This window comes from Paenibacillus sp. PL2-23 (assembly GCF_040834005.1).
GTDB lineage: Bacteria > Bacillota > Bacilli > Paenibacillales > Paenibacillaceae > Pristimantibacillus.
The window spans coordinates 2962004-3019674 of the sequence record NZ_CP162129.1; the positions used below are offsets into that span (position 1 = coordinate 2962004).

At 53.0% G+C, this 57671-nt stretch carries 50 protein-coding genes (2 of these 50 running past the window's edge); 37 read left to right on the forward strand and 13 right to left on the reverse strand.

The window, feature by feature from the left end; genetic code table 11:
* Positions 1-2260 carry the 3' portion of a polyprenyl synthetase family protein gene (locus AB1S56_RS12875; RefSeq protein WP_340871877.1) on the forward strand. The gene continues 131 nt to the left of window position 1, outside the view, so 2260 of the gene's 2391 nt are visible here — the last part of the coding sequence; its start codon lies beyond the left edge, outside the window; it ends in the stop codon at positions 2258-2260.
* 25 nt (positions 2261-2285) lie between these two features.
* The gene (locus AB1S56_RS12880) at positions 2286-2867 is read left to right on the forward strand and encodes a hypothetical protein (protein ID WP_340871876.1); all 582 of its coding nucleotides are present in this window, start codon (positions 2286-2288) and stop codon (positions 2865-2867) included.
* Positions 2868-2928: 61 nt separating this feature from the next.
* Here AB1S56_RS12880 and AB1S56_RS12885 read toward each other — a convergent pair whose 3' ends face one another.
* The gene (locus tag AB1S56_RS12885; RefSeq protein WP_340871875.1) at positions 2929-3111 is read right to left on the reverse strand and encodes a hypothetical protein; all 183 of its coding nucleotides are present in this window, start codon (positions 3109-3111) and stop codon (positions 2929-2931) included.
* 358 nt (positions 3112-3469) lie between these two features.
* On the opposite strand from AB1S56_RS12885, the gene abc-f reads away from it, so the two are divergent.
* The 4 genes from abc-f to AB1S56_RS12905 all read left to right on the forward strand — a co-directional run bounded on the left by abc-f (position 3470) and on the right by AB1S56_RS12905 (position 10862).
* Positions 3470-4948, forward strand: coding sequence for a ribosomal protection-like ABC-F family protein (abc-f, locus tag AB1S56_RS12890; RefSeq protein ID WP_340871874.1), 1479 nt, complete (start codon positions 3470-3472; stop codon positions 4946-4948).
* Positions 4949-4998: 50 nt separating this feature from the next.
* Positions 4999-5481 carry a GAF domain-containing protein gene (locus AB1S56_RS12895; RefSeq protein WP_340871872.1) on the forward strand — a complete coding sequence of 161 codons (483 nt, stop codon included), beginning with the start codon at positions 4999-5001 and terminating at the stop codon, positions 5479-5481.
* Positions 5482-5503: 22 nt separating this feature from the next.
* On the forward strand, positions 5504-6994 hold the full coding sequence (locus tag AB1S56_RS12900) for an aminoacyl-histidine dipeptidase (protein ID WP_340871870.1): 1491 nt from the start codon (positions 5504-5506) through the stop codon (positions 6992-6994).
* A gap of 214 nt (positions 6995-7208) precedes the next feature.
* Entirely contained in the window at positions 7209-10862 is a 3654-nt protein-coding gene (locus AB1S56_RS12905; RefSeq protein ID WP_340871869.1) for a polysaccharide lyase family 8 super-sandwich domain-containing protein, read from the forward strand.
* Positions 10863-10933: 71 nt separating this feature from the next.
* Here AB1S56_RS12905 and AB1S56_RS12910 read toward each other — a convergent pair whose 3' ends face one another.
* Genes AB1S56_RS12910 through AB1S56_RS12920 form a run of 3 tightly spaced genes read right to left on the reverse strand, consistent with a single transcriptional unit; the run spans position 10934 to position 12564 of the window.
* Positions 10934-11164: a hypothetical protein gene (locus AB1S56_RS12910; protein WP_340871867.1), complete on the reverse strand. Its 231-nt coding sequence runs from the start codon at positions 11162-11164 to the stop codon at positions 10934-10936.
* A 47-nt stretch (positions 11165-11211) separates the two neighbouring features.
* Complete coding sequence (locus AB1S56_RS12915; RefSeq protein ID WP_340871866.1) at positions 11212-12009, reverse strand: hypothetical protein; 798 nt, start codon at positions 12007-12009, stop codon at positions 11212-11214.
* 24 nt (positions 12010-12033) lie between these two features.
* A complete protein-coding gene (locus AB1S56_RS12920; protein ID WP_340871865.1) occupies positions 12034-12564 on the reverse strand; it encodes a hypothetical protein in 531 nt (176 codons plus the stop codon).
* Between the two features lie 209 nt (positions 12565-12773).
* On the opposite strand from AB1S56_RS12920, the gene AB1S56_RS12925 reads away from it, so the two are divergent.
* From AB1S56_RS12925 to AB1S56_RS12940, 4 genes are read left to right on the forward strand one after another with little or no spacing between them, the layout of a single operon-like run.
* Complete coding sequence (locus AB1S56_RS12925; protein ID WP_340871864.1) at positions 12774-14117, forward strand: AMP-binding protein; 1344 nt, start codon at positions 12774-12776, stop codon at positions 14115-14117.
* 41 nt (positions 14118-14158) lie between these two features.
* Positions 14159-15400 carry an AMP-binding protein gene (locus tag AB1S56_RS12930; protein ID WP_340871863.1) on the forward strand — a complete coding sequence of 414 codons (1242 nt, stop codon included), beginning with the start codon at positions 14159-14161 and terminating at the stop codon, positions 15398-15400.
* Positions 15397-16236, forward strand: coding sequence for a bifunctional 3-deoxy-7-phosphoheptulonate synthase/chorismate mutase (locus AB1S56_RS12935; RefSeq protein WP_340871861.1), 840 nt, complete (start codon positions 15397-15399; stop codon positions 16234-16236). Before AB1S56_RS12930 ends, AB1S56_RS12935 begins: the two co-directional genes overlap by 4 nt.
* A 10-nt stretch (positions 16237-16246) precedes the next feature.
* Positions 16247-16798: a 4-hydroxybenzoate synthetase gene (locus tag AB1S56_RS12940; RefSeq protein WP_340871860.1), complete on the forward strand. Its 552-nt coding sequence runs from the start codon at positions 16247-16249 to the stop codon at positions 16796-16798.
* A 75-nt stretch (positions 16799-16873) separates the two neighbouring features.
* Here AB1S56_RS12940 and AB1S56_RS12945 read toward each other — a convergent pair whose 3' ends face one another.
* Both AB1S56_RS12945 and AB1S56_RS12950 read right to left on the reverse strand, forming a co-directional pair.
* On the reverse strand, positions 16874-17137 hold the full coding sequence (locus AB1S56_RS12945; RefSeq protein ID WP_340871859.1) for a hypothetical protein: 264 nt from the start codon (positions 17135-17137) through the stop codon (positions 16874-16876).
* A gap of 46 nt (positions 17138-17183) precedes the next feature.
* Positions 17184-17453 carry a hypothetical protein gene (locus AB1S56_RS12950; RefSeq protein ID WP_340871858.1) on the reverse strand — a complete coding sequence of 90 codons (270 nt, stop codon included), beginning with the start codon at positions 17451-17453 and terminating at the stop codon, positions 17184-17186.
* Between the two features lie 247 nt (positions 17454-17700).
* Between AB1S56_RS12950 and AB1S56_RS12955 the strand changes: the two genes are divergently transcribed.
* The 7 genes from AB1S56_RS12955 to AB1S56_RS12985 all read left to right on the forward strand — a co-directional run bounded on the left by AB1S56_RS12955 (position 17701) and on the right by AB1S56_RS12985 (position 24773).
* Positions 17701-18108, forward strand: coding sequence for a TerB family tellurite resistance protein (locus AB1S56_RS12955; protein WP_340871856.1), 408 nt, complete (start codon positions 17701-17703; stop codon positions 18106-18108).
* A gap of 94 nt (positions 18109-18202) precedes the next feature.
* On the forward strand, positions 18203-18766 hold the full coding sequence (locus tag AB1S56_RS12960; RefSeq protein WP_340871855.1) for a sigma-70 family RNA polymerase sigma factor: 564 nt from the start codon (positions 18203-18205) through the stop codon (positions 18764-18766).
* Positions 18747-19430, forward strand: a complete 684-nt coding sequence (locus AB1S56_RS12965; protein WP_340871853.1) for a DUF4367 domain-containing protein — start codon at positions 18747-18749, stop codon at positions 19428-19430. Before AB1S56_RS12960 ends, AB1S56_RS12965 begins: the two co-directional genes overlap by 20 nt.
* An 85-nt stretch (positions 19431-19515) precedes the next feature.
* On the forward strand, positions 19516-20637 hold the full coding sequence (locus tag AB1S56_RS12970) for an FAD-binding oxidoreductase (RefSeq protein ID WP_340871921.1): 1122 nt from the start codon (positions 19516-19518) through the stop codon (positions 20635-20637).
* A gap of 145 nt (positions 20638-20782) precedes the next feature.
* Positions 20783-22162, forward strand: coding sequence for a PAS domain S-box protein (locus AB1S56_RS12975; protein WP_340871851.1), 1380 nt, complete (start codon positions 20783-20785; stop codon positions 22160-22162).
* 122 nt (positions 22163-22284) lie between these two features.
* The gene (locus tag AB1S56_RS12980) at positions 22285-24393 is read left to right on the forward strand and encodes a transglycosylase domain-containing protein (protein ID WP_367903359.1); all 2109 of its coding nucleotides are present in this window, start codon (positions 22285-22287) and stop codon (positions 24391-24393) included.
* Between the two features lie 65 nt (positions 24394-24458).
* Positions 24459-24773, forward strand: a complete 315-nt coding sequence (locus AB1S56_RS12985) for a hypothetical protein (RefSeq protein WP_340871848.1) — start codon at positions 24459-24461, stop codon at positions 24771-24773.
* Between the two features lie 80 nt (positions 24774-24853).
* Here AB1S56_RS12985 and AB1S56_RS12990 read toward each other — a convergent pair whose 3' ends face one another.
* On the reverse strand, positions 24854-25189 hold the full coding sequence (locus tag AB1S56_RS12990) for a DUF1904 family protein (protein ID WP_340871847.1): 336 nt from the start codon (positions 25187-25189) through the stop codon (positions 24854-24856).
* A 146-nt stretch (positions 25190-25335) separates the two neighbouring features.
* On the opposite strand from AB1S56_RS12990, the gene AB1S56_RS12995 reads away from it, so the two are divergent.
* From AB1S56_RS12995 to AB1S56_RS13025, 7 genes are all read left to right on the forward strand, one after another.
* On the forward strand, positions 25336-26388 hold the full coding sequence (locus tag AB1S56_RS12995) for an aromatic acid exporter family protein (RefSeq protein ID WP_340871846.1): 1053 nt from the start codon (positions 25336-25338) through the stop codon (positions 26386-26388).
* A 3-nt stretch (positions 26389-26391) separates the two neighbouring features.
* Positions 26392-26685, forward strand: coding sequence for a hypothetical protein (locus tag AB1S56_RS13000; RefSeq protein WP_340871845.1), 294 nt, complete (start codon positions 26392-26394; stop codon positions 26683-26685).
* A 139-nt stretch (positions 26686-26824) separates the two neighbouring features.
* Positions 26825-28228, forward strand: coding sequence for a spore germination protein (locus tag AB1S56_RS13005; protein ID WP_340871843.1), 1404 nt, complete (start codon positions 26825-26827; stop codon positions 28226-28228).
* A gap of 29 nt (positions 28229-28257) precedes the next feature.
* Positions 28258-29361, forward strand: coding sequence for a GerAB/ArcD/ProY family transporter (locus AB1S56_RS13010; RefSeq protein ID WP_340871841.1), 1104 nt, complete (start codon positions 28258-28260; stop codon positions 29359-29361).
* Entirely contained in the window at positions 29358-30476 is a 1119-nt protein-coding gene (locus AB1S56_RS13015; protein WP_340871840.1) for a Ger(x)C family spore germination C-terminal domain-containing protein, read from the forward strand. Before AB1S56_RS13010 ends, AB1S56_RS13015 begins: the two co-directional genes overlap by 4 nt.
* Positions 30477-30595: 119 nt before the next feature.
* On the forward strand, positions 30596-30994 hold the full coding sequence (locus tag AB1S56_RS13020) for an SRPBCC domain-containing protein (protein WP_340871838.1): 399 nt from the start codon (positions 30596-30598) through the stop codon (positions 30992-30994).
* Positions 30995-31048: 54 nt separating this feature from the next.
* Positions 31049-33304: an excinuclease ABC subunit UvrA gene (locus AB1S56_RS13025; RefSeq protein WP_340871836.1), complete on the forward strand. Its 2256-nt coding sequence runs from the start codon at positions 31049-31051 to the stop codon at positions 33302-33304.
* 80 nt (positions 33305-33384) lie between these two features.
* Here AB1S56_RS13025 and AB1S56_RS13030 read toward each other — a convergent pair whose 3' ends face one another.
* From AB1S56_RS13030 to AB1S56_RS13045, 4 genes are read right to left on the reverse strand one after another with little or no spacing between them, the layout of a single operon-like run.
* Positions 33385-33597, reverse strand: a complete 213-nt coding sequence (locus AB1S56_RS13030) for a Ger(x)C family spore germination C-terminal domain-containing protein (protein WP_340871834.1) — start codon at positions 33595-33597, stop codon at positions 33385-33387.
* Between the two features lie 5 nt (positions 33598-33602).
* Positions 33603-34496: a Ger(x)C family spore germination C-terminal domain-containing protein gene (locus AB1S56_RS13035; RefSeq protein ID WP_340871833.1), complete on the reverse strand. Its 894-nt coding sequence runs from the start codon at positions 34494-34496 to the stop codon at positions 33603-33605.
* Positions 34493-35593 (reverse strand): GerAB/ArcD/ProY family transporter, encoded by a 1101-nt coding sequence (locus tag AB1S56_RS13040; protein ID WP_340871832.1) that lies wholly within the window; start codon positions 35591-35593, stop codon positions 34493-34495. Before AB1S56_RS13040 ends, AB1S56_RS13035 begins: the two co-directional genes overlap by 4 nt.
* Positions 35590-37068: a spore germination protein gene (locus AB1S56_RS13045; protein ID WP_340871830.1), complete on the reverse strand. Its 1479-nt coding sequence runs from the start codon at positions 37066-37068 to the stop codon at positions 35590-35592. Before AB1S56_RS13045 ends, AB1S56_RS13040 begins: the two co-directional genes overlap by 4 nt.
* Before the next feature lie 144 nt (positions 37069-37212).
* On the opposite strand from AB1S56_RS13045, the gene AB1S56_RS13050 reads away from it, so the two are divergent.
* The 6 genes from AB1S56_RS13050 to AB1S56_RS13075 all read left to right on the forward strand — a co-directional run bounded on the left by AB1S56_RS13050 (position 37213) and on the right by AB1S56_RS13075 (position 43409).
* Positions 37213-39051 (forward strand): hypothetical protein, encoded by a 1839-nt coding sequence (locus tag AB1S56_RS13050; protein ID WP_340871829.1) that lies wholly within the window; start codon positions 37213-37215, stop codon positions 39049-39051.
* A 114-nt stretch (positions 39052-39165) separates the two neighbouring features.
* Positions 39166-39651, forward strand: coding sequence for a VTT domain-containing protein (locus tag AB1S56_RS13055; protein ID WP_340871828.1), 486 nt, complete (start codon positions 39166-39168; stop codon positions 39649-39651).
* 108 nt (positions 39652-39759) lie between these two features.
* A complete protein-coding gene (cyoE, locus tag AB1S56_RS13060; RefSeq protein WP_340871827.1) occupies positions 39760-40683 on the forward strand; it encodes a heme o synthase in 924 nt (307 codons plus the stop codon).
* A gap of 138 nt (positions 40684-40821) precedes the next feature.
* Complete coding sequence (locus AB1S56_RS13065; protein WP_340871826.1) at positions 40822-41367, forward strand: RNA polymerase sigma factor; 546 nt, start codon at positions 40822-40824, stop codon at positions 41365-41367.
* Entirely contained in the window at positions 41339-42979 is a 1641-nt protein-coding gene (locus tag AB1S56_RS13070; RefSeq protein ID WP_340871825.1) for a DUF4179 domain-containing protein, read from the forward strand. The genes AB1S56_RS13065 and AB1S56_RS13070 overlap by 29 nt, the downstream gene beginning before the upstream one ends.
* Before the next feature lie 79 nt (positions 42980-43058).
* Complete coding sequence (locus tag AB1S56_RS13075; protein WP_340871824.1) at positions 43059-43409, forward strand: hypothetical protein; 351 nt, start codon at positions 43059-43061, stop codon at positions 43407-43409.
* A gap of 94 nt (positions 43410-43503) precedes the next feature.
* Here the strand turns inward: AB1S56_RS13075 and AB1S56_RS13080 are convergent, their stop codons facing one another.
* A complete protein-coding gene (locus AB1S56_RS13080) occupies positions 43504-44337 on the reverse strand; it encodes a YihY/virulence factor BrkB family protein (protein ID WP_340871823.1) in 834 nt (277 codons plus the stop codon).
* A gap of 122 nt (positions 44338-44459) precedes the next feature.
* Between AB1S56_RS13080 and AB1S56_RS13085 the strand changes: the two genes are divergently transcribed.
* The gene (locus AB1S56_RS13085; RefSeq protein WP_340871822.1) at positions 44460-45893 is read left to right on the forward strand and encodes an FAD-dependent oxidoreductase; all 1434 of its coding nucleotides are present in this window, start codon (positions 44460-44462) and stop codon (positions 45891-45893) included.
* 52 nt (positions 45894-45945) lie between these two features.
* Here AB1S56_RS13085 and tnpB read toward each other — a convergent pair whose 3' ends face one another.
* On the reverse strand, positions 45946-47034 hold the full coding sequence (gene tnpB, locus AB1S56_RS13090; RefSeq protein WP_367903360.1) for an IS200/IS605 family element RNA-guided endonuclease TnpB: 1089 nt from the start codon (positions 47032-47034) through the stop codon (positions 45946-45948).
* Between the two features lie 365 nt (positions 47035-47399).
* On the opposite strand from tnpB, the gene AB1S56_RS13095 reads away from it, so the two are divergent.
* The 6 genes from AB1S56_RS13095 to AB1S56_RS13120 form a co-directional block, all read left to right on the forward strand.
* Positions 47400-49469 (forward strand): Ig-like domain-containing protein, encoded by a 2070-nt coding sequence (locus tag AB1S56_RS13095; RefSeq protein ID WP_340868885.1) that lies wholly within the window; start codon positions 47400-47402, stop codon positions 49467-49469.
* Between the two features lie 310 nt (positions 49470-49779).
* Positions 49780-52119: an AraC family transcriptional regulator gene (locus tag AB1S56_RS13100; RefSeq protein WP_340868883.1), complete on the forward strand. Its 2340-nt coding sequence runs from the start codon at positions 49780-49782 to the stop codon at positions 52117-52119.
* 292 nt (positions 52120-52411) lie between these two features.
* Positions 52412-53263 carry an ABC transporter permease subunit gene (locus AB1S56_RS13105; RefSeq protein WP_340868903.1) on the forward strand — a complete coding sequence of 284 codons (852 nt, stop codon included), beginning with the start codon at positions 52412-52414 and terminating at the stop codon, positions 53261-53263.
* A gap of 20 nt (positions 53264-53283) precedes the next feature.
* The gene (locus AB1S56_RS13110; protein ID WP_340868882.1) at positions 53284-54168 is read left to right on the forward strand and encodes a carbohydrate ABC transporter permease; all 885 of its coding nucleotides are present in this window, start codon (positions 53284-53286) and stop codon (positions 54166-54168) included.
* A 77-nt stretch (positions 54169-54245) separates the two neighbouring features.
* Positions 54246-55814, forward strand: coding sequence for an extracellular solute-binding protein (locus AB1S56_RS13115; RefSeq protein ID WP_340868881.1), 1569 nt, complete (start codon positions 54246-54248; stop codon positions 55812-55814).
* Between the two features lie 102 nt (positions 55815-55916).
* Positions 55917-57671, forward strand: partial view of a hypothetical protein gene (locus AB1S56_RS13120; protein ID WP_340868879.1) — the 5' portion only. It continues 867 nt past the right edge of the window; the window shows 1755 of its 2622 coding nt (coding positions 1-1755); its start codon is at positions 55917-55919; the stop codon falls past the right edge of the window.

A 57671-nucleotide genomic window follows, 5' to 3' on the forward strand; every position in this document is an offset into this window, starting at 1 on the left:
TATGCAGTGGAGCAAACAGCATGTCCGCAACCCCAGCTGGACCTCCTTCTATTCACGCGCGAATAAGAAGCCTTCCTCCAAGCACTACCACCGATATTTGAGCTGGATGGAGCGGAGGGGAGAGCTGGATGCTTATTTGGAGCGAAGCGTCTCCTATATGTACATGCGGGATTTGGGCAAGCGGCTAGACGCTCCCGATACGATCCAGCGCATTCAGCGTCTGGTATCATTTGTCAAAAAATATATGATGGAGTCGACAGACTCCGCTGAAGGAGAGCACCCAGCATTTCTTAGCCTCGCGGGCATCTACCGGTGGGCGCAGCAGGAAGGCGTAGAGGAAGCCGCCATATGGGTCATTCATAAGCTGAAGCAGGTTGGCTCTCGTATACCAGAGGAGATGGACGCCGATCACGGTATTCGCAAATTGATGAAAATCATCTTCGGGGTAGTCCTCCATGTAATGGAGGATATGGATGACAGCATCCTGCCGGAAGAGAGGGCAAGTCGACTGGATGCGGCCATTCGAATGGGCTATTGCTACGGGCTTACATATCCCTTTATTGATGATTTGCTGGATTCAAGCGTATTGTCGCCGGAGGAGAAGCTTACCTATTCCACGATGATACGATCAACTCTCCTGCAAGGAGCAGTGCCGGCTTTCCATCCGCAGCAATGGCCAGAGCGCCATGTTGAGCTCATTCGGTTCGTTCATTCCGAGCTTGGCGAAGCTTTCGATTATATGAAGCAACAGCAAAGCCAGGAATCCCGGGCAACGTTTTTTCAGCAGTCCTTTGTTTTTTTTGAATCACAGGACATCGACCGCAAGAAGAAGCTAACCCATTCCGCTTATTCGAACAAAGAACTTTACCTGCCGATTATCATCAAATCCGCGTCCTCGCGAATGATCGTACGGTCGGTGCTTGGCGCGACAACAGATGAAGACTTCGACCGGCACACGTTCTACTACGGTATTTATAATCAGCTCGCGGATGATTGGGCCGATCTGGAGGATGATTTGCGGGACGGCGCAGTTACCCCTTACACCTATTATTGGAGATATCATGGGACAAGAGATGACCTTATTAATCCATTTGAAATGTATTGGACCGTTATCGCTTATCTCATCCACGACGTATACCGCTCAGATGTCCTGGCGCGAGACGTTATCCTGAATCGAGCCATCAACGGACTCAAACGCAGTCAGGAGAGGTTGGGCAAGGGAAAGTATGGGGAGCTGATGGCCATATTCGCCCCCAGCAGTCCCGAGTTCGGCTCCTTGCTTGAGGGGATGGCCAGCAAGGCGGATCGCGTTGAATTTTTTGACAAGCTGCTGCGTGATCAGACCATGGCTATGCTCCGCAATAATCGCGAGGAGAAGGCGCAGTTCAAGCAAACCGTGCGACAAGTGAGGGAGCAGCTGCAGGATGTCATTCCGATATCCGATCCGGCGGAACCGCTTGCCGTTCGAGAATCGCTGATCGAAGCGGCCAATTACAGTCTGGACGGCTCCGGAAAGCGGCTGCGACCCATTATGGCATGGGTCATGGCAACGGAAGCCTACGGGCTTGCCCCCAGCTTGATTGCGCCGCTAGTGAGATCGCTTGAATATATGCATACGGCATCCTTAATATTTGACGATCTGCCATCGCAGGATAACGCCTCTTCACGCAGAGGCAGACCGACCTTGCACGAGCTCCATGATAGCGCAACTGCTGAATTAACCGGACTGTTCATGATGCAGAAGGCGATGCAGGAGCAGGCTTCCTTGACGGCGTTCGACCCGAAGGCAGTCGTTGCGCTTATTCATTATTCATCCTCGCGAGCGGCCGACATGTGCCGAGGGCAAGCGATGGACCTGGGCAGCCGAGGCAAGACGCTGACACTGGAGCAATTAAATACGATATGCTTCTACAAGACAGCAATAGCCTTCGAAGCGTCGCTCGTTATGCCAGCCATACTGGCGCAGGCGGAGGAGGGGGAGATGGAGCTGCTGAAGGCGTATGCGTATCATGCGGGCATCGCGTTTCAGATCAAGGATGATCTGCTGGATCTTGAAGGCGACCATCAGCTGCTTGGCAAGCCGGCGGGGAAGGATATTGCCAATCATAATTCGACCTTTGTGACGCTGCTGGGAAGAAGTGGAGCAAGCAAGGCCATGTGGGAGCATTATTGCTCCGCGACGGATGTGCTGCGCAAGCTGCCAAGACGTTCGGCGTTCCTTCATCATTTGTTAGATTATATAGTGACCCGTGATCATTAATCCTAATAAAGAGGAGTTGATGAGGTTGCAACACGATAAGCTCTTGCGGAAAAAACAGTTAGCCGATGCTCCATTCCAGGAGGAACGCTTCAGCCTGGGACCCAAGCGGAACGGCATGAACCGGACGAAGGAAGCCGATCGCCAGTCTGCAAAGCTCAGATGGCCGCTACTATGGCTGCTGCCCGTTCTAGTGACAGTATTAGGTGTGGCCATCTACCTGTTGTCGAATGGCGAGCCATCCACAAGACAGGACGCCTTATCCCAATGGGCCAGCTATAACCAACAAGGCGAGCTGCTGTATCGCATTAATCCTGATCCCAATGTTCAGGCGGGGAAGAGCTATGGTTATATCTTCTCATTCGAGGCCCCATTCGACACCTTCGAGGGCAAGCAGCTTGCCATTATGGCGAAGCATACGCTGACGGGGCAACAAATTCCGATATCTACCGAGCTTATTCAATCTCCCAGCCCAGGGTATGACAGCCTGAATCGTTATTCGGTGCAATTCACTTTGCCTAGCGGCGGTGTATGGGTCACTACTGTACGAATAGATGGCGAGGTATATGGGGAGTCGCTCATGGTTCTCCAAGAGGAAGCGGCCAATTAGCTATTCCACAATAAAGCCCAAAGGCTGCTTGTGCAGCAGCCATTGGGGGGGATGGGGCTCATTAATCGCGGTGCTCATTGGTGCTAATGAATTCGTTCGGAATATCCTCGCCATCAGGGTTGTTGTTCTTGATCTGGCTCTTGCGTCCATTACGGAACTCGCCGCCGTGCACCTGATTCAGACGTTGATCGTTGTTATCGGTCCCGTCATGCTGGTTATGGTTATAGTTGTCGTTATTGGACATATTGAGTCTCCTTCACATGGATTATTCGCACACTCTAGGATGCGTACGACAGGCTTGGAATATACAGCTTGCGCAGAGATTGGAAGCTGTGATACGATACTGATAATTTATAAGGATCGGGGTTGAAGAGGGAAATGAACTAATTTTCTTGCTGATGAGTGAGAACGGCGCTATGCAAGTTACAGCGACGGTTCTATTCGTAATGGCAAGAAAGTTGCATTTCCCATCTCTCACAATCCGTATACCCTCTTCCCGTTTCCTCGTTAGGAGACGGATTTGACGCATGGATTTGGAGCCGCAGGAAGCAACTTTCTTGCGGCTATTTCATTTTCATTTCCATGCGAGGAGTGTATTCTTAATGTCATTAATTAACGTGCAGCATTTATCCTTTGCTTACGAAGGAAGCTACGATCCCATCTTCGAAGACGTCAGCTTCCAGATGGATACGAATTGGAAGCTTGGCTTCACGGGACGCAACGGCCGTGGAAAAACAACTTTTCTGCGCTTGCTGTTGGGAGAGCTCGATGACGGCGGAGCGATAAGCGCCTCTGTCGATTTTGACTACTTTCCGTTCCCGGTCCAGAATGAACACGGCTTGACTTCTGAGGTTGTAGATGAGATTGTTCCCCATTATGAGCAATGGCAGCTTGTGCGTGAGCTTTCCCTGCTTCAAGTTGCCGAAGAAGTGTTATACCGGCCATTCCATACGTTATCTAACGGAGAACAGACGAAGGTACTGCTAGCGGCTTTGTTTCTGAAAGAGGCTAGATTCTTGTTGATCGACGAGCCCACCAACCATCTCGATATGCAGGCAAGGGAGCAAGTGAGCCAATATCTTCGCTCCAAGCGCGGTTATATTCTGGTTTCTCATGACCGTTCATTCCTCGACAATTGTGTAGATCACATTTTATCCATCAATCGGACTCATATCGACATTCAGAAGGGCAATTTCTCGGATTGGTGGGACAACAAGCAGCGTCAGGACGAATATGAGCTAGACCAGAATGCCAGGCTGAAAAAGGATATTAAACGGCTTGGGGAGGCGGCTAAGAGGACGAGTAACTGGTCTCATGAAGTAGAAAAAACAAAAAACGGCACCCTAAACTCAGGCTCCAAGGTTGATAAGGGCTATATCGGACATATGGCCGCAAAGATGATGAAACGGTCAAAATCCATCCAACAGAGACAGGAGTCCGCCATGGAGGAAAAGTCGCAGCTGCTTCACAACATCGAGAACGCTGAACGATTAAAGATTACGCAGCTAGCCTATCATAAAAACCTGCTTGCAGAGTTCGATAACGTATCGATTAGCTACGGGGATCGTAGGGTCTGCAGCCATGTCCGATTCAAAATTGAGCAAGGCGACCGAATCGCAATCTCCGGACCTAACGGTTCAGGCAAGTCCAGCGTGCTGAAGCTGCTTACAGGAGAGGCGCTCCATTATACCGGCCATTTGAGAGTGGGGAGCCAGCTCCAAATATCTTATGTTTCTCAGGACACCTCGCATCTGCATGGCAAGCTGTCGGAGTACGCAAGAATCAGCGGTATAGACGAAAGCTTGTTCAAATCGATCTTACGCAAGCTGGATTTCACCAGGACCCAATTCGAGAAGGATATCTCTTCCTTCAGCGCGGGACAGAAGAAGAAGGTGCTTATTGCAAAAAGCCTCTGTGAACGGGCACACCTTCATATCTGGGACGAACCGCTTAATTTCATTGACGTCATCTCCCGTATGCAGATCGAGGAGCTATTGCTGCAGTATAAGCCTACCATCGTGTTTGTTGAGCATGACCGCAAGTTCTGCTCCTCGATTGCGACAAAAACCATTGCGTTATAAGAAGCAAGTATAACCAAATCAAATACAACATCAAACGAAGGAGCTGCGCCATGTTTCATCAAGAAGTATATACCGGCACACGCGAACAAAATTATGAGTTGCTGATCCGTCAGCTGCACGCGCTTCTGGCTGGCGAAGCCGACAGCATCGCGAATATGGCGAACGCTTCTGCGTTGCTGAACCAATTTTTGAACGATATTAATTGGGTGGGCTTCTATATGTACCGTGATGGGGAGCTTGTGCTTGGTCCCTTCCAAGGGCTGCCGGCCTGTGTTCGCATTCCATTGTCGCGCGGTGTGTGCGGCAAAGCGGCAAGCGACCAAGCGACGGTCCGCGTAGCGAATGTACATGAGTTCCCTGGTCATATCGCATGCGATGCGGCTTCGCAATCAGAGATTGTTATTCCCCTATTGAAGGATGGCAGACTGCTTGGCGTGCTCGATATTGACAGTCCGAGCTTGAATCGATTCGACGAGACGGATCAAGCGTATCTGGAGCTGTTCGCACAAGCATTAACTGACTATTTGTCATAGTGAAGAAGAGGAGGTTGCGGCAATGAGCGACGCAACAACAAGAGTATATACAGGAGATAGCAAGGTTCTGCGGCTGTTCGAGGACATCTCCAGCATTCCACGCGCATCGGCTAATGAGAAGGCGATCAGCGACTACGTGGCGAGCTTCGCCAGACAGCGGCATTGCGAGGTCATTCAGGACGAACGACACAACCTAATCATTCGTAAGCGCGCTTCGGCTGGCTACGAGTCGGCCCCCGTGGTTATCTTCCAAGGCCACCTCGATATGGTCTGTGAGAAGAACAAGGGCACAGCCCATGATTTCTCCAAGGCCCCCATCCGCTTCAACATCCAAGGCGATATGATCTACGCGGACGGCACAACGCTGGGGGCAGATAATGGAATCGCCGTTGCGACTGCCATGGCGCTCATCGATTCACCTGAGCTGCTACATCCGGAGCTGGAGATTGTGCTGACGACGGAAGAGGAGACAAGTATGGGAGGCGCCTTCGGACTGGACGTGTCGCCGCTCAAGGGGCGGATGATGATCAACTTCGATTCAGACCGCGAAGGCATTCTGTTCGTAAGCAGCGCGGGCGGGATCAATCTGTATCATACCGTTCAGACCAGCTGGCGAGAGAGAAGAAGCGCGGACGGGACGCCTTACACGCTGAGCGTACATGGATTGATGGGCGGCCATTCCGGCGATGATATTATTCATGAGCGGGGCAACGCCAATAAGCTGCTAGGCCGCATATTGGACGATCTGCGACGGCATACGGACCTGGAGCTCTCCGGTGTAAGCGGCGGGATGAAGGCCAATGCGATTCCCCGGGAAGCGGAAGCGGCTATCTATTTGAGCCCAAGGGATAGGAGGACAGCTGACGAACGGCTTGCCGTACTGAACGCGATGTTGCGCGACGAGTTTCAAGCCAGTGACGCTGGAGTTACTGTAACGCTGCAGGAAGGATGGGACGCTGAAGGTCCCGCTGCCGCTTCCGGGGGCATGGTGCTGTCCGGCGAAGCGCAGACTGTCGTCATACGGCTGCTGGCTTTAATCCCGAACGGCGTCCTCTCCATGGATAAGGCCATTCCGAATCTGGTGCGCACTTCGTCTAATCTCGGGGTTGTCACAACCAGCGAACATGAGATTGTGCTGCAAAGCCTGACGAGAAGCTCGCTTCGATCGCAAACCGATGATGTCGTGCGAGCCATGGAGACGCTGGCCGAGGCGCTGGGCTGCGGGTTCCGACAGGATGGCTATTTCCCTGGATGGCCCTATCGTGCCGACTCCAAGCTCCGCCCCCTGTTCGAGTCCACCTATGAACAGAGCTTTGGAAGGCCGCTGGAGATTAAGGCCATTCACGCCGGACTCGAGTGCGGCGTACTGATCGAGAAGCTGCCGGAGCTTGACGCCGTCTCCTGCGGCCCGAACCTATACGAAATTCACACGCCCCAGGAGCATCTGTCCATTTCGTCTGTGGAGCGAACATGGCTGTATTTGCAGGAAGTGCTCCGTCATATAAAAGATTAAGAAGAACGGCAGTGCCGGACGCCCAGTGTCCAGCGCTGCCTTTTTCATTCCCGCGTGCTGCTTCGCAACATGATAGGATACATCATCGTCAGCAAGCAGGGGATGCCCTATGCTAGAGAAAAGAGAGGAGGCTTGATAGAGAGAAGCGGCATTAAGGGGCATTCTATGGTTCATAGGTTTATTGGCTTATTGTGGATCAATTCGAGGAGGGGAAATGATGATGAAAGCTGTATTCAAAAGATCGCTTACATTAGGGCTTGCCACGATACTGGCCAGCGCCTCGATAGTTATGCCGGCCAGCGTCGAAACCGCAAGCGCGTCGGATGCTTATGATGACCTGAGGGAGAAATACGTCGAGATGCTGACAGGAGGCACCTCGTACAACACATCGGACCCGGATATCGCAGCTAAGATATCCGTTATTACAGCAGACGCAGCCAACGCGCAGCAGACGATGATTCGAACGCCAACCCGGAACAGGCTCTGGAACGACGCCGCGTTAGGCTCTGATTCCTCAGGCATCACGTATACGTACCGTCACATTCGGGAGATGGCGCTCGCCTATCGAACCGTAGGCTCTACGCTCTACGGAGATACAAGTCTAAGAGCTGATATTATTGATGCGCTGGACTTCATGGACGACGGCCGGTATTGCGACGGCTGCTCGAAGTATCAGAATTGGTGGCATTGGGAGATCGGCGGACCGATGGCGCTCAATGACACAGTAGCGTTAATGTATGACGAGCTCACAAGCAGTCAGATTGCCAATTATATGGCTGCCATTGCTTATTATCAGCCAAGCGTCCAGATGTCGGGAGCGAACCGGATGTGGGAGGCAACCGTCATCGCGATCGAGGGCATCAACGGCAAAAACGCCGATCGTCTCACAGCCGCAAGGGATGGCATGAGCGAGTTGTTCACTTACGTTACCCAAGGCGACGGCTTCTACGTGGACGGATCATTTGTCCAGCATACTTATCTTGCTTACACAGGCGGCTACGGCGCTTCGCTTCTGACCTCCATCGTGGATATATTGTATTTGCTTGACGGGACGCCTTGGGAGGTCGTCGATCCCAATGCCTCCTTGATTTATGATTGGATCTATGATTCCTATGAGCCTCTTATCTACAACGGGAATATGATGGACATGGTGCGAGGCAGGGAAATATCCCGGCATTACGCGCAGGACAACGATACGGGCGCGCAGATGGCATCGACGATCCTGCGGCTTTCCGAATCGGCCTCGCCATCGGATTCTGCCGCCTACAAGAGCATGGTGAAGGCTTGGCTCCAGGCTGATCCGAATGGCTACTATTTCAGCCTGGCATCAATAGCTATGATTGTGAAAGGCAAGGAGCTCCTGGCAAATACGAGCATCCCGGCGAGACCGGAGCTGCTCAAGTATCAGCAGTTCGCCAGTATGGATAGAGCGGTACAGCTTCGACCCGGCTACGGCTTCGGCATAAGCATGAATTCCGACCGGTCGCAAAACTACGAGTCCATTAATTCAGAGAATCGCTACGCTGATTTCACGGGGGACGGCATGACATATCTGTACAATGCCGATATCCATCAATATAACGACAACTTCTGGCCGACCATTCATTACAACCGGCTCCCCGGCACGACAGCCCTGCAAGGCATCCGGCAAGCGGGCAACCTGCACGGGACCAGGAGCTGGGTTGGGGGAACCGACATGCTGGGGCTCTATGGCGTAACGGGCATGGAGCATAGCACAAAGCAGGACAAGGACGGGAACCCGCGCGACTTGACCGCCAAAAAATCATGGTTCATGTTCGACGACGAGATCGTTGCGCTTGGCTCGGATATTAACAGCACAGAGCTCGCCGCGACCGAAACGATTGTCGAGAACCGCAAGCTGAATGCAGCAGGCGATAACGCGTTTACGGTGAACGGCACACCTCAGTCCACAACGCTAGGCTGGTCGCAGACGCTGAGCGGCACGAATTACGCGCATCTCGCCGGGAACGTGACCGGCTCGGATATCGGCTATTATTTCCCAGGAGGCGCTACGGTGAAGGCACTTCGCGAGTCGAGAACGGATAAGTGGCATTCTCTGAATACCAACTCCAACTCCTCCCAAGTGAATTACACACATCGATACCTCAGCATGTGGTTCGATCACGGCGCTAGCCCGACGGATGCCGCTTACGCCTATGTCCTGCTTCCGAACAAGACGAGCGCTCAGACAGGAGCCTATGCTTCATCCCCGGATATTACGATTATCGAAAATTCCGAGGAGGCTCATGCCGTTAAGGAAAATGGTCTGAACATCACCGGCATCAACTTCTGGAACGATGGGGTAAAAACAGTAGGCCTCGTCACCTCGGACTCCAAGGCGTCCGTGATGATAAGAGAAAGCACGGATGAATTCGAGCTGTCCGTGTCGGATCCGACGCAGGACCATGTAGGGCATATTTATATGGAAATCAATAAAAATGCCACTCATCTGATCGCCAAGGACAATGAAGTGACGGTTCTGCAATATAGTCCGACGATTAAGCTCAAGGTCAACGTCAATCAATCCGCAGGCAAGGCGTTTAAAGTCAAGTTCGGTTTGACTGGCGCGCAGGAGCCGAATCCAGCACCGCTTCCTATTCCGAATCCATACGAAGCGGAGACGCTGCCCGTCCATCACGTGACGAAGAGCGTCGTTGTGTACAACGATAATAACGCGAGTGGACTGAAGAAGCTTGGCGTCAATCATTCCGTTGTAGGCGACAGCGTGACCTTCAGCGTGGATGTGACCCAGCCAGGCACTTATGATATCAAGCCGAGAGTATCCAAAACGACGATCAGCGGCATTCATCAGCTTTCCATTAATGGAACCAACGTCGGCACACCCTTCGACGCCTATTGGGCCTCGTCGGAGGTGTACAAGGATTATTGGCTTGGCTCCTATACCTTCCCTGCCGCGGGAAGCTATAAGTTCACCTTCACGGTGACGGGCAAAAACGCCAGCGCAACAGGGTATAGACTGTGGCTGGATATGCTGACGCTAACTCCGCGGCCTGCGGATGGCGAAATCATTGTGGACAACACAGATTATGGCTTCTACACGGACTCCAATTGGGCGACCAAGACGACGGCGGGCGGGTACTACGGACCGAACTTCCGTGATGACGGCACCTCCAGCGCGGACGCGTCCAAATGGGCGAAATGGGTGCCGAGCATTCCGGCGGCAGGAGAATATGATATCTACATGCGTTGGACCTCCGATACGAACCGACCAGACGCTGCGCCGTTGGAAATCATTTATGACGGGGGAACAGACCTGATCAAAACCGTGGATCAACGGTCGAACGGCGGCAAATGGGTGTACATCGGCACCTATCCGCTGGCCGCAGGCACCTCTAACGAGGTGAAGCTCAAGGCGAGCGACGCCGGCTTCACAATCGCGGACGCTGTCAGGTTGATCCCTTCGCCAGCAGGCGGCATCGATAGGGCTACGGGAGGAATCGTTACGGCTAGCGGCGAATTTGCGCCGAACGAAACGAAGGAGATGGCCTTCGACGATACAAACGCCAAGTGGCTGACCAAATCGTCGACGGGCTGGATTACGTATCAATTCGCGGGAGGCAGCGAATATGCCATTGGGAAATATGCCATTACATCAGGCAACGACTATTCTACCCGCGATCCCAAGGATTGGACCGTATATGGCTCGCATGACGGAGTCACCTGGACGGCACTCGATACGCAGTCGAATCAATCTTGGGCGGGGCGTAGACAGCGCAATGAATATACGCTTGCGAACGTGATCGCATACAACTATTACAAGCTGGACATTACAGCCAATCATGGCCATCCCTACACGCAGCTCACTGAAATCGAGTGGATGGATTGACGATGCATCCCATCATCTAGCCAGACAAGGACGAAGCCCCGAATCCATGGATTCGGGGCTTCTTGACGTCGTTACAGACGCGACAATCTTTCGCGAACCACCTCTTGACCTGTGGCAATCGCGCCGCTCTTCAGAGCGTTCAATACATTGCCGAGGATCATAGTCCCTGGCTGATTAGCATCCGACACTGCATCCATCAATTGGTTGCCGATGTTGTTGGCGCCGCTTCGAAGCACCGTTCTCATGAAGGCTTTGGATTCATTGTTCAGCTTCTTTACCATTTTTTTAGATTTTTTGGACATGCGTATCACCTCCTTTCCAGACGCTGGAAGCTTGTCGCGGGGGAGCGCTACTTTTTCTTTTTCGCTTTTTTATTGGAGCCGGACTTGTTCTTTTTCTGCTCCTTCTTCATGTCCTTTTGCATTTCTTTCTGCGCCCAATTGACCAGCGCTCCGCCAATGGAGCGAGCGGCATCGGCAATCATATCATTCGTAACCTCGCTCATAACCGTCTCGACAGCCGGCTTGTTAGCTACGGATTCCAGCCTCTTCTGAGCCAGCGGCAGCATCTGGGAGCCGCTGGTCTCGTTCTCCAGACGCGCCCACCAGCCCGCGGCATCCGCATTCCGCCCAATGCGGGCACACGCATCGCCCAGCTCATAGACCAGCTTCGCGTAAGCTTCCGTATCCAGCGGCCGTTCACCGCTCCAATGCTGATTCACGATGAAGGTATAATCTTCAATCGCAGTCCCCGACCGCTGGAAATATTGCTCCGGCAGATTATACGCGTTCCGTCCGCGAAGCAGCCGAACCACTCTGTCCTGCGGACTGGCCGCTACCGCTTCATCCAGCAGCTTCATGCCCATTGCTGCCGTTCTGAATTTCTCTGTCATTCCCGATTTATCCCTAGCGCTCAATACCAGCGCGCTGCCATAATAAGCCGCGATCAAGGCATGGCCGGGATGCTGCCGGTACAAGGGCTCCAGCAGCGCAATTGCCCCCACAACGGCGGCGGAATCGCCGCCAACCCCCAGGTTGTGCTGCTCAATGGCCCGCCGGAACACCCCTTCATCTACATGCGCCTGTAAGGCGCTGCTTTGGACTGTGCCAGCCGATTTGTTTTTTGTTTTTATTTTTGTTTTGCCCATGTATGCAATCCTCCTGTCTTGCTATTATCCCTTGCCCTTCAGCCCAGCTAATTGGAGCGCAGTCTGCTTAGCCATGTCCGGCTGGCCTGCACTCTCATACGCCTTGATCAGATGGCCAAGGACATCCTTGACCTCGCTTGCGGAGAGGTAGCCAGCGGAAGCGCGGTTTGTATGCAAGAGGAAGGTAAAGTCCTCAATCGCAATTCGCGCCGTCTGGAAGAACGAATCCGGCAGACGCACGCACACATTTCCTCGCAGCAGCCTTACCTCCTTGGAGCCCGCATCAAGCGCGACAGCTCTGTTCAGCGCGTCTAACCCTTCTCTCGCCAACTCATCCTTCTCCAGCAACTTAATAGTATCGCGAGCCAATAAAGCGAGCGAGCTGCCGTAATAGGCTTCGATGACCGCGTTCCCAGGCTGGGCTTGGCGGAGGGCCGCCAGCTTCTGATGCGCTTGTTGTACGGCCTTTTGATCGCCGTTCACGCCGCTGCTGTGCAGCTTCCGGATGTCCTTCAGCTGCTTTTCATAGGTGCCGTCATTTGCCAATTCGATCAACCTCCATCATCCAGAATCCAGTATCCTAGATACCTTATGAAAGCTTTTCATTCGAGGATTGGATATTCTACCAACTCTAGCGAAATTGTATGATTGTCCGAGTCAAGTCTATGAAATCTTGCATTTGTTAATAGAGATTCCAATATGGAGGCAGCGCTAAGGACAAAGGTGTCATGCCTATTACAGAGGAAGACAGGAGGGAAGGCTCTGTGAAACAGCAATCTCATAAAATGATCGTCACCATGGATGATCACATCTCTCATTTAGAAGCATTCAAATCGTTTTTCAAGCAATTGGACAATGAGGCATCCACCATCGAGAAGCTGCCGCGCGACAAAATAGAAGGCTATCAGCTCCAGGCTATTAATGCCGCGCTGGCTCATGTCTGGGAGCGGAATGCGTATTATCGCGCCAGGCTGGAGGAAGCGGGCTTCTCGAAGCCGGAGATTGCAACCCTGGATGAGCTGGCAAGCGTGCCCATGCTGACGAAGGACGCTATCAGAGGCGACAAGGAAAAAATATTATGTGTTGCGCCCAAGGATATCGGGCAGGTGCACCTGACAAGCGGCACCTCCGGCAAGCCGATCTACACCGCGTATTCGCTCGCCGATCAGTATGTATATGATTTGCTGCCGAAATATGTGGAGCTGTTCCAGGAGACGGAAGCCGACGTTGCGGCCGTCGCTTTGCCCTATGAATTCGCATTGCCTGGCCTAGGCTTCCAGCGGCTGTTCCAATTCGCGTTCGGCACGGCCGTCTTGTCGCTCGGCAAGGGCGGCTATATGGCCCCTGTGGAGAAATCGCTGGAGCTGATGAAGGAATATGGTGCTACCGTTCTCGCGACGACGCCTTCCTACGCGGCATTGCTGGCGGAGGAGAGCGAGAAATACGGCATTCGCATTGGAGAGGATATTCCGCTGAAAAAAATATATCTCACCGGCGAAGGCTGCTCCCATACGTTCCGGCAGCGGCTTGAGAAGTGGTGGGGCTGCGAGGCGTCCTTTTTCTATGGCTCGACGGAATGCGGTGTTGTCGCTGTCGAATGCAGCCAGCATAAGGGCTATCACGTGATGGAAGGACATGTCAAGGTCGAAATCGTGGAGCCGGCCACAGGACAGAAGCTGCCTTACGGCAAAACAGGAGAAATCGTCGTCACCACCTTGCTGCGGGAGGCCATGCCCATGCTTCGTTATCGATCTGGGGATATCGGCTATCTGCAGCCATCCGCCTGCTCCTGCGGGCTCACGATGGATGTGCTTCACCTCAGAGGACGGATGGAGAACATCGTATCGCTGGGCGGAGAGGATTATTCGCCGTTCATGCTGGAGCATTTCCTGATGGAGCTGCCGGAGGTCGGCATGTGGTATCACCTGAAGCCCGAGCAAGGCGGCCTGCGAATCGAAGTCGAACCGTTCCGTACAACGCTTACGGATGAGCAGCTGGCAGAGCGCGTCAGAAAGCATATGCAGGACCGGCTGGGCGTGGCATGCGTGGTAGACATCAGGCATGACATTCCGCGCACCTTCGGCAAGGCAACCCGCATTCTCATCTAGCCATAACCCTACGGATACCCAAGAATGGAGGGACAAGAAGCATGGACGGCTTGGAGTCGAAATTCCAGTCGCTAATGGCGCGACTCGCGCAATCTCCGCTATACAGAGAGAAGCTGACCGCGGAGCAATTTGCTGGCGCTAGTCTGTCGCAGCTGCGGGAGCTGCCGCTTACAACCAAAGACGATCTCCGCAGAGCGGGCACCTTCGGCCATCTCGCCGTCGAGCGGAAACGAATCGCGCAATATCACGAATCGACGGGGACCACTGGCGAGCCTTCCGCTTCGTGGTTCACGGCGGAGGATATGGTGGCGGGAGGGCAGCAGCTGGCGGCATGCGGAGTCAAGCTGAATGCGGACGATCTGGTGCTGATCCGCTTCCCGTATGCGCTTGCGCTGCCCGCTTTCCTCATGCAGCAGGCAGCCTGGCAATGCGGTGCAGGTGTCGTTCCAGCCAGCGGACGTACGGTTGTCACGTCATATCCCCGTGTGCTGGAGCTGCTGGAGCGGCTCCGCGTGACGGTTATAGCGGGACTGCCCAGGGAGATGGAGCTGCTGGCGGAGACGGCTCGGCTGCTTGGCGCGCAGCCTTCCGCTGCCTATCCCTCGCTTCGAGCCATTTGCGTTGCCGGCGAGCTTATGGGCGAGAGTAGACGGCGACATATCGAACGACTATGGGGGGTTCCCGTGTTCAATATGTACGGCTCTACGGAGACGGGCAATATTGCGGTTATGTGCGAATTCGGCAGCATGCATGTATCCCAAGAGGACTTTATCGTGGAGTCGCTTATAGAGGATGGCTCGGCCCCCGCGCCGGCTGGAGAGAGAGGCTTCGCTGCGATTACGACATTATCGCATCAGGGCTCGCCGCTCCTCCGGTATTTCAACGGCGATATTCTCACGCTCGAACCGCCTGGCTGCCCATGTGGGCGTCATACCGCCAAGCTGAAGCATTATGGCAGAGGACGGGACCGCATACGAATCGGCGCGATCGTCCTGGACGGGTATGATCTTCAGGAGGCAGTCTATACAATCGCCCCTGCTCCCGACGCCTGGTTAGCGATAGAGTTGGAGCACGGCTTGCAGATTGTGCTGGATTCTCATGCGTCGGATCAATGGGAAGCCGATGTGCTGGAGCGAACGCTAAGCAGCAAGCTCCGTGTGCCTGTGACCGTCACCATCTCGTCTGATGCCCGTCTCATGGATCGGGACGCTCTCGTGTTGAATGTCCCGTCGACCAAGCCGGTTTATATACAGAAGCGACAAAGAGAGGAGGGCTCATTATGAGCTCAGAAGGGAAGAAGGAGGGAGCGTCAAGCCGGAAGCTCCTCGTCAGCAGACTGCATAAAAGTGAGGATACCGTCATTCGCGTGAAAGGAACGGAGTTTGGCGGTGAATCGCATACGATGATCGCCGGACCGTGCTCTATCGAATCGCACGAACAGCTGCTGACTGTCGCCAAGGCGCTGAAGGAAGCAGGCGTGGAGGTGCTGCGAGGGGGCGCCTTCAAGCCCCGCACATCGCCCTATGATTTCCAGGGACTAGGCGAGCAGGGTCTTGAGCTAATGAAAGAGGTAGCGGATGAGGTTGGCATGGTGACTGTCAGCGAAATCATGATCGCGGAGCAGATCCGCAAGGCTGCGCCATATATTGATATTTTCCAGATTGGCGCGCGCAATATGCAGAATTTCGAGCTGCTGAAGGCTGTAGGCCGCAGCGGTAAGCCGGTCCTGCTGAAGCGCGGCTTATCCGCGACGCTTGAAGAGTTCGTGCTGGCGGCGGAATATATAGCTGCCAGCGGCAATGAGCAGGTGATGCTGATTGAGCGCGGCATACGAACGTTCGAGAAATGGACTCGGAATACGCTGGATATATCCGCGATTCCCATTCTGAAGCAGGAGACACATCTCCCTGTCCTTGTAGATATCACCCATTCGACGGGACGCAAGGATATTCTGCTTCCATGCGCCAAAGCCGCGCTTGCCGCAGGCGCGCACGGCATTATGGTGGAGGTGCATCCCGACCCGCCGTCGGCGTTGTCCGATGCCAAGCAGCAAATCAACGTGGAGGAGTTCCACACATTCTGGCAGGGAGTCCGTCAATCGGGCTTGTACAACGAATAGGAGGCGTCACGTGGAAGAGCTGACCATGCTGTCGTCCCGTCTCATCTTCAATATGCTTCTCGTTACGGACGGCCGAACAACGGATCTGCTGGAATCGCTGCTGGGCGAGAGCATGCATGTAACGGTAATCTCTCAGGAGCAGTGGAAGGGTGAGCAGAGTCTGGGGGAGAAGGGCTCACCTTATTATGTAAGAGAATCGGCATTGTCGGGAATGGACAGCGGCTTTGTGGTATCGCATAATATTGCGCTCGTTCACGCCACGAACGTGCCGCCGGCTTTGTTCGAGCGAATTGCACACAAGCAGGAGGGCATCGGCAAAGCAATCAGCGCTATCGGTGTGGAATCGTTCCGGAAGGTCATAGAGACCGGTTATGTGCCCGCTGCTGACGCCGTCGACCTGTTCGGACATCCCATTAGCCTTCGATTCCCCCCCTCTCAAGAGCTTGTGCCTTACAAGAAATACGTCATCTATTTCGGTTTAGTACCCGGCATCCAGCTGCTGGAGTATTACAACCCCGAGCTGGTTACGTTCCGGCTGACGAAGCCAGACCAAGCGGAATAAAGCAGCAGGAACGAGCGGAATAAAGCAGCAGGAACGAGCGGACCGCCTCCCGTGCCGGGTGGCGGTCCGCTTTCATTAATCCCTCGGTCTATGAATAAACCCCCAGCCCCGCTGCACCAACTGCTCACCAGCGTGACGCAACCCGGACTTCATCGCAGCGAACAGCTTGCCGGACGGAATATCCTCCGCGCGGTTCGCATCCAGCATAGCGTCCAGCATATGCTTGCTTGCTTCCTCCGCACCGCTCTTGACGGCTTCCGAATACTGGCTGGCGAATTCAGCGAATTCGCGCCCAATATCCTTGAACAGCTTCGACGCTTCTTCATGGTCCTTGGACAACCGCTTCACCTCCTTCCATTCCAGGGCGTATCTGTTGCCTCCTGAGCTAGGAATGGCGCTCCCGATCGGCCGCCTCCAGCCGGGCTTGCTCCGGCAAATCAGTAGGGTCAGCGTTGTCCTCGGCATCAGTACGCGCGCCAGCGTCGCCGCGGATTGTAACCGTACCGCCTTTGCCTCGTTTGCGCTTAAGATCCAGATACATATTCAGCAACGCAATAGAGACACCCGCGACAAGCACGAAGGCTACGACACCCGCTAAAGTAAGTCCCAGTATGAAGATTACGCGGTCCGTCAGCTTTAATTTTTTCAAATCCATAGCACAACTCTCACATCCTTCTTGGGCAGAGTGCTGGGACTCGCCCTAATCTAGTTGCATTTCATATAAACCAATATATGTGCGCAGCCGATTCAGCATATGGGTGCTTGGCTAGACTTGCAGTAAATCCGCTATTAGCCAGTCCGTCTCGAAGCTTGAATTTCTGTTCCCAGTCCACTACACTGGACATATCTTCCTGCTTCCCGAAACGGGATGCCGCAGGATGCCAGAAGAGGAGTGAGCCGCATTGTTTTTGCATTTTATAACGGAAGCCGAGCATAAGGCAGCATTCATGGAGCTCGCGCACCGCATCGCGAATTCGGATGGATTCATGAACCGCAACGAATGGCATTATATTCAGGGCTGGATGCTAGAGCTGGGACTTGAGAGCTGGGAGCCGCAAGCGGACGACAGCTTGTCCACCGCCGATTTGGTAGGGCACTTGAAGGACGAAAGCTTGAAGCGTATCTTTCTGGCCGAGATGCTGCTGCTCATATTCGCCGACGGAAATTACAACGACGAGGAGAAGCGAATTGCCGAAGAGATGCGGCAGCTGTTCCGCTGTGACGAAGAGACATTCGGCAAATTCCGCAGCTGGGTAGAGAGCTTGAATAAGCTGAAGGTGGAAGGCATGAAGCTGATTCTGGACGCATAACGAAGCAATGAACCGCGGAAACGCGGTTTTTTTGTTGCGAGCATGAAGCGGAATTTGAAGTTAACCCGTCTAATAGAGTGGAGGTGATCATTCCATGAAGCCGGCCGGCTTACCCGCAGCAAACTCATTTTCGAAGGATCCCGCTCAGGCGCTTGAGCAGCTGATGGATGCTTTTGGCGCCGTCATTATGCGCACCGCTTATTTCTATACAGGCGATCGGCATCTGGCGGAGGATATAAGCCAAGAGGTGTTCCTTCGCGCGTATCGCAACTGGAGGTCATTCCGTGGCAACAGCTCGGTCAAAACCTGGCTGACGGCAATCGCCGTCAATGTATGCCGCGACAAGATGGGCGTGCGCATGTTCTCCGAGAAGCCGACCGACCTTAGTCAGCTAGACCGGGGGCGGTCGATGAGCGCACAGGACGAGGCATTAGCCAAGCTTGAGAAAACCGAAGTGCTGCGCCATCTGCTTCAGCTGCCCTTGCCTTATCAGGAGGCGTTGTATCTGTATTATTATCTGGATCTCAGCACACGAGAAATCGCTGAGGCGACATCGGTTCCTGAAGGAACTGTTCGGAACAGGCTGCACCGGGCCCGCGAAGCGATGGCCCGCGAGCTGGAGAAGGAGGAAGCCAAGCATGACCGACACGGATCGTAAATTACGCGAGCATCTGCGCAAGGAGTCGGATGAAAGCTTATTCGAAGGCATGGAGCTGACAGACCGCATCAAACAACAAATCAGGCAGCAAGCTGCTGCCGAGGGAAATGGGAGGCGTTGGGAAATGAAAAAATCTTGGATCATTGGAGCTTCTGGCATTGCTGCCGCAGTTATGGTGTTTGCGGCGTTTCCACTGCTGAATCAGCCTGGCGAGCCGGTGCCGACAGAGAGACCCGTCGTCAGCGCGCCTGCAACGGACGGGGGCGCAGCGGGCTCGGAGCTGTCTCCGCTTATTACGACAAAGGCAGAAACGCTTGAGGAGGCCAAAACCTTATTCGGAGAATATCTGCGCGTACCAGCGACCTTGCCGGAAGGGTATGCGTTGACCGATATCGCCATCGTCGGCGAGCAAGGGGCATCCCCCCGAGACGTACTGATTACTTATACGTCGGGCGAGAAGTCCGTTATCTTCGCCGCAACCCGCATGGCAGGCGCGTACCCGCAAGAGATGTTCACGAAGACGAAAGTGGGCGAGAACGAGGCGTATATCTATGAGCAGCCGACGCTGACCGAGTTGTTCTGGATGGCAGAAGGCGTTCAATATTCCATAACCGGGCCACTGAACGGCGAAGAAGCGGTGCAAGCGGCCGAATCGGCGCAATAACCGGTTGACAGCCCTAAGTCGTACCGATATGATGAATACCATTGATTAAGAGCAGGGGAACGGAGCTAATGAAAGGATTGCAGCTATCGTGAAAATCATCGTAATCGGAGCGGGCATTCTTGGCGCTTCTACAGCCTATCAATTGGCTAGACGCGGAGCCGAGGTGCTCATGATCGACCGCCGCGACGCGGGTCAAGCCACAGACGCAGCCGCGGGCATTATATGTCCGTGGCTGACGCAGCGCCGGAATCAAGCCTGGTACCGGTTGGTGAAGGGGGGCGCGCGCTATTATCCGGAGCTGATCGACGAGCTGAAGCAGTGCGGCGAGACGGATACCGGCTATGCAAGGGTTGGCGCCCTGCACCTTCACCAGGATCGGGACCGAATCACAGGAATGTCGGAGCGAGCCCGTATACGCAAGGAGGATGCGCCGGAGATTGGAGACATCTCCATACTCGGCGCCGAGGAGGTCCGGCAGCAGTTCCCGTTGCTCACGGATGCCTATGAAGCCGTGCATATCAGCGGCGCGGCGAGAGTGGACGGACGCGCTTTGCGGGATTCGCTAATACGAGCCGCCCAGCGCCATGGCGCGGAATACGTCCATGGAGACGCCGTTCTATTAACCCATGGAAGCCGAGTTATAGGCGTGACGGCTAACGGCCGGGAATATGATGCCCAGCAGGCCATCGTATGCGCCGGAGCATGGGCGGGTCAACTGCTTCAGCCGCTTGGCGTTCAGCTCAGGGTCAGCTGCCAGAAGGCGCAGATTATGCATGTTCGGACAACGAACCAGACGGATACCGGCCAATGGCCGGTCGTTATGCCGCCATCCAATCATTACATGCTGGCGTTCGAGCAAGGCAGATTGGTGCTGGGCTCCACACACGAGGACGTGGCGGAAGCTTATGATACAGAGCCAACAGCTGGCGGTATGCATGAGATATTAAGCAAAAGCTTAGCGGTTGCTCCCGGCCTGGCCCAGTGCTCCTATGAGGAGACCAGGGTCGGTTTTCGTCCCTTCACGCCTGGCTTTCTGCCCGTCATAGGTGCCATTCCCGGCTGGGAGGGCCTGCTGACGGCTAACGGGCTAGGCGCATCAGGACTAACAGCGGGACCTTATCTCGGGCTGCAGCTGGCCAAGCTGGCACTGGGTCAGCCTCTTGATCTGGACCTTAGCGACTATGATATACAGACCGCTTTGGAGTAGCTCTATTCTACACAAAAATTTTAATTTATTTGACGATTGATTGTATTCAACTTTTTTCGACAAAGGAAACCCTTTATTTGGGTCGAAAGGTTTAACGACTGCGTTTCGTTCCTTTAACCCATTGAAAGGTGTGACCCAACAATCGATGCCGCTTATACAAGACTCCCTGTTTACGATTGCCTTTCAGAGCTCTCCTATAGGTATGGCGCTTGCCGACCTGGATGGACGCTGGCTGCAGGTGAATCCTGCGTTTTGTGATATGCTGGGATATGCCGAGGAAGAGCTGTTAGCATTTTCGTTCCATATGGATTCGTCCCTTCAGGAGCAGCAACGAAGCCTTGAGCGCATTAACCAGATGATTGCAGGGGAATTAAGCGTCTGCCGCCTGGAGAAAGGGTATCTGCATCGTAAGGGCCATATCGTCTGGGTTCAGCTAAGCTTAACTATCGTTAGAGATGAGCAGAGCAGGCCTCTATATTTTATTGCCCACATTCAGGACGTGTCCGCTCAGATGATCGCCGCTTATTCTACTGATATTATTAGCTACGCCGCGCCGGACGGCAGCTTGCAATATGTGTCGCCCTCCATTAAGACCGTGCTGGGACTGGAGCCTGAGGAGATGATCGGCCAAAACTCGCTTTCCTTCATCCATCCGGAGGATGCGGCAGCGCTTCAAAGCGTTTACGAGCGGGACAGCAGCGAAGAGGCGTTCATCATGACCTATCGCTCCAGGCATGCCGACGGACATTATGTCTGGCTGGAGACGACGGTTCGAACGATTCGGGACAAGACGGGCGTCACGGAGAAAATAATCGGGATTGCTCGCGATATTACAGAGCGCAAGCATGCCGAGCAGCTGATGCACGATTCCGAGAAGCTGACATTAGCCGGTCAGCTAGCTGCAGGCATCGCGCACGAGATTCGCAATCCGCTTACCGCAATCAAAGGATTTTTCCAGCTCTTGCAGTCAGGCAAGATGAAAAGGGATTATTATCAGGTTATTCAGGAGGAATTTCTGCGAATTGAGCTCATCATTAATGAGCTGCTCGTGCTGGCCAAGCCCCAGGCTGTCAGCTGCGACCGCTACGATATTGTGGCGCTCCTGGATGATGTGACGAAGCTGCTGGAGCCGCAGGCCATCCTGAATAACATCCAGCTTCAGCGGCGCTTCGAGGAAGCAGCCTTCCATATCGAATGCGACGGCAATCAAATGAAGCAGGTGTTCATTAACGTGCTCAAAAACGCCATGGAAGCTATGCCAGACGGAGGCGACATTGTGATCTCGCTGAAGCCTGTAGGCAACCTACTTCAGATCATCGTGCAAGATCAAGGCTGCGGCATAGCCAAGGAGGCTGTCAAGCGCATCGGACAGCCCTTCTTCTCCTCCAAGGAAGCAGGAACGGGGCTTGGCATGATGGTCAGCTTCAAAATTATAGAGGAGCACGGCGGCTCGATGCACATTGAGAGCGAGCTGGGCCAAGGAACATCAGTCGCTATTCTATTGCCCATGCCAAGCCGTATATGACATGAAACGTAGCCGTCCCATAGGGGCGGTTTTTCCTTTTTTTTCGGCCTAACGACCCAATTTACACCCCTCTTCCGAATAGTTATACCTATATAGACAGCTTGAGGAGGGGGACTAAGGCTATGAGAGGGACTTCTAGCAAAACATCAAACCGCCGCGTCTTGCTCAGCAGGAGGCTGGCGCTGGCGCTGGGCTTGTCTGTGGTTGCGATGGCTGCAACAGGCTGGCTCGGACTTCGCGCAATGGTTGCCGCACAGGATATATCGGAGCTGGACCGACCGCTATCGACCGCTACCATATTATATGATGATGAAGGAAACGAGGCGGTGAAGCTGTCGTTGAACGACATGGAACCCGTCAGCTTCGACCAAATTCCCGTAGCGATGATCCATGCGATTATCGCCGTGGAGGACAGACGGTTCTACGAGCATCAGGGGTTTGACGCCTGGAGCATAGGGAGGGCGCTGCTCCGGAATACAACCGCGGGACATACTGTGCAGGGCGGCAGCACCATTACCCAGCAGCTGGCCAAAAACGTATTTCTCACCCACGACCGAACATGGAAGCGCAAGTGGAGCGAGGTACTGCTAGCCAGCAAGATCGAGCAGCATTACAGCAAGGATGACATCATGGAGCTGTATCTGAACCATATTTATTTCGGCGAAGGCGCGTGGGGCATCAAGCGGGCTGCTGAGGTCTACTTCGGCAAGGAGATAGAGCAGTTGACAATCGCCGAATCTGCGCTGCTTGCCGGGCTAGTCAAGGCGCCATCCGCCCTGACTCCGTTCAAACGACCGGAGGAGGCGATTGAGCGCCGCAATGTTGTGCTGCGCCTCATGCATGAGCAGGGCTGGCTGGATGCCGCCGCTTATGAAGCTGCAGCAAATGAGCCGCTGACCCTTCGTGACGAGGGAGCGAACCCATCAGAAGGCATGCCTTACCCCTATTTCACGGACCAGGTGCTTCGAGAGGCGGCTGAGCAGTATGGGTTGACGGAGGATGAGATATGGAATGGCGGGCTCCGCATTTATACAACCTTGAGCGCTAAGATGCAGGAAGCCGCAGAGCGCGTATTCGAGAACGATGCGTTGTTCCCGGAGAGCATGGGCGATCAGCTCATCCAAGCTGCCGCGGCTATTGTGGATCCCCGAACAGGGGGTGTCAAGGCGCTGGTGGGAGGACGAGGGGAGCAGCCCTTCCGAGGCTTTAACCGTGCCGTGCAATTACGCAGGCAGCCTGGTTCCACGATGAAGCCGCTTGCCGTCTACACTCCGGCGCTTGAGAGCGGCTACCAGCCGACCAGCCGAATCCTGGACGAGCCTGTTCAATTCGGCAGCTATGCGCCGCAGAATGTCGATAAGTCGTATCACGGCCATGTAACGCTGTATGAAGCGCTTATCCATTCCTATAATATCCCTGCCGTCAAGCTGCTGAACGAAATCGGCATGGACCAGGCTATGGCTGCCGCCAGCCGCTTCGGCATTTCGCTGACAGATAAGGATCGGACGCTTGGGCTGGCATTAGGGGGCACCCATACCGGAGTGTCTCCGCTGCAGCTTGCTGAAGCGTACGGCGCGTTCGCTAATGACGGCTTGAGGCTGGACAGCTATACCATTGTCCGAATCGAATCGGCAAGCGGAGCCGTGCTGGCAGAGCGCAAGGAGGAGGACGGCACACGCGCAGCAGCCAAGGAAACCTCGGACACTTTGACCGCTATGCTGCAAGGCGTTGTGCAGTCTGGCTCGGGCACAGCAGCCGCTATTGAAGGACGAGAGGTCGCAGGCAAGACCGGCACTACAGAGATGCCGGGGCAGGGAGCCAGGGACAACTGGTTCGTGGGGTATACCCCGCAGCTGTCCGCCGCTGTATGGCTCGGTTATGACCAGCCGGACGCGCAGCACTATTTGACAACCTCCTCCAAGGCTGCCGCGCTCATCTTCAAGGAGCTGATGGGCCAAGCGTTGAAAGGACTGCCCTTCGAAGCGTTTCCTCCTGTCAGCGGCTTTCATAACGGCCAGCTGGAATGGGAGCGTTCGGATGAACGGGAGGAGGAGTGGGACGCGTTCTGGCAGCAGCTTTGGCCGGGTAAGAAGGAGCCGGACAAGGAACGGAACGATGAAGATGAGGACGAAGATAAGGAGGAGCGCAAGGAGCGCAAGCAGGAGCGGAAGAAACGGGAGGAGGAGCGCGAGAAAAAACGCGGCAAGCGCGATGATCATGATGATGACTAATCATGCTCGTGCATCTAGGGTATAATATGGAATTGAACATGACTTATGGAGCTGGAGGAATACACATGGCACAGCGATACCGAATCACACGTTCATTCCAAGAGGATACGCAGGAGCAAGAAATTCCGATTTCGTTGGAGGAATGCAAGGCGTATTTTGCTTCGAAAAGCGACTTTACTTATGCTTCCTCCTACACCGTTACGGGAAACGGGTCGACGATGACCATTGACGGCGATTTTTTCTTATGGGATCTGAATGGTCGAAGCATTCCCTTCCGCCATTATATGGGCGATCTCTATGTGGCGATATCCGATGAAGCGGTTATTCCGAAGATGATTGAGGTTGCCGCCGACTTGCGAGCGGATATGTCGGAGGGATAAGACTCGCCGCTTGCCTAAGAGCTCATGCCGCCTGCCGGTATGAGCTCTTTGCTTGCCATGCGGCTTGACCATCGCAGCGGCTAACCCGCCACCGGCTTGCCGTTGATATAATAGCTGTCCTCGCGATAGGCCTGGAACACGACCTCTACTTCCTGGACGCCCAGGCCAAGAACCGTCTTGGTGACAGCCTCCGCACACTGATTCCGTATATCTTGGCCGCGCTCGAACCAGCCGATCTCGACAAAGGCGAATACAGGATCCTGGGGACCTGCACCGAATACATCCGACGTATGCACGCAGCTCATGGTGAAATTATCTGTACCGCAGCCGCAAATCGCGGCCAGCTCCTCCGCTAATGGCGCAGCAGCCGTGCGAAGCTGGTCCGCCTCCAAGCCGCGAAACAATAAATGGGGCATAGCTGAATTCCTCCTGTTTATCTAAATGTATGTCAATCATGGAATGGTAGTAGTATAACATGTTTGAGGGCCGTTGGAACGGATTGGAATCCAGTCTCCTTGTCTGATACAATAATTCCGAATGAGTACGCCAAGGGGGGGACCACATGACTTTCGGAGCTCGGATGCTTAAGACCGGCATTGCCGTTACGCTCGCCTTGTATGTGAGCAGCTGGCTTGAATTCTCTCCTCCAGTTATTGCCGCGGTTGCCGCCATCTTCGCGCTTCAGCCGTCCATCTACCGGTCTTGGCGGCATTTCCTTGAGCAGGTGCAGGCGAACACGCTTGGCGCTATCATCGCGCTGCTTGCGGGCACCTACTTCTCGAATGAGCCCATCGCCATTGGCGTTGTCTGCATTCTGGTCATCATGCTCTGTATGAAAATCGGGATGAGCGAGTCGATCGGCCTGACGCTCGTCACGGTTGTAGCCGTAATGGAGGCGTCCGGGCAATGGCAATTCGCCCTGAATCGCTTCCTGCTCAGTATGATCGGCATCGTATCCGCCTTCCTGCTTAATATTGCCTTTATTCCGCCGGACCCCAGGGAGCAATTCAACAAGCAGATTCACAGCGTATTCAACCAGCTGTCGCTGCTGCTGCGAACCGCGATTTCCGACGAGATCAAGGAGAAGGTATTCCGGGAGCAGAAGCAGGAGCTGGCGGATGGCCTCCGGGCCTTGTCCGATAAGTACAAGCTGCTTGAGGAGGAGCGCAAGAAGCTGAAGCGGGCGAAGTATCGGCAGAAGCGGCAGATCGTCGTATACAAGCAGTTGCTTCATAATTTGCAGAAGGGCTATGAGGTGCTGGAGGCGGTGCAGGAGCATTATTTCCAATCCGACCGGACGCCCGCGATCAATCAATGTTATGACCGGCACCTGGAGATGCTCATTAAGTTCAACGAGCATGTGCTGCTCAAAATTGAGGAGAAGGTGAAGCCGGGCAGCTGGAAATCCGATACGGTGGAGCGGGATAACGACGCGTTCATACGGGTCGCCAGAAGCCAGCTTGCAGAGGATCAGGACGGCTCGCTGAGGCTGCTTATCGTCGCAGCGGCCATCTACGATTACGGCCATCAGACCATCCGGTCGAATCGCCTGGTGGAACGCAAGGAAGCGGAGGAGCAGGACCAACAAACTATGAACATGATAAGGGAGAGTTAATGAATGAAGCATGCTCCAACGGCTATTCTGCTTATTCTCATGCAAATCTTATTCGGACTTAGTACACTATTGTGGGCGATTTATGTACTCATGACGCTGCTGATGGCGGATCAATTCGGCGATCTGAACGCCATTGAGACCGCATCGATGATTATGATCTGGCTATTTCCCATCGCTTCCATCGGGACAGCTATCATCAGTTGGATCTTGTATCATAAACGCGCATTCCGGAAAGCCGGCTGGATCAGCATTATCCCGGCGTTGTGGATTGTTCCCTTATTCGGCTTCTTCGAATAAGCAGCCCCTACCGATGACATAAGAGGCAGCCTTGGACTAGATAAACCGTCCAAGGCTGCCTCTTTCCTATTTCCTATGAATGGCATACGCCCGACTGGGCAAAATAGGATAAAATTCGGCAGCAGGGAGGCGGAGCTTTATGATTTCCAAACCGGGCACCGCGAACAACTATGAGCAGCTTGGCAAGCAGCTGCACAACAGCAGCGATTTCAAGTCTCGCTTGCTCCATGCGGGAGAGCATCGCTACCGACTGTTCTATATGGATTCCATGATCGATCCGAAGATTGTACAGGATCATATTATTCAGCCCTTGCTTCAACAGCCGGGAGTGCCGGTCGGCGAGGCGGTTACGATACTGAATTATGCCGAGACCGATTGGCTGCCGGAAGCGGCGAAGGCAATTATTGAGGGGAAAAGCGTACTGCAGCGCGAGGGCGATGCCACCCTGTATTTGCTCGACACACCGCTCAACAAGGAGCGCTCTATTAATATTCCCGTGAACGAACGTGCGCTTCGCGGCTCCAACGAAGCACTAATTGAGAACCTGCAAACGAATGTGTATATGCTGCGGCAGATGATGGCAACGTCAGACTTAGCCGTCAAATCCTATACGCTGGGAAAGCGAACAAATACGACGGTGTCCATTCTATACATGGACTCCCTTGTGAATAAGGATGTGCTTCGGGAATTCGAGAAGCGCATTCAGCAAATTGAGCTGGATTATGTAGAGGCTCCGGGTTTTGTGCGGGAGCTGATCCAAGACAAGCAATTTGCCATGTTTCCACGGTTTCTGGTCACCGAGAGGCCCGACCGTGTTCGATCTTATCTCATGGACGGCAAAATTGCCATTATAACCGAAGGCTCTCCGGACTGCCTGATCCTGCCCGTTACGTTCTGGGCATTCTTCCAGTCGCCGGATGATTATCAGCTGGGGTGGATGTTCGGCAGCGCCGTAAGGCTGCTTCGCATATTCTGTTTCCTCATTGCAATCAGCTTGCCGGGCGCCTATGTCGCTCTTGTCACCTTCGATCCGCGCATGCTGCCGTTCGAGATCGCGTTGACGCTGCAAAGCTCCTTGCAATATATTGCGATGTCGCCGCTGCTGGAGGCGGTGTTTATGCTCTTGACGCTTGAAATTCTGCGCGAGGCCTCCATTAGACTGCCCAACCCCATCGGCCAGACTCTTGGTGTTGTTGGAGGTATTGTGATAGGCACCATTGTTGTACAATCCAATCTGATCTCCAACATGATGGTTATCGTGATTGCGGTGACAGGCATCTCTTCATTCATTATTCCAACTTACGAGATGAGCGGGGCTGCCAGATATTTAACGTATCCCTTCATCGTACTGTCCGCGTTGTTTGGACTCATTGGCCTGGTGCTGGCATACATGCTGCTCATTACGCACTTGTCGAGACTGCATACTATGGGTATTCCGTATTTCATATCCAGCGTAGGTCCGAGGAGAAGCTGGGATACGGTGTTTCGCGCTCCTATTCGCTTACTGAAGCAACGCAAAAATAGCAAAAGCGACTTGGGCTGAAATCCAATGAAGCAGGAGGGACAAGCGAAATGAACATTAGATTGACCAAAATTACAGCATTTCAGCTATTTGCCCTCGTCATATTGAATCAAGTCGGATTTAATGTGCTTACGATTCCATTCCCGCAGTCCCATGACGCGGGTTATGACGCCTGGCTGTCCATCCTGCTGGGAGGAGTCTGGGCGCAGCTTATCATTCTCGTGATCTATTGGCTATGCACACGCTACCCGGATATGCCGCTGCCCCAGTCTATTCGGCTCATAGCGGGGCAGGCGGTCGGCACCTTCCTTAATCTCATTATTGCAATCTATTGCCTGGAATCCAGCCTATTGATCATCGTGTCATACGCAGACGTCATCAACCGCTGGGTTCTATACGCGACTCCTTGGTCGGTCTTGATTGGCATATCCATATTTATCGCCGCGTATGTCGCATCCTCCACACTAAGAGTAATCGCTACCATTACACAGACCATTATTCTGATGTTCCTGCTCTGCTTGATTCTCATCTTCATCAGCGGGATGGGGAAGGGCTCCTTCCTGCATTTCCTCCCAATGGGCGCTCATGGGCTTGGGCCTATCTTAAAGGCCTCATTGCCGGCCTTCTGGGTATACGCAGGCTATGAGCTATTGCTATATGTATTTCCCTACGTCGACAACCGCTCTCATAAAAAAACATTGCTTGTGATGACCGCCGCAAACGGGGCGACAACGTTCCTGTATGTCATGGTTGCGCTCATTGTGACGCACAACTTTAACGAAAGCCAGCTATCGGCCATCCCCGAGCCGTTAATTTTTCTGCTGCGCCAATTCAACTGGCCCGTCATGCAAAGCTTGGACATCTTAATGATCGCGGTCTGGTTCTCGATTACCACCGTTACCGCTTATGTGTATTTGTTTCTGGCTGCCCGCTACTTCGCCTTTATTCGGAAATCGGAGATCCGAAGGCACGGACTGCTCGTGTTTATTTTCGCCGTCATCATGTTCCTTGCAGGCTTGTGGGGCTCGGATCGGTCGCATATTCATTTGTTTTCGAATTATCACAATATAGCGACTGTCGTGGTTGTTGCGGCTATGCCGGCAATCTTGCTGATTGTCTCTTTGGCTCGCGGAAAAAAGGGGAGTATGGAATGAAAATAAAAGTATGGATCGTTGCGGCAGCCTGTATGCTGCTTACCGGCTGCTGGGATCAATTGCCGCTGCGCGATATTAAGCTGATCGACGCGGCAGGCATGGACATCGATGAAGAGAGCGGCGAGGTCAAGCTCTTGAACGTGGTGACGATTCTGAAAAAGGCGGGACAAGGCGAGGGCGAGCCCTCCTCGGTGACGACTGAGCTTGTGGGACCTAGTATGGTGGAGGCTATTGGACGCGGAGATTATATCGACAATGGACCGTTCATCGGGCTCAATACGAGAATATTCCTTCTGAGCGAGCGATTTGCCGCTAACGATCCCATTGATCAAATAGAATTTCTGCTGCATGCTCCCTATGCCTCCGTGAATGCCAACGTTGTCGTGATGGACGACTCTGTCCTGAAACTGATGAAGAAGCCGCCGAAGTCCTTGACCGAGGAGCTAAGCAATTTCATCAACACCTTGGATGCCAATGGCATTATCGAGAATGTGCCGCTTATGCAGTTTATATTGTCTAAAGAGAACACGCTGGAGGATCTGGCTTTGCCTCTAATCAAGGCATCCGATTCCAATATTGAGCTATCCGGCGCGCTGCTCTTCAGCGAAGGCATCAGCTCCAATGTGAAGCTTGACGAAGAGCAGCTTCGCATGCTGAACTTCTTGCTTGGCAGCAATTACGGCAGACAGACGATCATTAACAGGCTGGGGGGCAAAAAAATCAAACGTCCGCTAACCGGCCATACGGGCAACTCCTATTACGGCTTTACCGTTCGGAAGGAGCAAGCCAAGATGAAAGTAGAGATTCCTTCCAGCGGGTTGCCGACAGCGCACATAGACGTGCGTATGAAAATAAAAAATTTCGGGCATGGGATCAGTCTTCTTACCCCGGAGGATGCCAGGAGAATGGAGAAGGAGATTGCCGCTCAGCTGGATACAACGGCCCATGAGACGATCTCGCTTCTGCAGCAGGGGAATTCTGATCTGCTCGGCATTGGCTCCACCATAAGAGCCCATTACCCCAAGCAGTGGAGTGGGATGGTCTGGAGAGAGGTTTATCCCAAAATGTCCATTACAGCCGCCTTCCAGGTGCAAATCGTAAACGCGTTAGAATAGCTTGCGCTCCGCTGCATTCGGTGCAAATGAGGTGCAAATCAGTCGTTGACACGACTCCGAGCAGCGTCCTATAATCTTTACGTTGCAGAGTTACACCAAATATTGGAGGAGCATGAGCGATGAGCTTAACATTGGAATTGGATTTTCAGTATTCAACCTCGGTGGAGCGGCTCTGGTCTGCTCTAACGGATTCCGAGCAGCTGGCCAAGTGGGTATTGGCGAACAACTTTAAGCCGATCGTCGGCTACCGCTTCCAGTTCCGGTCTCAGCCGAATGAATATTGGGATGGGCTGATTGACGGAGAAGTGCTCGTCGTTGATCCGCCTACACGGTTGACATACACCTGGGGTGTAGGGGAAGAGAAGCATACGGTCCATTGGACCATTCAGGATCTGGGCGACGGCAAGGTCAACCTTCACCTGGAGCAGACCGGTATCTCGAATGCACAAGGCTTGAACGGTGCCAAGTACGGCTGGAGTAATTGGGCTGCGGAGCTGGACAAACTGCTGGCGCTGTAAGTGCTTGTGCTATAAGTTACCCGTGTCAGAATGAATTTAGGGAGGGTGTTGGCATTGAGCGAATGGAAGCAAGAATATATTGTGCTATCGGGCGCCAGGGAAAACAATCTCAAAAACGTTTCCTTGCGTATTCCCAAACGGAAAATTACGATTTTCACCGGTGTATCAGGCTCCGGCAAATCCTCGATTGTATTCGATACGATTGCCGCTGAGTCCACACGGCTGCTGAACGAAAACTTCAGCATGTTTGTGCGCAACTTCCTGCCCAAGGTGCCTCAGCCCGACACGGACGCCATTGAGAATCTCAGTATGGCTGTCATCGTCGATCAGAAGCGTCTTGGCGGCGGGTCCCACTCCACAATGGGCACTATAACCGACATCTCGCCCATCCTGCGGCTATTGTTCTCCAGAGCAGGGCAGCCTCACGTGGGTCCCGTGCATCTGTTCTCCTTCAATGATCCGCAAGGCATGTGTCCCGATTGCAACGGCATAGGCCGCAAGCTCGGCGTAGACCTGGACAAGGCGGTGGATATGTCCAAGTCTATGAATGAAGGAGCGATCATGCTGCCGGGGTACGGCGTAAACGATTGGGAATGGAATATGATTATGCAGTCAGGCGACTTCGATGCGGATAAGAAGCTCAGCGATTACTCCGCCGAGGAGCTCGAGCAATTGCTCTACGGCAAAGCGAAGAAGGTGCAAATCGACTTCGGCGGCAAAGCCATGAATATAACGGTAGAAGGCGCAATTGAGAAATTTACGGGCAAATATATCAGGCAGGATGTCAAAGCAAAGTCCGAACGCACGCAAAAATCAGTGATGCCTTTCATAACGGAAGGCCCCTGTCCCAGCTGCCGGGGAGCACGGCTGAGTCAAGCGGCGCTGGGCTGCCAAATCAATGGCTACAACATAGCCGACCTGTCCGCCATGGAGGTTGGCCAGCTTATTCGCGTCATAAGAGAAATAAGCGATCCCGTGGCCGCTCCTATCGTGAAGCCACTGACAGAGCGGCTGCAGCACCTTGTCGATATCGGACTCGACTATTTGACGCTGGATCGCGAGACGGATACCTTGTCGGGAGGAGAGTCGCAGCGCGTCAAGATGGTGAAGCATCTAAGCGGCAGCCTCGTCGATGTTACGTATATATTCGATGAGCCAAGCGTGGGCCTGCATCCACGGGATGTGCATCGATTGAACGAGCTGCTGCGGAAGCTTCGAGACAAGGGCAATACTGTTATCGTTGTGGAGCATGATCCCGACGTGATCAAGGTCGCCGACCACATTGTGGATGTGGGCCCGCATGCCGGAAGCCGCGGAGGGACGATTGTCTATGAAGGCAGCTATGACGGTCTGCTGGAAGCGGATACGCTGACAGGCACCCATATGAAGCGCCCGCTCCAGCTGAAGCAAGCCTGTCGAGCACATGCCGGCAAGCTGCCTATCCGCGACGCGACGCTGCACAACCTGAAGAAGGTGAGCGTTGAGATTCCAACGGGTGTGATGACCGTTGTAACTGGCGTTGCCGGCTCGGGCAAAAGCACGCTGATTAACGATGTATTCTTAAGCCAGCATCCCGACGCCATCGTCATCGACCAGTCAGCGGTCGGTGTGTCTACACGCTCAAATCCCGCTACCTACACGGGCATTATGGATGATGTGCGCAAGGCGTTTGCCTCAGCCAACAAGGTGAACCAAGGCTTGTTCAGCTTCAACTCCAAGGGCGCTTGCGAGAATTGCCAAGGCTTAGGCGTCGTCTATATCGACATATCCTTCCTCGACAGCGTTAAGCTGCCTTGTGAAGCCTGCGGCGGCAAACGGTTCAAGGAAGAGGTGCTGGCGTACCAGCTGAACGGCAAAAACATCGCGGAAGTGCTGGAGATGACGGTGGAGCAAGCGCTTGGCTTCTTCGAGCTTAAGGAGGTGTCGCGCAAGCTTCAGGCGATGAGCGATGTCGGATTGAACTACATTACGCTTGGGCAGCCGCTCAGCACGCTATCGGGTGGTGAATGCCAGCGAATCAAGCTCGCAAGCGAGCTTCACAAGAAGGGCAGCATCTATGTGATGGACGAGCCGACAACCGGCTTGCATATGTCAGACATAGGCCAGCTGCTTGGCATTATGAACCGGCTGGTGGATGCCGGCAATACGGTTATCGTCATTGAGCATAATCTGGACGTGATCAGCCAGGCGGATTGGATCATTGATATGGGGCCGGATGGAGGAACCAGGGGCGGCCAGGTTGTATTCGAAGGCTTGCCAACGGATATCGTACATGCGGAGGGGTCGATTACGGGCCGTTATTTGGCGTAGCTTGATCCCAGCGGTGTGGAGATACATCTAGGTTTGATGGAGGCTGTCGGCTCTGCCGCAGCCTCTTATTTGCGCGTCCACTAACGCATAATGCCGGAGTCCTGCAAAATCGTTTCAACGGATACCTCGACCGCCGCCTCTGCGAATACCTCCGCCCAGCGATCCTGTACCGGCTTCCATTCCTTATAGGTGTAGGCGCGCGCGTATAATCCGAACCCAAACGGGTCAACCCGCCATTTTTGCGCCTTCTGAATCACACGTTCCAGCTGATTCTTCATTTCCTCATTAATCATGCCGGTCAGCTCCTCTGAGCGTTCTTCAACCTGCTCGGCAAAATATTTTTCCGAAATCGTAATGGGATTTTGAAGTGAATTTGAAAATAAAAACGGTCCTGCTTACATTGGACCTTCACTTGACGATTCGCTTTGACGGCATAAAAGCTGATATAGCCTGATTTCAAAATGTTAGTGTTGGGCTTCATCTCGGGAAGCTTCAGCGAAATGGATATTTCCTCCTGGCCTTTGCCTTGAAGCAATAAGAGCCATTGGCTGTCTGTCAGTCCAAGCTTACCCGCCAGCTTTCCTTCATTATCCAATAGAGCCGTGCCCAGCAGCTCAATATCCTTTTTCCTTCTTAGCAAGGTAATGGAGGGAGTGATGCCCTTGTCGATAATTTGGCGGCGAAACTCCTGTAGCGATGTTCTTGGCACAACTCCACGCGAGGACGCGGTGTCGATCAGCTTGGTGACATGCTGAGGCAGCCGGGGCTTGTCCTCCGGCGCGAAGTTGATGATATCCGCCACTGAACCATCCACCGCGACAATACGCGTGTTCACGGTATTCTTGGCATCGCGAAACAGGACGTCCAGGAGCGCGTACCAGTCCTTATATTCCAGCACCTTCTGTCCCACCAGGAGGACCTGCAGCTTGCCGCCGACAACCTTGGCCGTAGCCATGGAATCAAATTTCCCGCGGGCTTGCCTAAGCGTCTCTGTGCGAATGCCAATCTCCTCATTTTTTTTCCGCGCTTCCTTACTGAATACAGGCGAGGACATATAAGCAAGGAGCTCGTTGTCCTCGTTCAGGTCCAGGCCGGACATGAGAGCAAGCGTAATATCCTCCAGATCCAGACGATCTTCGCAGCCGGTCAGCAGCGCCAAGCCCAGGAGAATGACAAGGGTACGGCGCATCATGGAGTCAAGCCTCCTTTCCTTAGACGCAATGCGGCGACCAGCAGCCATAACAACAGCGGTAGCGCAAAGGCGGCAATGAATCCGTATATATTCAAAAGCTTGATTAATTCATTATTTTTGATAAAGGTGGGGCCATGGCCAAACACGATTATGCAGCCAATCCCCAGGAGAATAAGCAGTGTCCTCGTAAACTTCCGGCTGCCGAATAGCTGGCTTGCGCAGGAAGTCGCGATATGTATGGAGGGAATCCACGTTGTTGACACAATTAGCAGATAGCCTGAGAACACAATGATATCGACCCGCTCCACAAATCGGAACTCGATCACCTTCAGCAAGCTGATCACCGGCTCATGATAGGAGGAGATGTCATCCGGGCTGAAGAAAACGAAGCACACAATCGTTACCATTACATAGACGAGCAGCGTAAGTGTATTCGCGATTACCATGCCCTTTACCGCATGCTTCTTCTTGTTCAGGCCCGCATAGAAAAAAAACGCCGCCTCAAATCCAAGAAAGGACAGCAGGGTAGAGGGAATTGCATCCACGACCGGCAGCATACCGTCCTTCAGAATCGGCAGTATATGCAGCCAATGGGCTTCTCGAAGGGGGAGCAGGAACATGTACAGCATCCACAGCGAGAACAGAAAGATAAATTCCGCATATCTACCCAATATACGCAGCCCTTTGCGGGCTATCATGTAAGTGGGTATACAAAATAACAAAAAGAAGATAGAAGCGTTAGACTGCTGCAATATCCAAGATTCAATATGTAAGCTCATACGTGCCAGCACCGTGTAGGCGAACAGGGCGTAATATAGGCCGAAAAAGAGATACGCCGCTTTGCCCGCCCACTTGCCCATAATTCTGGACAGCAGCTCCGGCAAGGTGCAGTCCGGGTAACGCTTCATCAATTGAATGATGAGGATGCTGGCGGTAAGCGATGCTAACCAGCCAACAAATAAGGCGATCCAGCCGTCAGTCCCTCCCTTCTCAGCGAGCGCGGACGGCAACGACAGCATGCCAACGCCTATTTGCATGCCATGAATAAGAAAGGTGTATTGGACAAGGGTAATTTCATTGATGCCTTGCTTCTTCATGCGTTTCCTTCTTCCCGATTGTGATCCCCCATACGGACCCCCTGCTGCGCAGGCACGCTTTGGGGCCGCTTCTTCAATAGCCAGATTGGCAATCGGATAATAGAATCCTTCCAATCCGCTATACGAATAGGCATCAGTGGAGAGCTGTACGGAGTTCCAAGTGATTCCAGCGAAATAAGATGCCCAATTAATATCATCGCTCCGATTACGATGCCTGTAATGCCGAACATCGCGGAAATAATCATCATTGGAAAACGAATAAACCGTATCGCTGCCCCCATGTCATAGCTCGGAATAATAAATGTTGCAATAGCTGTGAACGCTACGACGATAACCATCAGATTGCTGACGATGCCCGCCTGCACAGCGGTCTGTCCCAGCACAATACCGCCCACAATGCCAACGGTCTGGCCGATAGGGGAGGGCAGACGGATACCGGCTTCCCGCAGCATTTCCAGCGTAATTTCCATGATCAGCGCTTCTATAAAGGGCGGGAATGGAACGCTTCCTCTCACCTCGCCTATCGTCAGCAGCAATTCCAGGGGAATAATCTCATAATTAAACGAGATGATCGCAATATAGATGGATGGCAGGAACAAGGCCATCAGCAATCCCAGGAAACGAAGTATCCGGATAAACGAAGCGACGATCCAGCGCGTTCCGAAATCATCGGTGCTTTGGAAAAACGCATTCATGGTGGATGGACCAATCACCACGCTGGGGGAGCGATCCACCACCACACAAAATCTGCCCTGCAGCAGCTCGGAGGCTGTCACATCGGGACGCTCTGTCATCAGAAATTGAGGGAATGGGGAATAAGGATTGTCTTCAATCCATTCAATGAGCATACCGGTATTCAATACACTGTCGACCTGAATACGGCTGATGCGGCCTTTCAGCTCCTCCAGCAGCTCGGGGTTGGCAATATCTCCAATCGATATAACGGCAATCTTAGTCTGAACCCGATCCCCAATTGTCACTTCCTCAATGTTCAATTCGCGATTGGCTACATATCTGCGTATCATCGCAATGTTCTGGCTGTACGTTTCCGTAAATCCGAGATGAGCGCCCTTCAGAGTCGCCTCCAGCTGAGGCTCTTCTATAGCTCGCTCTGGCCATCCCTGTGCGTTCATCATGCGAGCCACGTTGCTGCCCGCCTCCAGGACGACACTGAAGCCGTTCAGAAGCGCAGACTCCAGCTCGTCCAATGTCGATGTCTGTACCAGGAAAGGAGCCGTGGACTCCATCATGTCGATATCGCCGCTCTCCAGCACAGGCTTCACCATATAGGTATGAATAATGGCTTTGTCAGTTAATCCATCCATGTATATCAAGGCGATCTGCCGCTCTAGCCGCGGGCTCTGCAGGACACGAACAACCAGGTCGGGAGCGCTGTTGAAGCGGCGATTCAACTCCAACAGATTGGCTTGCAGATCCTGGCTGATTTCATTTGTCATCTTTATCGTCGTACCCATTCAATTCCCCCCTTGCTTCTAATTATTTCCTTGGAGGGTTGGCAGTATTCGACAGATCTAGTTCCAAAGACTTATTCGTGCAATCGGACAGATATGTTAGCATTAAAGCTAAATGGATAATTTTGCAATCGTGGAGGCGAGCTCATGCACGTTCTGAAGGATGCGAGGACACGATCGGCGCGTCCAGGCCAAGCTGGACCACAGGCTGCGAATGGGACCAAGGGGGCGGCAACGCCTAACGGGGCAGGGCGCTTTCACTTCAGCGGCGTTGGTCAAGGCTTATCGGCCGCGCAGGCTATTGGCCTGCAGCAAACGTTAGGCAACCAAGCTGTAGCTCAGCTCATGAGAAGCGGCTTGCCAGCAGCAGCAGCCATGCCTAACAGGCTGCCAGCAATAGGAACAGCCAAGCCGCCCGTTGTGCAGCGTCGCGTCATCAATAGTGATGTATACCAAGCCTATGATTCTACCAAAGCCAGACCGTCCACGAAATGCCTGTTCACTGCCTCTGAGCAGGAGGATCAGATTATCAAATGGGATCAGGATGCCGCCAAGCAGATCAGAACGCTTCAATCGTTGGCACAGAATGAAATGGTGAAAGAAAAGGCCGAAGCGGCGCTCATTAACATGACCGGCAAAAAGAAGGAGCTTGCAAGGCTAAAAGGCGAAGGTTCATCAGCGATGACAATCATGCTTGAAAGGTACAGCAAAAATGCCGTCCCGGTCGTTCGGAAAAATACAAACAATCGGCAATCCTTGCTGGAAAAAAAGGCGGCGCTGAGCGCGTATCTCACTCAGGTAAACGAACAAGATACCATCGTCATCAATGCCATTCAGACCCATGCAGACAAAGTGAAATCTGCTTATGACCTCGCCCAGTCGCTTCAGTCCGAAATCTCGCAACTGGTTACCACGCTGCAGCAGGAGGCGAATGCAAAGCAGCAGGGGAAAGACCGCTACGAAAGCATGAAGGCGTCCAATCAGCAAGCCAGCGATTCGGGCGGCTTATATGAGCGCGCCCAAAGCATTGGCGTATCGGGACAAGACGCGATCCTGACAGAGGTTCAGAAAGCGGATGATATGGCGTCCAATAAGCTGTGGGTTGAAGCAGGACAAACCGCCTCCGCAGCCAGTGGGCTCATGCATACGATGCAAAATAAAGTAACCGAAAACGAAGCAAGCAAAAAGCGGTATGAGGAGCTTCTTCCGGAGCTGTCGCTTTGCAAAAGCGTTACGGCAGAATTCGCCCGATTGAGGATCAAGGATGACGGTCAGCTGCAGGGAATGAATGATGATCATAAGGAAGCTAAGAAGGCGGCTGGCAGGGGGGAATGGACGCAAGCGAAACAATTGGCACAAAAGGCGGTTAAGCTTGCCAACAAGCTGGATAAGCTGGCCGATTTGTTCCGAGACTTCTCGGATGGGAATAAGCCCAAGCTGCTGCAGGGCACGCTAATGCAGATATTCAATAAGCTGGGGCAACGTACGGATTACACCAATCAAGACGCGCTGCAATATATGCAGGATATATATGAACAGCAATGTGCGGTCTCTAGGTACAATTGGCTGACGTTCCTGGGGATTGCCGGCGGGAATATTGTAGGCACGAATAACGATCATTATACGACCTTTAACGACTCTGTTCCGCCCCATGCATCCTTCTCTGTAAAGGGCAAAACAAAAGTGAAATTATGCGATGAATTGTTCGGCATTGGCAATGATATGCTGCGGCTCCACTCCACGCGAGTTGTTGGCACGGCCCGTTATCATCGCTATTGGCAAACGGAAGGCCAGCTCGCGCCCATCTATTCGCAGAATGTCACGGAAGATAACTTGGCGAGCACCAATACGCAAGCTTACGATGCCCTTAACCTGCGTTATCAATCCATGCGCGACCATATGCTGACCAAGGCGCAGGAGGCGATTGACCTGCATGGACGCGTGGGCAACAATGATCGAGGGCAGCAGCTGGTGTTCCCGTCATAGCACGGCATAGAAAGGAATGAACGATCACTGCTTCCCTATGATTGGCAAAACAACCTCACAGAATGGCTTGGGGAATGGGGCCCATGGGCCATTCTGATCAGTCTTCTGCTTAATATGGTAATCAGCATATTCGGCTTTATACCATCCGTCTTCCTGTCAGGAGCGAATGTGGCGATATTCGGCCTTGTGCCTGGCTTCCTGATCTCCTGGATCGGTGAAATATTAGGCTCCATTGTGACCTACTGGCTCTATGGAAAAGGCGTAACGTGGTTCTTACATAAGCAACAGAGGAATTGGAAATGGCAGCGCTCATGGCGCGATATGAGCCGCAGAAAGCAATTCACTGCGCTCCTATTGGCCCGGATTACGCCCGCGGTGCCTTCCGCATTCGTGACGATAGCCGCATTGGCGAGCTCCATTCCATTTGGCGTCTATTTATTCGCTACGATCATTGGGAAGCTGCCCTCCATCGCCATGGAGACCTTGCTCATGCACGACCTGCTGTTTCTGAAGGAGCATGCGTTCCGATTCATGATATCCCTTGCTTTATTGCTGGCGCTTTATCTCTATTTGAGAAAACAAACGAAGAAATTCACATAAGCGACAAACATTTTTGACAAATTCATGAGGTTTGCAAAGATGCAACATCTGGTCGATTCGTTATGGTAACCTATACTTGAGAATCGACTTAGAAGGAGTGTTCGTGTCATGCGGATGCAAAGCAATGCGATGAGCGTTGAACCGATTTCGACATCAGTGACCAAGGTGCTCTTCGAAACGATCAAAATAGGCATCGTGAAATCAAATCTTATCGCGATGATAGCGGGACTCAGCATGGCGATGTATGTCCATCAAATTGCGTTTCTGGACAAGATCGGCAATATGGCCCTGGCCTTGATCGGTTCGACATTTGTTATCGGAGCCGCCGGCATTTTCAATAACTTATATGACCGGGACATCGATCGTTTGATGAACCGGACCAAAAACAGGCCAACCGTATCCGGCATTATTGATGTATGGAGCGGACTTCTCCTTGGCGGCTGGATTGCGCTTGGAGGACTGGTGGCGCTGTATATTGCTTCGCCTTTGGCCGCGCTCATGGGCTTTCTTGGCTTATTCCTGTACGTAGTGCCTTATACGATGTGGACCAAGCGGAGAACGGTGTACAATACCGAAGTGGGGAGCTTGTCTGGAGCGATGCCGCCTCTCATCGGATGGGCCGCTATCTCGCCGGATATTTATCACCCTGGCTCCATCGCCTTGTTCGTGTTAATGGTCATCTGGCAAATGCCGCATTTCTATGCGATTGCCATTCGCCGCATGGAGGAATATCGAGCGGCCGGCATTCCGATGCTGCCCGTCGTGAAGGGTATACGGAGAACATACCTCCAGATGAACGTCTACTTGGCAGCGCTGTTCCTTAGCAGCTATCTGTTCTGGTCATTCAACCCTTATATCGCGGCAGCGAACGCGCTGCTGAGCCTCGTATGGCTTGTCATGAGCGTCAGAGGCTATCGCCGGCAGCAAGAGGAGCAGTGGGCGCGCTCGATGTTCATTTTCTCCTTAAATCATATTACGATCTTGCTGCTGATGATTGTCGGGTATTGTATAGCGGCACCATTATTCCAATAAGGTCTGCTCAACCAGCCTTCTTATTCCTCCTCGTGGGGAAGAGAAGGCTTTTTTTTATATCGGCAAAATGAACCTTTTGGAGCTGTTGTTTGTTTATATAACAAACAGCAATCCAAGCAGACGGGGGAGGTGGTACATATGAAAAGCGACAAAGAGCTGTTCGAGGCCAACAAGGAGGATGTTTATAAGCTTTGCCGATTGATGTCCAGCAGCCAGAGCGATGCGGAAGACATTTGCCAGGAGGTATTTGTGAAGGCGCTTGGACAAGACCGGAGCCGGATAACCGAAGAGAAGGCTTGGCTGCTGCGCATAGCCGCCAACCTGTGCCGGAATCAATACAGCCGGAGGAAGCGAGGGCTTCAGAAGGAGCTGTTATCCTATTTCCTTAGGAAGCCTGCCCTGCCTTTGCAGCCCGATGACCAGGTGATAAGGCGAGAGCAGCAAGATGAGTTTGTGAAATGGCTGGAGGAGCTCCCGATCAAGCTTCGCGCGGCCTTGTCACTCCGTTACGGCAATGGTCTGTCCTTGGAGGAAACGGCCAAGGTGCTGGACATTCCGCTTGGCACCGTCAAATCGCGAATTCATAAAGGGTTGGCAGTATTAAGAGGGCGGATAGAAGCTGAGGAACGCTATAACAGGAAGGGAGAGAATTGCTATGACGCATTTAGTGGAAAAGAAGCTTGAAGCAATCGCAAGAGCCGGGGAACCCGATTATGAAATCATGTGGGGGCGCATTGAGAAGCGGCTAGGTCATGTGCGTCCTATCACGACTCGTCCAGGTATATCCGGCAACAAGAAGAAAACCATCATCCTGGCCGCATCGGTTGCGATTATGACCGCAGTACCCGTGGTGGCATCCGTCCATAACAGCGGCTGGGAAAGCTTGTGGAATGGCCAGAGCTCCTATAACGCAATCGAGCTAGGGCTTGGGAATCGTCTGGATCACACCGTCACCAGCGGAGGAATCGCTATGACACTGAACGGCGTGGCGACTGACGACCAGCGGATGAATATACTACTGACTATGGACGATACCGACCTTCCGGCATACGATGTCGTCACATTCGATCGTTCTCAGCTGGCCTCGGAGAAGGGTGTGGAGGATGGTATTCAAGTGCAGCTCAAGCATGTTCCCGAAGAGGGTCGTCTGTATGGCTTGGCAACCGTCCAGAACAATCTCGGAGACGGAAGGGAGCGTTACCAGCTTACGCTGGACCATCTAGTCTTCTACAAATATACCAGCGTGCCAGTCGCTATTAAGCCAGCTCAGTCCCAAGGCAAAGCTGTACAGCTTGTGGGCAGCCCTGCCAAGTCCATAGCTATAATTTCTACCATTCGAGAAAACAATGTGCTTACCGTACGTTATGAGCTTAATGGCGTTAACGATTATTTGAAGCACAACCCGCAGCTTCAGCTCGTCTCAGGCGATCAGGTGCTGAAGCCGCAGAATTCAGCCCTCCTCCCCTCTGAGAAACCGAATGTGCTCTTACGTCAAAGCACCTTCAACATCTCTGATGCCGATCTTGCTAAAGCACGCTTCGAGCTTGCCGCTCTGGAGGAGGCAGGAAGGAAAGAGGGCAGCTGGCGCTTTGATTTCAAGGCAGCTGGCAAAAAAGCGGCCCAAGCGATATTTGCGATGACGCTGAATCCCGATACGGTTGTCAATGATTCCTATATGAAATTTACGGAATTAGTTGTTACCCCTCTTGAGATACGCTTGATGTACGACGAAAAGCAAAACTTTCCAGAACCGGGACAACCGCTCATTCAATATGAAACGGTTAAGCTCATTGCTGATGGACGAGAATTGGACAGCGGAACAGGGTTCAACACAACGGAAGATGGAAGATACTACCGCAGGTTCGAGCTCCCGAGCTGGTATGAGCAGAAGGCCTGGGGTTCTGTACCCATTCAGGTCATTCTATCCGGTCAAAAAGCGCAGGAGCGCGCAGAAGCGGATCATGCCGTCACATTGGCCCAGCCCTCCGCAAGCAAGAAGACGGCTACGACGGAGCAGCATGGAGCGACGGTTACCTTTACTTATTACAAGGACGGCAAGGACCTAATGGTGGAGTCGGCTTCCGACAATCCCTTGTTCGGAGGCATTACCCAAAGCTATCTGAACATCAATGGCGAGAGAATGTTCCCCGAGTTGAATCCGACTCCTCCTGGAGGAAACGGGACTAATCGGAAGGTCGAACGTTATGTCAATGTGCCGAATGGCGACTTGACTCTGAACCCTTTCCTTTATGTATGGTTCGATCCCAAAGCAACAACAGTGCTGCAGCTTCAGTAACACGAAGCTGGAGGTGATTCAAACATGGCGCTATGGCTTTAAGAGATACTAGGCTACCAGAAGGAAAGGAGTGTCTAACATGGCGCTAAAACAAACCTTGTATGTATCTGTATCCAACAAAAGTCTGAATACGGAGCCCTCCATGAATGAGCAGCTTGAGGTTCACGGAACGGAGGAGGAGCTCCAGAGACTCCGTCAACTGCTGGAAAAGGTGGAGCGGGATGATGAGACGACCCACCTGAGAGCTCCCATCCCTTATAAATCGGCTGATCACGATGAAGCCACGGATCAATTTAACGAGGATTTGATCAGGCTCTATCACGCCATCTTCGCATTGGGGACTGACAAGACGAAGGCTCACATCCGGGAGATGAATATCCTTCATAAGCTGCAGGATACGGACTACAATTATCCTGGCTATGAGCGATAGAGCTAGAGCAGCACCCGCTTGGAACTGTATTATAAGACAAGCAAGCCGGATCTCTTATCGATCCGGCTTTTTGGTGCGCATAGGCTTATTCGACTTATTCCCTTTTTGACGAGGATGACGCAAGTGCAGCATTGATCTCACCGCCCAGCATGATAATAATAGAGCTGATATACAGCCAGATCAGAAGGATAATAATGCCGCCGATGCTTCCATAGGTTTTGGAATAGTTGCCGAAATGATTGATGTAGAACTGGAACAGCAGCGAGGTCGCAATCCAGCCAAAGGTCGCGAACAGCGCACCGGGAAGGGCTGATTTGAAGGAAATCAGACGATTGGGCACAATCCAATAGAGCAGCGAAAAAACAACAATCATAAAAGAAATGGGTACAACATATTTCAACGTGTCCCAGATCGGACCGAAGCCAACCGGAGATGGGAACCAATTAAATATAAACCTCCCGATGACCTCCCCAAAAATAAGCAAAACAATGGCCAGCATAATAGCAATAGCCAGCACCACTGTCGCCGCCAGCGAGATCGCTCTCACCTTCCAGAACGGCCGGCTTTCTTCGACATCATAAGCTTTGTTAACGCCCTTAATTACCGCATTGACACCGTTGGACGCTGACCAAAGCGTTGCAATCATACCGATGGACAGCAGCGCACCCCTGCTATCGCTTGTGACCTCCTGCAATATGCCCTCAATGGCTTCGCCTGTCTGCTCCGGAAGCAGTCGAATGAGCTCAGCAACAACGCTGTCGCCGGACAACTGAACGAAGCTCATCAGGCTCACCACAAAGATCAGGAAGGGGAAAAACGACAAAATGAAATAATACGTCAGCTGCGCCCCTAACGCAGGCACATCATCATCTCGGAATCGGCAATAGACATTTTTGAATAGCAGATACAGCTTGGAATCTCGTATCATAGCTCTCACTCCTCTCATAAGAAGGTAAACAAGAGAAGCCGCGCTTTAAACAATGCAATAAATCCCTTAACAGAAATTCACCGGCGATTTCCTTTGATCCGGAGACGGAGGATCCCGATGTTGTGATCATAGGCTCTGAGCTAGAGGGGGCTTATCTGGCACGCGCTGCACATGACGAAGGCTTGAAGGTGCTGATGCTGGATCCAAGGGAGAAGGTTGGCGGCCAGCTGCTGCAGGGACAAATGCTGTATTTGGATGAGCCCACCGATGATGCTGGCAATACCCTTCTGCAAGGCCAAGTGAAAACCTTGTTCCAGGAGTTTAAGAGGGGAAACATTCGCAAGCTTGAGGAGTTTCAAGTGTACGTAGATGAACTGCTGTCCGGCATTCCCATTCAGTCTGGCATTGAAATCGTTGATGTACAAATGAATCAAGGGGAAAGAAAAGAAGTGAAGGCGCTCACGTACAAAAAAAGCTCAGGTGAAATAAAAACGATACAGGCCAAGTACTGGGTGGAGAACACCGATGCTGCTTATTTATCAAGCCGACTATCTGACACGCGAATTCCAGGGGTTGAAACCATTTTCAAAGTGGACGGCAAGGCGTATATGGCTTCCTCGCTTATGATGAAGTTCAAGGGCGTTGACTGGAAAAGGTTTCAAAAGGAAGTAAACGCATTAGACGATTCTGCCAAAGCGGACAAGTATGGGGCCTATACTTTCGTAACGGATACCTTTACGTGGGGCTTTGGCAAGGTCGGAGGGAGCTTCACGCCCAGCCGGGAGGACATATTTTTGCGCGGTCTAAATATTCTGAACCAAGGGGATGGAGAAGCCTTAATTAACGCATTGCTGATTCATAATGTTGAGCCTACGGACGAAGCGCGTGTGCAAGAAGCCGTTGCCTTAGGGAAGTCTGAAACGGAACGGGTGCTCCTGCATTTGCAGCAAAAGCTGCCTGGATGGGAGGAAGCCGCAATTAATGACTTTCCTGACTATCTCTATATTCGAGATTATGACCGCTACGAGACAGAATATGTTCTCACAGCAGCAGACCTGTTATCGGGTACCATGTTCTGGGACAATGTGAGCATTGGCGGTTATCCGCTGGATATTCAGGGTATTCAGCAGAGTCCTTGGGGGGTCAGTCTAGGCAGACCGGATCAATATGGCATGCCTTTACGATCCTTTATGCTGAAGGATTATGCCAATGTCGTCGTCGCCGGAAAAAATGTAGGGGCCTCCGCTCCAGCATACGGAAGCGCGCGTATTCAAGCCAATACAGCGCTTGCCGGTGAAGTCATCGGCATTATGCTTGGCCAGATAAATGGACAAAAGTCGCTGCTGGATATGACCGAGGAAGAAATGGCGGAGCTTCAGCATTATATTGAGAAAAAATATGACATTCAGCTTGTGTCGGAAGGCGCCGTGAATAAAATTAAAGATTATAGTAAGGAAGAGCTTAAACTTATCATTGAACACTCCCGCCACCTAAGAGGTGGAGGATTCTTGGGTTGCTGCTCCTCACGGAACAAAGTCGTAGCGATATTTTTTTGAAATATCGTACACCAAGCGATCCCTGTGGTTCCCACAGTTCCTATTTTATTCGTTACTGGGCCATGGCCTTTATGTTTTGTGCCGCATTCCAATCTCGGTCATGTGGCGTTTGGCAAGATACACATGTCCATCCCCGCACGCTCAAATCCCTCACTTCTGCTTGCTTGTACCCACAGACGTGACAGGTTTGGCTCGTTGGCGCAAATACCGGTGTTTCCTTGATCGTTCGCCCATACCACTTGGCTTTGTAATGCAGTTGACGGCTCATTTCACCCCAGGATGCATCTGCTATGTGTTTGGCGAGGTGTCGTTGTTTCATCATGTTTGCAATACGTAAGTCCTCGAGACAGATCGTTTGGTTTTCACGGATCCATTTCGTAGTCTGCTTATGCATCGCGTCTAATCGGCTATTTCGAATCCTTTCATGGATGAGGGCGACTTTTCTTTTCGCTTTAGACCAGTTACTTCCGCCTTGTTTCCTTCTTGCAAGGATGCGCTGCCATTTCGTGAGCAGCCGTTCATATCGCAATGTATATCTTGGATTATCCATTGCAGGACCTTCCGAAGGCACGGCAAGATACTTGATACCCACGTCAATGCCAAGTATGCTGTCCGTTAAAGGAAGAGGCTGGATGTCAACCTCGCATACCAACGATACAAACCATTTGCCGCTTGGGGCTAGTCGTACGGTAGCGGATAGGATCCGGCCTTCGATCTCTCTTGACTTGGCATAGGGTACCCAGCCGAGCTTGGGAAGTTGCAGACGGTTTCCCTTCACGGCAATGTTCCCGTTCGTATATCGCGTCGTATAGCTTTGTACGGGATACTTGCGGCTCTTGAACCGAGGTAGATCGTTCTGCTTGTTGAAGTAGCGCTGAAATCCGTCAGCCAAGTTTCGAACAGCCGACTGCAGGGCAATGCTGTCCACTTCTTTCAACCACGACCACTCGCGCTTCATTTCAGGAAGCTGCGTTGCACAGGTGTTGTAGGACAAACCTTTGCCTGTAGCTTGATAGGTCTGACTCCATTTTGCTAGGAGGTGGTTGAACACAAAGCGGCAGCAACCCAACGTTTTGCGCAGTTGCATGATTTGTACATGACTAGGATAGATCCGAAATTTGAAGGCTTTATGCTGGAGCATCGTCTGATTCGTCACCTCGCTGCAAAAGAGATGAATGTTAACCTATTCCAATTATAGCACAAATGTTCGTGTCTATCCATGAGCAAAATTCCCGATTCATCCCCTGCCTACGCTCTCCCAGTTATTCGCTCCCTAAATGGGAAACAGGCTGCCTCGGGGGAGGCAGCCTGTTCTTGCTCAGTTTCTCATTCTACAATTAAATGACCTTTATCATAGACACCGAGAATACCCCTGCCTCTAAGCCACCTTACTCAGGTTTGGTCGAATCCTGACTAGTTTTGGATGTTGCTTCCTTTGTCAGTAACTTTTCCCTGAAGGTCGGCGTCAAAGATATATCAAGTATGAAACCTATAGGAGGAGCCCCGATGATGAGGAGAATGGCTTTGGCATGGCTTGCTTTAACCCTGTTTGTGGGACTATCCATACCAGCTGCAGGAGCGGCGTCGCTGACGACAGAAGAGAAATTCCAGGCGCTGAAGCGGGAGGGCATTATGACCGGGTTCGAGGACGGCTCGTCCCGCCTGCACGAATCCATGTCCCGCGAGCAATTTGCGACCGTGCTTCACAGACTGCTGGATTTGCCGAACGCTACAACCACGCCCCGCTTTACGGATGTTCTGAAAACTCGCTGGTCGTATTCATCCGTGCAAGCGGTCAGGCATGCAGGCCTTATGGTCGGCAAGGGAGAGAACCGGTTCGAGCCAACCGCCCCCGTTAAGGTGGAGGAGCTGGCGGTCGTGCTGCTCAAAATCAATCATGTGTCGGCTTACCCCAATGTCGTCTTCGCGGGCAACGTATCGCCATGGGCGAAAACAGCTGTCGGAACCGTCATAAGCAAGGGTTGGATTGCCCCCATGAACGATTATACCGTCCATGCTACGCGAGCCGTGCTCGTGGAAGCCATTTATGCGGTGTATATGGGCTGGGGAAGCATGCTTGACGTGAAGTCCGTTGAAGCGCTGAACGTCCAGTCCATTAGAGTCAACCTGAAGGCGCAGGCCGGTTCGGCGGACATCGGCCGTTTCACCCTGAGGGATGACCTGGGCAACGTCGTGCCTATTCTTGTGGCGACAGTCAGCGGCGATGGCTTATCCGTATATCTGACGACGGGGTATCAGCAGGAGAATCGGAAGCACTTTTTGATTATTGATGGGAAAGCATGGACCTACACTTCGACCAGATCGGATATGGCCAAACCCACCATTACGGCGTTCGACCGAGTGACGGCACGCGTCTATGTCTTGACCTTCTCGGAGCCGGTAGACTACGGGACGGCTACCAATCCCGCTAACTATTCCTTCACGGGCGGCTTGAAGCTGACGAAGCTGGAGCACTCCTCCGACCGAAGACAAGTCACGATCACCACATCGAAGCAAACGGATAACGTGAGATACGCGCTTACCGTTAAGAATGTAAAGGATCTCGCCGGCAACATCATGGATACGCGAACAGACCTGTCTATCATCGGCAGCGATGATGCTTCGAAGCCTACGATCCTGGAGTCGGAGTTCAAGGTAAATGCTGACGCGTCGCTTACCATCCGATTCAGCGAGAAGGTTCAGCGGGACATCGCCATACAGACTGGAAGATACAGCATACCGGGTCTGTCGATTGTATCGGCTAGCCTGGACAACGAAGGGCGGACCATCACGCTGCGCACTTCGGCGCAGCAAGACAAAACCGTATACACCCTAACTGTGTCAGGCATTGTCGATCTTGCTGGCAACGTGATGGATACAAAGTCCGGCTTGCTGTTCGGAGGCATCTCCAATCCAGTCCTTCCGGTAAAGCTTCAAAGTGTGACCGCGGTCAATGAGAATACAATAGAGGCTGCGTTCGATAGAGATGTGACAGACGCGGACGTCTCGGCCATAACCGCCACCATTCTGAAGGACAATGGTTCGAATGTGTTGATGTCCGGCTGGAGCCAATATGCCGTTCGCAAGCCCGGCTCGAACCGGATGGTGACCGTTCAATTCCGGACGGGCAGCGCCAGCAATCCCGGCTTGTTCCAGCCAGGCCATGTATACACGGCCAAGGTAACAGGCGTTAAGTCGCTGCTGACACAGGACGGCGCGAACGAAGCCACCTTCGCCGGGACGATCACCGCCAACGAAGCGCCTTATGCGAAGCAGATCATCGTATTGAACCGCACATCCATAAAGGTTGTGTTCAGCGAGCCGGTGAAGAACGTCAGCGCTGCCGCGTTCCTTCTGAGGGAGCAAGAAGGCGCCGCTGTGGCTATTGATCGTGCCGAGCCCAATAACAATCAGTTGGTTGTCACTGAGGTGACGCTCAAGCTGACCAAGGATATGACGCCCGGCCGGGTATATGAGCTCTCATTCAAGGCTGGTATTACCGACGCGGCCGGCTTCAATGGGTGGAAGACGAAGAACGGGAACGAAGACATGAGTTTGCTGTTCACAGGCGTATAGGCATCCGGAGCAACCTGTATGAGCACTGTGATACGGACCGTCTCGGTGAGCGAGCCTCGCATGCCGGTACGGTCCGTTTTTTCATTGATTGTGAGAGGGGCAAAACCTTCATCAAACAGCCTCTGCAAAAATGTGCAATTGCAGGGGATACTGCGCGTCATTATAATGGTCGGGAGCATGCACGTTAACAAAGCTCCATTTTTTTATATGGTGCATCCTCCAGCGATCTAGTATACTTTTACAAACATGCGGGGAACCCCCAATCATATTGTAAGCGGTTTCTTTACAATTTGAAGGATGGTGAAACAATATGCTGCTGCGAATGGGCGGCTGGATCAAGTCAGGGAAGCCGAGCCGGAGCTTCTATCGCAAGAGCTTCATCTGGTTCTTATTGGCCGCAAGCATTCCTGGTCTCATTATCGGATTCGCAACCTACTGGTTCGCGGTTGGTCCGATGGCGAGGAATATCAGCGAGCTGCATCAGAACCAGATCCAGGAGAGAGCGCAAAATATTGACGACCAGTTCGGGTCTGTAGAGCTGGATATCTCGCATTGGGCATTCAACCCGCGATTCGGCTCCAATCTGAAGGAGCTTGACTTTGTCTACCACTTCAAGGACACCCGGGATATTACCAAAACGCTGTTTATGCTGCAGGGCTCTCATCCTCTCATTCAACAAGTCCAGCTGTTTATTGACGGGGAGGATACGGCGCTGTTCCAGCCTGAATTCTATAAGCTCGGGAATCGTACGCAAATTGCCGGTTACGAACAGTTGATCAAAGAAGGAACCAACATATACTGGACCGACAAGCTGCCCGCTTCGGGGGAGCAATCGGAAGCCGCCGATGCCGACAAGCCGATTGTATTGGTTCACAAAATTCCGGGGGAAAGCAGCTCGCCGTTCGGAGTGCTTGTTACAGAGCTGAAGCGCGATAAAGTGATGAATCTATTGAAGACGCTTACGCCTTATAACGAAGGCTTGACAATGCTTCTGGATCAGCGAGGGGAATTGCTCGTCTCCGACCAATCCGAGAGCACAGCCTTCCACGAACAGCTCCGTGCCGAGGTGCTCCTGCGGCAAGAAACGAGGGGAACGTTCATCCATCAGCAAGAGGATATTACGTATTCCGTCTCCTACGGCAAGCTGGTGCGGCTGAACACCGAATGGACGTATGTGTCCGCAACGCCGATTACAACAATTACATCAACTGTTGTGTCTCTCTCCAATACGATATTTATCGTCAGCGCTTCCGGCCTGCTGCTTGCGCTTGCGCTGTCCTGGCTGGCATCGAGACGGATGTATTCGCCTGTGGAGAGATTGCTTCAGCTTCTGACGGGACATAAGGGCAAGGAGCTGGAGCGCGGCATGGACGAGTTCCAATTCCTGGAGCATCAATGGAATGAGCTTCATGATGACAGGTTGAATCTCCGCGCGCGGCTGGAGGATCAACGAACGCATGTCCGTGCGGGCTTCCTGCTGCAGCTGCTTCAAGGGCATCTCAGCTCCTATACGGAACGGGATTTGAAGACAAGAATGAAGCTCTATGGCTGGGATATTGAACGCCATCAATTCCGAATTCTGCATATCCAGCTGACAGGCTATGACGTTCTGACAGAACGGTTCTCGCAAGGCGACGAAAGCCTGGTCACCTTCGCAGCCTCCAATATTATTGAAGAGCTGGCTGCTCATCAATTCCAGCAATTCAGCGTCATGAACTTTCATGATTTGACGGTAGCCGTATTGGTCATGTATCCAGAGGATACTCCGGTATCGGATCGGCTTCAAGCACTAGGCGCGGACATTACGAAAGCGATCAACAGTATTATCAAAATGCAGGTGACCATTACGATAAGCGGTCAGCTTGATCGCATTCAGCAGGTCCCCGATATGTTCATGAACGTTGAACGCGCGACGGGTTACCGTAAATTCGTGAACCAGAATCAATATATTCAAATGGACAAGCTGAACGCCCACTCCGGCAATGGCGAAGGCGAGCTGCATTATCCGTTCACGCTGGAGCGCGATATCGTCCATGCTATGCGAGCCGGGGACAAGGAGGAGACGGAGAGACTCGTCACGCTGTTCTTGGAGGAGGTGCTCTCCGCCCGCGGCACGGAAATTCTGGTGCAGCAAAGCATGCTGCAGCTGTTCGGGACGATTCAGCATGCCATACTGCAATCGGGCATCAGCGCTCATCAGCTGTTCGGCGGGGAGAACATGTTCGCCCACTTATCGCAGATTCGGGAGCCGGAGAAGATGCTTCGGTGGATGAAGAAGAGGGTTATTGCGCCATTTATTGAGGAGAGAGAGGCAAGAGCGAACACTGAGCTTAAGCGTATGGTCGAAGCGACGATTGACTTCATCCATGCGCATTACACAACGGAAATCTCACTGGAGCAATGCGCTGACATGGTTGGCACCAACTCATATTCGCTGAGCAAATATTTTAAGCAATTTACGGGCATCAACTTTATTGATTACTTGACAGAGCTTCGAATTGAGAAGGCGAAGACGCTGCTGCGCGAGACGGATCTGAAGATCAACGACATCGCTTCGGAGGTCGGGTACCAGCAGCGCTACTTCAACCGAATCTTCAAAAAGCAGGTAGGCATTACCCCAGGACAATTCAGGGAGCAGGCGGAAGCCTAGAATGACGGGGTGGAACAAAAGAGTACCACTTCGCCAAAATAGTTCCATACCTACTGAAAAGCCTTGTGCAGCAAGGCTTTTCTTATGCAAAAAAGAACAATTGAAAGTCCCTGCCGCAGAGGGGATACTCGAATTGTAAGCGATAACATTTCGCCGCGAAAGACAAAGAAAGGGTGAGTGGATGAATACGGCGCTGCGATCGAATGCTAACGTGCCAAAGCAACAAGCCGATCCCGGGCGGAGGCGTTGGTTGTCGAAGCTGAAGAAGGACAAGTGGTTGTATCTCTTATTAATGCCTGGTTTGCTTTATTTCCTAGTATTCAAATACCTGCCGATGTGGGGCGTTCTGATCGCCTTCCAGAATTATCAGCCGTTCCTCGGCTTCTGGAACAGTGAATGGATAGGCTTCGAGCACTTCCGAAATTTCTTCGCAAATCCGGACTTCTTCCGGCTTCTGCGCAACACACTGATTCTGGCCGTATATGATCTCATCTTCTTCTTCCCGGCACCGATTATTCTGGCGCTGCTATTGAATGAAGTCCGGCTGGCTTACTTCAAACGAATCGTCCAGACGCTTGTATATGTGCCGCACTTCGTCTCCATGGTTATCGTGGCCAGCATGACATACGTGTTCCTAACAACGTCGGGCGGCATCCTTCATGAGCTGGTGGAGCTTATTACGGGGCAATCCATTAATTTCCTGGCGGACACCTCTTGGTTCCGGCCCATGATCATTCTTCAGATGATGTGGAAGGATTCCGGATGGGGTACGATCATCTTTCTGGCCGCTCTGGCTTCTGTGGACATGGAGCAATATGAGGCGGCCGTTGTAGACGGCGCCAACCGATTCCAACGGCTGATCTACATTACGATACCCGCTATCAGCAGCACGATTGTCATTCTGTTGATATTGCGGCTGGGCAGCTTCCTCGACAACGGCTTCGAGCAGATCTTCCTGATGACCAACTCGCTTAACCGATCGGTCGCCGATGTCTTCGACACCTATGTATACTTCGTCGGCATCACGCAGGGAGCGTTCAGCTACAGCACCGCCATCGGCTTGTTCAAGTCCGTCGTAGGCATACTGCTCATCTACGGCAGCAATCGTCTGGCCAAGCGTTTTGGGCAAGAAGGCATTTTCTAAGGAAGCGGGGGTGAATCGAAGTGAATACGAAACATGATACCATCAGTGAAAAAATATTCGACGGCTTCAATTACTTCTTCCTCGGCCTTCTGGCATTGGTGACGGTTCTTCCATTCATCTACATCATTGCCGGATCGTTTGCGACGGAGGTGGAGCTTATGGAGAGGGAGTTCTTCATCTTTCCCCGGGACCCGTCATTATCCGCCTATCACTATATCTTCTCTACGGATACCGTATCCCGCAGCATGATAAACTCCGTCATTATTACGGTCGTCGGCACGCTGGCGAACCTGGCGTTCACCTTCACAATGGCTTATTCGCTCTCCCGCAAGGATTTGCTAGGGCGCAATGTCATAATGAATCTGGTTATCTTCTCCATGCTGTTCAGCGGCGGCATGATCCCTGGATATCTGGTCGTGAAGGAGCTTGGACTGCTGGATACGTATGCTGCTGTCATTCTTCCAGGGGCTATCAGTGCGTTTAATATGATTATTATTAAAAACTTTTTCCAGGAGCTTCCCCCAGGTCTGGAGGAATCCGCCCGAATCGACGGCTGCACCGACCTTGGCGTCCTGTGGCGCATCGTATTGCCGCTGTCGAAGCCCATTATCGCGACGTTTGGCCTGTTCTATGCGGTAGGCCACTGGAACAACTTTTTCTCCGCTCTGCTGTTCCTGAACGATCATGAGAAATGGCCGCTGCAGGTCATTCTGAGGGAGATCGTCATGCTGTCGCAGATGGCGGCTGGCGATATGAGCGCGATGGATCCAAACTTCGTGGAGCCGCCGGATCAGTCGGTGAAGATGGCGGTTATCGTCGTCGGCACGTTGCCGATTCTCATGGTGTATCCATTCCTGCAGAAGCATTTCGCCAAGGGCGTGCTCTTGGGCTCCATCAAGGGCTAGAGGGGTTAATGAGGTTAGATGATCACATTCGTGATATCTATATAGCACCATCCAATCATATAGAGGAGGGCAATATTATGCAAAGAAAGCAAGCGGGGTTAAAGGGAAGTCTGGCACTCATCGTCTTGTCTAGCGTGCTTCTGCTGTCGGCCTGCTCCGGCAATAATGGAGGAGCAGGCAGCAACCAGGCAAGCGCGACGCCGACAAGCTCGCAGAACACCGGTGCCGAGGGCAACGGGGATTCCGCCAAGGAGGAGCCCTACAAAATCAGCATTATGATGCAATCCTTCGACACGAATCTCCCTAATAACGACAGCCCGGTCATCAAACAACTAGAGGCTTATACAAATACGGATTTGGACATCCAATTCGTGCCGAACAGCTCTTATCCTGACAAGGTCAACATCACGCTCGCCTCAGGCCAGCTGCCGTCTATTATGGTCGTGGATAAGACGCCCAGCTTCATCAGCGCGGCGCGTGCAGGAGCCTTCTGGGAGGTCGGGCCTTATCTGAAGGATTACCCTAATCTAAGCCTGGCTAATGATATTGTGCTGAGCAACTCCTCCATCGATGGCAAAAATTACGGCATCTACCGGGAACGCGTATTGGGCCGCATGGGGGTTACGCTTAACAAGGTGTGGATGGATAATCTGGGCCTGCAGCCACCCCAAACAATCGATGAGTTTTACAACGTTCTGAAGGCGTTCAAGGAGCAGGATCCCGATCAGAATGGCAAAGCTGACACCTACGGCATTGTCATTACCAAGTACGCTGGACCGTGGGACATCATGCAGGTATGGTTCGGAGCGCCGAACGGCTGGGGAGAAGACGGCAACGGCAGCCTGGTGCCGGCGCATATGACGCCGGAATATCGGGAAGCGCTGAAGTTTTTCCGCAAGCTGTATGAAGAAGGACTAGTCAATGAAGACTTTGCAGTCATGGATTCCGCTGTGTGGAATGATCCCTTCGTGAACGGCAAGGCCGGCGCGTTTGTGGACGTAGCGGACAACGCTCGCCGCCTCAACAGCCCGATGCAGGAGAAAGCGCCGCGAGACAGCTCTTATACGAATGTATTCCAGGCGCCGGTCGGTCCGAAGGGACATCGGGATATGCCAACGACAGGTTACGCGGGCATGCTCGCCATCTCGAAGACTGCCGTCAAGACGGAGAATGAGCTCAAGAAGGTTCTCAGCTTCATCGATAAGCTGGGTGACGTGGAGATGCAGAATCTGCTTGGCTATGGCATAGAGGGCACGCACTACGACATGGTGGACGGCTATATCGTGCCGAAGGAGAACCTGGACGCGGGCTTATTGCAGCAATATAACGGTCTGAACCAAATGCTGACGTTTATCGGACCGGACGCGCCGACCCTGGAGCAGACAGAGATTAACAAAATGATTGCCGAGGTTCAAAAGGCTAACGAAGATATCGTTGTTGCGAACCCTGCACAGCCGCTTGTATCAGAAGTATACGCGCAGAAGGGACAGCAGCTCGATAATATTATTGCAGACGCGCGAATTCAATATATCGTCGGCCAGATCGACGACGCGGGTCTGGACAAGGCCATCGAGCTGTGGAGAACAACCGGCGGGGACGATTATATCGCGGAGATCAACAAGCTGTACAAGGAATCGAAGCAATAAGGTGGATAGACAGTGCCGCGCGTTAGGCGCCGCACTGTCTATTCTTTCATATGCCAGCCTGGAATGGCAGCCGTTAATCAAAACGCAGGGAGATGATGAGGAATGAACGAAAACGGGAGTATAGCATTGTCTTGGCTGGAGGAGCGCCCCGCTCTGCCTGCCGGCGTTACCTGGGGGGTGCCGTGGAAGCGGGGAGAGCTGGAGCGGGGCACGCCGCTAACGCTGCGGGGCATCCATGAATCAAGCGTTCCTCTGCAGACCTGGCCGACGGCATATTGGCCGGATGGAAGCGTGAAGTGGACGGCACATGCGGCATCGCTGGCAGCTGGTTCGGCCCAGCCAGGTTATACGCTGCAGAGGTGCACCGGTACGGAGGCTGCTTCGGCAAGCCTGACGGTGCTGGAGAGGGACGAGTATATCGAAGTCGATACCGGCGCTGTCGTCTGCCGACTAAGCCGCTCCGGCTCATCCGTCATTCAAGCGCTGCAAATCGGCGGGAAGACGGTATGCTCAAGCGGAGAGCTGGTCGGCATGCGCGAGGAGCAGCATGCCACATCAGGCCGCAGAATGCTTCTGCAGGAGACGCTGCATAGCGTCGTTGAACGAGCATCGGTGGAGCAGGATGGTCCGATCAGAGCTGTCGTGAAGCTGGAGGGGCGTCATCAAGCATCCAACAGCGAACGCAAGTGGCTGCCGTTCACGCTGAGGTTCATATTCTATACGCAGCAAGCCTCGGTTCGCGTTGTCCATACCTTCCTATACGACGGCAATCCGCATCAGGATTTCCTGAGGGGTCTCGGCATTCGCTTCCATGTTCCAATGAGCGGGCCATTGTATAACAGGCATGTCCGCCTGGCCGGCGACACCGGCTGGTTCAGCGAATCGCCCAAGGGGCTGATGACATTCCGGCTGCCCGATAGACAGCGCGAGCTATATGAGCTGCAGACAGCGGGCTCATACATCGCCCTTGACAGAGAGGAGGACACTGAGCTGTTGGCGCTGCTGAACGATTCGCCGGAATGGGGCGATTTCAAGCTGAGCCAGAACGCCTCGGATTCGTACACGATTCAGAAGCGAACGAAGGAAGGCTGCAGCTGGATTTCCGCGGTGTCCGGGAGGAGGTCAGGCGGTCTGCTCTACGCTGGGAGCGAAGGAGGAGGCTTGGCGATAGGGGTGCGCCGATTCTGGGAGAAGTTCCCCTCCAGCCTGGAGGCATCGGGTCTCACGGGCGATGAGGCGGCGTTGACGGCCTGGTTCTGGCCACCCGATGCTCCTGCGATGGATTTGAGGCACTATGATACCGAAACGCATGTTCACTCCTGCTATGAAGGCGCAGATGAGCTGCGCAGCACGCCATACGGCGTGGGCAATACGAACGAGCTGACAATCTGGTGCTGCGAGCACTCGCCTAAGCATGACCTCCTGGATGCCATGGTTCGGGAGAAGGAGTCGCCGCCGCTGCTCGTCTGCGAGCCTTCACGTTATTACGAGACGAGAGCGCTTGGCCACTGGAGCCTCCCTGACCGCTCTACACCGGTGAAAGATCAGCTGGAGGATACCCTGGACCACTTGATCGGGTTCTATCAGGAGGAGATCGAGCAGCGAAGGTGGTACGGCTTCTGGGATTATGGAGACGTGATGCACAGCTACGATCCCGTCAGGCACACCTGGCGTTACGATGTCGGGGGCTGCGCCTGGCAGAATACGGAGCTGGCACCGAACATATGGCTGTGGTATATGTTCCTTCGCTCGGGGCGAGCGGACATCTTCCGACTGGCTGAGGCGATGACGAGGCATACGAGCGAGGTGGATGTGTATCACATCGGCGAATATGCGGGACTTGGCTCCCGGCATAAC

What these genes read in the sequence shown, in the direction of transcription:
- AB1S56_RS12960 (WP_340871855.1), top strand. Translation starts at nt 18,203, where the DNA reads ATGAAGCCGGCCGGCTTACCCGCAGCAAACTCATTTTCGAAGGATCCC.
- AB1S56_RS13010 (WP_340871841.1), top strand. Translation starts at nt 28,258, where the DNA reads ATGAACATTAGATTGACCAAAATTACAGCATTTCAGCTATTTGCCCTC.
- AB1S56_RS13115 (WP_340868881.1), top strand. Translation starts at nt 54,246, where the DNA reads ATGCAAAGAAAGCAAGCGGGGTTAAAGGGAAGTCTGGCACTCATCGTC.
- AB1S56_RS12935 (WP_340871861.1), top strand. Translation starts at nt 15,397, where the DNA reads ATGAGCTCAGAAGGGAAGAAGGAGGGAGCGTCAAGCCGGAAGCTCCTC.
- AB1S56_RS12900 (WP_340871870.1), top strand. Translation starts at nt 5,504, where the DNA reads ATGAGCGACGCAACAACAAGAGTATATACAGGAGATAGCAAGGTTCTG.
- tnpB (WP_367903360.1), bottom strand. Translation starts at nt 47,034, where the DNA reads ATGCTCCAGCATAAAGCCTTCAAATTTCGGATCTATCCTAGTCATGTA.
- AB1S56_RS13075 (WP_340871824.1), top strand. Translation starts at nt 43,059, where the DNA reads ATGGCGCTAAAACAAACCTTGTATGTATCTGTATCCAACAAAAGTCTG.
- AB1S56_RS13020 (WP_340871838.1), top strand. Translation starts at nt 30,596, where the DNA reads ATGAGCTTAACATTGGAATTGGATTTTCAGTATTCAACCTCGGTGGAG.
- AB1S56_RS13000 (WP_340871845.1), top strand. Translation starts at nt 26,392, where the DNA reads ATGAAGCATGCTCCAACGGCTATTCTGCTTATTCTCATGCAAATCTTA.
- AB1S56_RS13065 (WP_340871826.1), top strand. Translation starts at nt 40,822, where the DNA reads ATGAAAAGCGACAAAGAGCTGTTCGAGGCCAACAAGGAGGATGTTTAT.
- AB1S56_RS12975 (WP_340871851.1), top strand. Translation starts at nt 20,783, where the DNA reads ATGCCGCTTATACAAGACTCCCTGTTTACGATTGCCTTTCAGAGCTCT.
- AB1S56_RS12895 (WP_340871872.1), top strand. Translation starts at nt 4,999, where the DNA reads ATGTTTCATCAAGAAGTATATACCGGCACACGCGAACAAAATTATGAG.
- AB1S56_RS12915 (WP_340871866.1), bottom strand. Translation starts at nt 12,009, where the DNA reads ATGGGCAAAACAAAAATAAAAACAAAAAACAAATCGGCTGGCACAGTC.
- AB1S56_RS12990 (WP_340871847.1), bottom strand. Translation starts at nt 25,189, where the DNA reads ATGCCCCATTTATTGTTTCGCGGCTTGGAGGCGGACCAGCTTCGCACG.
- AB1S56_RS12885 (WP_340871875.1), bottom strand. Translation starts at nt 3,111, where the DNA reads ATGTCCAATAACGACAACTATAACCATAACCAGCATGACGGGACCGAT.
- AB1S56_RS12995 (WP_340871846.1), top strand. Translation starts at nt 25,336, where the DNA reads ATGACTTTCGGAGCTCGGATGCTTAAGACCGGCATTGCCGTTACGCTC.
- AB1S56_RS13050 (WP_340871829.1), top strand. Translation starts at nt 37,213, where the DNA reads ATGCACGTTCTGAAGGATGCGAGGACACGATCGGCGCGTCCAGGCCAA.
- AB1S56_RS13040 (WP_340871832.1), bottom strand. Translation starts at nt 35,593, where the DNA reads ATGAAGAAGCAAGGCATCAATGAAATTACCCTTGTCCAATACACCTTT.
- AB1S56_RS13045 (WP_340871830.1), bottom strand. Translation starts at nt 37,068, where the DNA reads ATGGGTACGACGATAAAGATGACAAATGAAATCAGCCAGGATCTGCAA.
- AB1S56_RS12930 (WP_340871863.1), top strand. Translation starts at nt 14,159, where the DNA reads ATGGACGGCTTGGAGTCGAAATTCCAGTCGCTAATGGCGCGACTCGCG.
- AB1S56_RS13095 (WP_340868885.1), top strand. Translation starts at nt 47,400, where the DNA reads ATGATGAGGAGAATGGCTTTGGCATGGCTTGCTTTAACCCTGTTTGTG.
- AB1S56_RS13015 (WP_340871840.1), top strand. Translation starts at nt 29,358, where the DNA reads ATGAAAATAAAAGTATGGATCGTTGCGGCAGCCTGTATGCTGCTTACC.
- AB1S56_RS12910 (WP_340871867.1), bottom strand. Translation starts at nt 11,164, where the DNA reads ATGTCCAAAAAATCTAAAAAAATGGTAAAGAAGCTGAACAATGAATCC.
- cyoE (WP_340871827.1), top strand. Translation starts at nt 39,760, where the DNA reads ATGCGGATGCAAAGCAATGCGATGAGCGTTGAACCGATTTCGACATCA.
- abc-f (WP_340871874.1), top strand. Translation starts at nt 3,470, where the DNA reads ATGTCATTAATTAACGTGCAGCATTTATCCTTTGCTTACGAAGGAAGC.
- AB1S56_RS12950 (WP_340871858.1), bottom strand. Translation starts at nt 17,453, where the DNA reads ATGGATTTGAAAAAATTAAAGCTGACGGACCGCGTAATCTTCATACTG.
- AB1S56_RS13030 (WP_340871834.1), bottom strand. Translation starts at nt 33,597, where the DNA reads ATGATTAATGAGGAAATGAAGAATCAGCTGGAACGTGTGATTCAGAAG.
- AB1S56_RS12980 (WP_367903359.1), top strand. Translation starts at nt 22,285, where the DNA reads ATGAGAGGGACTTCTAGCAAAACATCAAACCGCCGCGTCTTGCTCAGC.
- AB1S56_RS13105 (WP_340868903.1), top strand. Translation starts at nt 52,412, where the DNA reads ATGCCTGGTTTGCTTTATTTCCTAGTATTCAAATACCTGCCGATGTGG.
- AB1S56_RS13100 (WP_340868883.1), top strand. Translation starts at nt 49,780, where the DNA reads ATGCTGCTGCGAATGGGCGGCTGGATCAAGTCAGGGAAGCCGAGCCGG.
- AB1S56_RS13035 (WP_340871833.1), bottom strand. Translation starts at nt 34,496, where the DNA reads ATGATGCGCCGTACCCTTGTCATTCTCCTGGGCTTGGCGCTGCTGACC.
- AB1S56_RS13070 (WP_340871825.1), top strand. Translation starts at nt 41,339, where the DNA reads ATGACGCATTTAGTGGAAAAGAAGCTTGAAGCAATCGCAAGAGCCGGG.
- AB1S56_RS13005 (WP_340871843.1), top strand. Translation starts at nt 26,825, where the DNA reads ATGATTTCCAAACCGGGCACCGCGAACAACTATGAGCAGCTTGGCAAG.
- AB1S56_RS13080 (WP_340871823.1), bottom strand. Translation starts at nt 44,337, where the DNA reads ATGATACGAGATTCCAAGCTGTATCTGCTATTCAAAAATGTCTATTGC.
- AB1S56_RS12905 (WP_340871869.1), top strand. Translation starts at nt 7,209, where the DNA reads ATGATGATGAAAGCTGTATTCAAAAGATCGCTTACATTAGGGCTTGCC.
- AB1S56_RS12985 (WP_340871848.1), top strand. Translation starts at nt 24,459, where the DNA reads ATGGCACAGCGATACCGAATCACACGTTCATTCCAAGAGGATACGCAG.
- AB1S56_RS12965 (WP_340871853.1), top strand. Translation starts at nt 18,747, where the DNA reads ATGACCGACACGGATCGTAAATTACGCGAGCATCTGCGCAAGGAGTCG.
- AB1S56_RS13055 (WP_340871828.1), top strand. Translation starts at nt 39,166, where the DNA reads ATGGTAATCAGCATATTCGGCTTTATACCATCCGTCTTCCTGTCAGGA.